The 56,433-nt window shown below is 52.4% G+C and carries 58 protein-coding genes and 1 pseudogene (2 of these 59 running past the window's edge); 19 read left to right on the top strand and 40 right to left on the bottom strand.

From position 1 onward, the window contains the following. The 6 genes from KGP17_RS04635 to KGP17_RS04610 form a co-directional block, all read right to left on the bottom strand. Positions 1–427, bottom strand: the 5' portion of a protein-coding gene (locus tag KGP17_RS04635; protein ID WP_223498929.1) for a fimbrial protein. 101 nt of this gene lie to the left of the window's left edge; only the first 427 of its 528 coding nucleotides appear in the window; it begins with the start codon at positions 425–427; its stop codon lies off the left edge, out of view. Positions 428–449: 22 nt separating this feature from the next. Then, entirely contained in the window at positions 450–3,089 is a 2,640-nt protein-coding gene (locus tag KGP17_RS04630) for a fimbrial biogenesis usher protein (RefSeq protein WP_094983302.1), read from the bottom strand. 82 nt (positions 3,090–3,171) lie between these two features. After that, positions 3,172–3,840 (bottom strand): fimbria/pilus periplasmic chaperone, encoded by a 669-nt coding sequence (locus KGP17_RS04625; RefSeq protein ID WP_059199855.1) that lies wholly within the window; start codon positions 3,838–3,840, stop codon positions 3,172–3,174. A gap of 125 nt (positions 3,841–3,965) precedes the next feature. Then, positions 3,966–4,508, bottom strand: a complete 543-nt coding sequence (locus KGP17_RS04620) for a fimbrial protein (protein WP_021179445.1) — start codon at positions 4,506–4,508, stop codon at positions 3,966–3,968. 78 nt (positions 4,509–4,586) lie between these two features. Continuing rightward, entirely contained in the window at positions 4,587–5,135 is a 549-nt protein-coding gene (fimA, locus tag KGP17_RS04615; RefSeq protein ID WP_024530428.1) for a type 1 fimbrial major subunit FimA, read from the bottom strand. A 405-nt stretch (positions 5,136–5,540) separates the two neighbouring features. Continuing rightward, positions 5,541–6,212 (bottom strand): tyrosine-type DNA invertase, encoded by a 672-nt coding sequence (locus KGP17_RS04610; RefSeq protein WP_223498928.1) that lies wholly within the window; start codon positions 6,210–6,212, stop codon positions 5,541–5,543. Positions 6,213–6,302: 90 nt separating this feature from the next. Here KGP17_RS04610 and KGP17_RS04605 point away from each other — a divergent pair, with 90 nt between their 5' ends. Further along, a complete protein-coding gene (locus KGP17_RS04605; protein WP_223498927.1) occupies positions 6,303–6,608 on the top strand; it encodes a hypothetical protein in 306 nt (101 codons plus the stop codon). 194 nt (positions 6,609–6,802) lie between these two features. Here KGP17_RS04605 and KGP17_RS04600 read toward each other — a convergent pair whose 3' ends face one another. The 9 genes from KGP17_RS04600 to KGP17_RS04560 form a co-directional block, all read right to left on the bottom strand. Further along, positions 6,803–7,600, bottom strand: coding sequence for a hypothetical protein (locus KGP17_RS04600; RefSeq protein ID WP_223498926.1), 798 nt, complete (start codon positions 7,598–7,600; stop codon positions 6,803–6,805). A gap of 68 nt (positions 7,601–7,668) precedes the next feature. After that, positions 7,669–8,199 (bottom strand): fimbrial protein, encoded by a 531-nt coding sequence (locus KGP17_RS04595; protein WP_115160359.1) that lies wholly within the window; start codon positions 8,197–8,199, stop codon positions 7,669–7,671. 9 nt (positions 8,200–8,208) lie between these two features. Continuing rightward, a complete protein-coding gene (locus tag KGP17_RS04590; RefSeq protein ID WP_094982078.1) occupies positions 8,209–8,691 on the bottom strand; it encodes a fimbrial protein in 483 nt (160 codons plus the stop codon). 14 nt (positions 8,692–8,705) lie between these two features. Beyond that, entirely contained in the window at positions 8,706–9,140 is a 435-nt protein-coding gene (locus KGP17_RS04585; protein ID WP_115160376.1) for a fimbrial protein, read from the bottom strand. Positions 9,141–9,214: 74 nt separating this feature from the next. Beyond that, positions 9,215–9,970, bottom strand: coding sequence for a fimbria/pilus periplasmic chaperone (locus tag KGP17_RS04580; protein ID WP_223498925.1), 756 nt, complete (start codon positions 9,968–9,970; stop codon positions 9,215–9,217). A gap of 14 nt (positions 9,971–9,984) precedes the next feature. Beyond that, positions 9,985–12,519: an outer membrane usher protein gene (locus tag KGP17_RS04575; protein WP_223498924.1), complete on the bottom strand. Its 2,535-nt coding sequence runs from the start codon at positions 12,517–12,519 to the stop codon at positions 9,985–9,987. An 18-nt stretch (positions 12,520–12,537) separates the two neighbouring features. After that, the gene (locus KGP17_RS04570; protein WP_223498923.1) at positions 12,538–13,116 is read right to left on the bottom strand and encodes a fimbrial protein; all 579 of its coding nucleotides are present in this window, start codon (positions 13,114–13,116) and stop codon (positions 12,538–12,540) included. A gap of 41 nt (positions 13,117–13,157) precedes the next feature. Beyond that, positions 13,158–13,697 carry a fimbrial protein gene (locus KGP17_RS04565; protein WP_059199840.1) on the bottom strand — a complete coding sequence of 180 codons (540 nt, stop codon included), beginning with the start codon at positions 13,695–13,697 and terminating at the stop codon, positions 13,158–13,160. A gap of 159 nt (positions 13,698–13,856) precedes the next feature. Next, positions 13,857–14,528 (bottom strand): helix-turn-helix transcriptional regulator, encoded by a 672-nt coding sequence (locus tag KGP17_RS04560; protein ID WP_172413943.1) that lies wholly within the window; start codon positions 14,526–14,528, stop codon positions 13,857–13,859. 393 nt (positions 14,529–14,921) lie between these two features. Between KGP17_RS04560 and KGP17_RS04555 the strand changes: the two genes are divergently transcribed. Both KGP17_RS04555 and KGP17_RS04550 read left to right on the top strand, forming a co-directional pair. Next, positions 14,922–15,719 (top strand): winged helix-turn-helix domain-containing protein, encoded by a 798-nt coding sequence (locus tag KGP17_RS04555; protein WP_115160364.1) that lies wholly within the window; start codon positions 14,922–14,924, stop codon positions 15,717–15,719. After that, complete coding sequence (locus KGP17_RS04550) at positions 15,712–16,188, top strand: hypothetical protein (protein WP_094982084.1); 477 nt, start codon at positions 15,712–15,714, stop codon at positions 16,186–16,188. The genes KGP17_RS04555 and KGP17_RS04550 overlap by 8 nt, the downstream gene beginning before the upstream one ends. A gap of 133 nt (positions 16,189–16,321) precedes the next feature. Here KGP17_RS04550 and KGP17_RS04545 read toward each other — a convergent pair whose 3' ends face one another. The 10 genes from KGP17_RS04545 to KGP17_RS04500 form a co-directional block, all read right to left on the bottom strand. Next, complete coding sequence (locus tag KGP17_RS04545; protein ID WP_094982085.1) at positions 16,322–17,143, bottom strand: PapG chaperone-binding domain-containing protein; 822 nt, start codon at positions 17,141–17,143, stop codon at positions 16,322–16,324. Between the two features lie 52 nt (positions 17,144–17,195). Beyond that, positions 17,196–17,741, bottom strand: coding sequence for a fimbrial protein (locus KGP17_RS04540; protein ID WP_223498922.1), 546 nt, complete (start codon positions 17,739–17,741; stop codon positions 17,196–17,198). 10 nt (positions 17,742–17,751) lie between these two features. Then, positions 17,752–18,237, bottom strand: coding sequence for a fimbrial protein (locus tag KGP17_RS04535; protein ID WP_223498921.1), 486 nt, complete (start codon positions 18,235–18,237; stop codon positions 17,752–17,754). A 10-nt stretch (positions 18,238–18,247) separates the two neighbouring features. Beyond that, the gene (locus KGP17_RS04530; RefSeq protein ID WP_223498920.1) at positions 18,248–18,736 is read right to left on the bottom strand and encodes a fimbrial protein; all 489 of its coding nucleotides are present in this window, start codon (positions 18,734–18,736) and stop codon (positions 18,248–18,250) included. After that, positions 18,733–19,200, bottom strand: coding sequence for a fimbrial protein (locus KGP17_RS04525; protein WP_223498919.1), 468 nt, complete (start codon positions 19,198–19,200; stop codon positions 18,733–18,735). Before KGP17_RS04525 ends, KGP17_RS04530 begins: the two co-directional genes overlap by 4 nt. A gap of 61 nt (positions 19,201–19,261) precedes the next feature. Next, positions 19,262–19,864: a fimbrial protein gene (locus KGP17_RS04520; RefSeq protein WP_223498918.1), complete on the bottom strand. Its 603-nt coding sequence runs from the start codon at positions 19,862–19,864 to the stop codon at positions 19,262–19,264. A 75-nt stretch (positions 19,865–19,939) separates the two neighbouring features. Further along, positions 19,940–20,707 carry a fimbria/pilus periplasmic chaperone gene (locus KGP17_RS04515; protein ID WP_223498917.1) on the bottom strand — a complete coding sequence of 256 codons (768 nt, stop codon included), beginning with the start codon at positions 20,705–20,707 and terminating at the stop codon, positions 19,940–19,942. Positions 20,708–20,802: 95 nt separating this feature from the next. Next, complete coding sequence (locus KGP17_RS04510; RefSeq protein WP_223498916.1) at positions 20,803–23,313, bottom strand: outer membrane usher protein; 2,511 nt, start codon at positions 23,311–23,313, stop codon at positions 20,803–20,805. Positions 23,314–23,326: 13 nt separating this feature from the next. After that, entirely contained in the window at positions 23,327–23,881 is a 555-nt protein-coding gene (locus KGP17_RS04505) for a fimbrial protein (RefSeq protein ID WP_223498915.1), read from the bottom strand. Between the two features lie 71 nt (positions 23,882–23,952). Continuing rightward, entirely contained in the window at positions 23,953–24,495 is a 543-nt protein-coding gene (locus KGP17_RS04500; RefSeq protein WP_059199816.1) for a fimbrial protein, read from the bottom strand. Between the two features lie 535 nt (positions 24,496–25,030). Here KGP17_RS04500 and KGP17_RS04495 point away from each other — a divergent pair. Next, entirely contained in the window at positions 25,031–25,813 is a 783-nt protein-coding gene (locus tag KGP17_RS04495) for a winged helix-turn-helix domain-containing protein (protein WP_223498914.1), read from the top strand. After that, positions 25,797–26,291: a hypothetical protein gene (locus KGP17_RS04490; protein WP_223498913.1), complete on the top strand. Its 495-nt coding sequence runs from the start codon at positions 25,797–25,799 to the stop codon at positions 26,289–26,291. The genes KGP17_RS04495 and KGP17_RS04490 overlap by 17 nt, the downstream gene beginning before the upstream one ends. 103 nt (positions 26,292–26,394) lie before the next feature. Here KGP17_RS04490 and KGP17_RS04485 read toward each other — a convergent pair whose 3' ends face one another. Both KGP17_RS04485 and KGP17_RS04480 read right to left on the bottom strand, forming a co-directional pair. Next, positions 26,395–26,967 (bottom strand): helix-turn-helix transcriptional regulator, encoded by a 573-nt coding sequence (locus KGP17_RS04485; protein WP_223498912.1) that lies wholly within the window; start codon positions 26,965–26,967, stop codon positions 26,395–26,397. 408 nt (positions 26,968–27,375) lie between these two features. Next, positions 27,376–27,942, bottom strand: a complete 567-nt coding sequence (locus KGP17_RS04480) for a LuxR C-terminal-related transcriptional regulator (RefSeq protein WP_223498911.1) — start codon at positions 27,940–27,942, stop codon at positions 27,376–27,378. A 642-nt stretch (positions 27,943–28,584) separates the two neighbouring features. On the opposite strand from KGP17_RS04480, the gene KGP17_RS04475 reads away from it, so the two are divergent. The 10 genes from KGP17_RS04475 to KGP17_RS04430 all read left to right on the top strand — a co-directional run bounded on the left by KGP17_RS04475 (position 28,585) and on the right by KGP17_RS04430 (position 38,603). Continuing rightward, entirely contained in the window at positions 28,585–28,731 is a 147-nt protein-coding gene (locus KGP17_RS04475; RefSeq protein WP_209523399.1) for a hypothetical protein, read from the top strand. A 619-nt stretch (positions 28,732–29,350) separates the two neighbouring features. Next, positions 29,351–29,902, top strand: coding sequence for a fimbrial protein (locus KGP17_RS04470; RefSeq protein ID WP_094982098.1), 552 nt, complete (start codon positions 29,351–29,353; stop codon positions 29,900–29,902). Positions 29,903–29,961: 59 nt separating this feature from the next. After that, positions 29,962–30,678: a molecular chaperone gene (locus KGP17_RS04465; protein WP_094982099.1), complete on the top strand. Its 717-nt coding sequence runs from the start codon at positions 29,962–29,964 to the stop codon at positions 30,676–30,678. Continuing rightward, complete coding sequence (locus KGP17_RS04460) at positions 30,653–31,219, top strand: fimbrial protein (RefSeq protein ID WP_094982100.1); 567 nt, start codon at positions 30,653–30,655, stop codon at positions 31,217–31,219. The genes KGP17_RS04465 and KGP17_RS04460 overlap by 26 nt, the downstream gene beginning before the upstream one ends. 7 nt (positions 31,220–31,226) lie before the next feature. Then, entirely contained in the window at positions 31,227–31,946 is a 720-nt protein-coding gene (locus KGP17_RS04455) for a molecular chaperone (RefSeq protein ID WP_223498910.1), read from the top strand. Then, complete coding sequence (locus KGP17_RS04450; RefSeq protein WP_094982102.1) at positions 31,943–32,707, top strand: molecular chaperone; 765 nt, start codon at positions 31,943–31,945, stop codon at positions 32,705–32,707. The genes KGP17_RS04455 and KGP17_RS04450 overlap by 4 nt, the downstream gene beginning before the upstream one ends. A 15-nt stretch (positions 32,708–32,722) precedes the next feature. Beyond that, entirely contained in the window at positions 32,723–35,326 is a 2,604-nt protein-coding gene (locus KGP17_RS04445) for a fimbria/pilus outer membrane usher protein (RefSeq protein WP_223498909.1), read from the top strand. A gap of 34 nt (positions 35,327–35,360) precedes the next feature. Further along, positions 35,361–36,479 (top strand): hypothetical protein, encoded by a 1,119-nt coding sequence (locus KGP17_RS04440; protein ID WP_223498908.1) that lies wholly within the window; start codon positions 35,361–35,363, stop codon positions 36,477–36,479. A gap of 18 nt (positions 36,480–36,497) precedes the next feature. Continuing rightward, positions 36,498–37,619 carry a hypothetical protein gene (locus tag KGP17_RS04435; RefSeq protein ID WP_223498907.1) on the top strand — a complete coding sequence of 374 codons (1,122 nt, stop codon included), beginning with the start codon at positions 36,498–36,500 and terminating at the stop codon, positions 37,617–37,619. A gap of 366 nt (positions 37,620–37,985) precedes the next feature. After that, entirely contained in the window at positions 37,986–38,603 is a 618-nt protein-coding gene (locus KGP17_RS04430) for a Fic family protein (protein ID WP_094982104.1), read from the top strand. Here KGP17_RS04430 and KGP17_RS04425 read toward each other — a convergent pair. After that, positions 38,600–38,767 carry a hypothetical protein gene (locus KGP17_RS04425; RefSeq protein WP_172413946.1) on the bottom strand — a complete coding sequence of 56 codons (168 nt, stop codon included), beginning with the start codon at positions 38,765–38,767 and terminating at the stop codon, positions 38,600–38,602. The two genes, KGP17_RS04430 and KGP17_RS04425, sit on opposite strands and share 4 nt — an antisense overlap. Positions 38,768–39,318: 551 nt before the next feature. Here KGP17_RS04425 and mutS point away from each other — a divergent pair. Beyond that, positions 39,319–41,874, top strand: a complete 2,556-nt coding sequence (mutS, locus tag KGP17_RS04420) for a DNA mismatch repair protein MutS (protein WP_223498906.1) — start codon at positions 39,319–39,321, stop codon at positions 41,872–41,874. A 125-nt stretch (positions 41,875–41,999) separates the two neighbouring features. Here the strand turns inward: mutS and rpoS are convergent, their stop codons facing one another. The 8 genes from rpoS to KGP17_RS04380 form a co-directional block, all read right to left on the bottom strand. Beyond that, a complete protein-coding gene (gene rpoS, locus KGP17_RS04415) occupies positions 42,000–42,998 on the bottom strand; it encodes an RNA polymerase sigma factor RpoS (RefSeq protein ID WP_024484093.1) in 999 nt (332 codons plus the stop codon). Positions 42,999–43,052: 54 nt separating this feature from the next. Further along, positions 43,053–44,033: a murein hydrolase activator NlpD gene (gene nlpD / locus KGP17_RS04410; protein ID WP_172413947.1), complete on the bottom strand. Its 981-nt coding sequence runs from the start codon at positions 44,031–44,033 to the stop codon at positions 43,053–43,055. Positions 44,034–44,300: 267 nt separating this feature from the next. Further along, positions 44,301–44,927, bottom strand: coding sequence for a protein-L-isoaspartate(D-aspartate) O-methyltransferase (locus tag KGP17_RS04405; RefSeq protein ID WP_115160389.1), 627 nt, complete (start codon positions 44,925–44,927; stop codon positions 44,301–44,303). Continuing rightward, positions 44,921–45,682: a 5'/3'-nucleotidase SurE gene (gene surE / locus KGP17_RS04400; protein WP_094982108.1), complete on the bottom strand. Its 762-nt coding sequence runs from the start codon at positions 45,680–45,682 to the stop codon at positions 44,921–44,923. Before surE ends, KGP17_RS04405 begins: the two co-directional genes overlap by 7 nt. A 297-nt stretch (positions 45,683–45,979) precedes the next feature. After that, positions 45,980–47,164 carry a CfaE/CblD family pilus tip adhesin gene (locus KGP17_RS04395; protein WP_223498905.1) on the bottom strand — a complete coding sequence of 395 codons (1,185 nt, stop codon included), beginning with the start codon at positions 47,162–47,164 and terminating at the stop codon, positions 45,980–45,982. 10 nt (positions 47,165–47,174) lie between these two features. Further along, complete coding sequence (locus KGP17_RS04390) at positions 47,175–49,838, bottom strand: TcfC E-set like domain-containing protein (RefSeq protein WP_223498904.1); 2,664 nt, start codon at positions 49,836–49,838, stop codon at positions 47,175–47,177. A gap of 117 nt (positions 49,839–49,955) precedes the next feature. Beyond that, positions 49,956–50,453: a CS1 type fimbrial major subunit gene (locus KGP17_RS04385; RefSeq protein ID WP_094982111.1), complete on the bottom strand. Its 498-nt coding sequence runs from the start codon at positions 50,451–50,453 to the stop codon at positions 49,956–49,958. A gap of 82 nt (positions 50,454–50,535) precedes the next feature. Beyond that, positions 50,536–51,261, bottom strand: coding sequence for a fimbrial protein (locus tag KGP17_RS04380; RefSeq protein ID WP_223498903.1), 726 nt, complete (start codon positions 51,259–51,261; stop codon positions 50,536–50,538). A 424-nt stretch (positions 51,262–51,685) separates the two neighbouring features. On the opposite strand from KGP17_RS04380, the pseudogene KGP17_RS04375 reads away from it, so the two are divergent. Continuing rightward, positions 51,686–51,832: pseudogene (locus tag KGP17_RS04375) on the top strand (hypothetical protein); the annotation flags it as partial. 57 nt (positions 51,833–51,889) lie between these two features. On the opposite strand, the gene truD reads toward KGP17_RS04375, so the two are convergent. Genes truD through ftsB form a run of 4 tightly spaced genes read right to left on the bottom strand, consistent with a single transcriptional unit; the run spans position 51,890 to position 54,456 of the window. After that, entirely contained in the window at positions 51,890–52,936 is a 1,047-nt protein-coding gene (truD, locus tag KGP17_RS04370) for a tRNA pseudouridine(13) synthase TruD (protein ID WP_166734129.1), read from the bottom strand. Between the two features lie 3 nt (positions 52,937–52,939). Continuing rightward, the gene (gene ispF, locus KGP17_RS04365; protein WP_021179414.1) at positions 52,940–53,413 is read right to left on the bottom strand and encodes a 2-C-methyl-D-erythritol 2,4-cyclodiphosphate synthase; all 474 of its coding nucleotides are present in this window, start codon (positions 53,411–53,413) and stop codon (positions 52,940–52,942) included. Positions 53,414–53,424: 11 nt separating this feature from the next. Continuing rightward, complete coding sequence (gene ispD / locus KGP17_RS04360; RefSeq protein ID WP_223498902.1) at positions 53,425–54,132, bottom strand: 2-C-methyl-D-erythritol 4-phosphate cytidylyltransferase; 708 nt, start codon at positions 54,130–54,132, stop codon at positions 53,425–53,427. Between the two features lie 3 nt (positions 54,133–54,135). Continuing rightward, positions 54,136–54,456, bottom strand: a complete 321-nt coding sequence (ftsB, locus tag KGP17_RS04355; RefSeq protein WP_094982114.1) for a cell division protein FtsB — start codon at positions 54,454–54,456, stop codon at positions 54,136–54,138. Between the two features lie 392 nt (positions 54,457–54,848). Between ftsB and KGP17_RS04350 the strand changes: the two genes are divergently transcribed. Together KGP17_RS04350 and KGP17_RS04345 are read left to right on the top strand one after the other, a co-directional pair. Then, positions 54,849–55,619: a basic amino acid ABC transporter substrate-binding protein gene (locus KGP17_RS04350; protein ID WP_223498901.1), complete on the top strand. Its 771-nt coding sequence runs from the start codon at positions 54,849–54,851 to the stop codon at positions 55,617–55,619. A gap of 83 nt (positions 55,620–55,702) precedes the next feature. Further along, positions 55,703–56,433: the 5' portion of an amino acid ABC transporter permease gene (locus tag KGP17_RS04345; protein WP_059199800.1), read on the top strand. Its footprint extends 37 nt past the window's final position; only the first 731 of its 768 coding nucleotides appear in the window; the start codon lies at positions 55,703–55,705; its stop codon lies off the right edge, out of view.

Below are 56,433 nucleotides of genomic sequence, written 5' to 3'. Positions count from 1 at the left end.
ATTGCCCAGCGGTGATGTTTGACCAGTTCAACCCGCTCGAGATCTCATTGAGAGCAATGGCATTGCCGCTGTTATCGAGGATCTGTATGCCCATGCCAGCTGCCGCACCGGCCCCACCGTCGATTTTCAGCAAAGTCAGATTGTCGCTGTCTGCCACACCGGTGAAACCCGTTTTCACCGCGATGGCTGAACCGCCACATTTATCGAGCACGATGCTGAACGGCACCATCGGCGTCGTCGCCCCTACCCGATGCAGCTGCTTAGCCGCATTACTCATCAGATCCACCACAAAACTTTGCGACCCCGGAGCTATTGAGCAGGCATTGTCCTTAACGTAACCGTTAATGGCGATGGTGCTGTCCGCGGCCTGCGCTACCCTGGAGCTAAACAGCGCCAGCAGACACAGGCTATAAAGTTTTATTCTCATTGCTCGCCTCTCCCGCCCGGCGTCATCGGCATACTGCCGTTAGATAGCTGAGTGCCCGCTGCTGACTTTCCGGCGGCAGTTGGTAACTCGTCACGCATTGCTCGCCTGCACCCTCACCCCATTTGGCTTTCACCTCGCCACGTGGTGGCAGCCCGGTCAGATAGACCTGCCCACCGTCGGCAACAATGCTGCCAGAGCGGCCATTATCGAAGGACACTACCGTCCCGAATGGCAACGGCTGTCCGTTATAGGTCAGCGTCATCAGTACCTTCAGCCCGACATGGGTTTTAAAATCGGCCAGCACCACCGCGCCGTGATTCGGCACCACGCTGACCACCGCGTCATCCAGCTCGACGTTGTTTGCCAACGTATTAGGGTTCAACGCCACGCGGTTTTCCCGGTAATCCATGGCAAACGGCAGTACGGCATATCCCCGCGAGTCGGTACGTATCCCGCTCTGGTTTTCCACCGACACGTTACCCGCCCCCGGTGCTTTGACCAGGATCAGGGTGTCGTTCAGCGGTTGACTCAGGGTGATGCCGTTCTCATGCGCCAGCACGCCGCCGCTTAGCCCGTAATACAGTTGGCTGGTACCGCTGCTGCGGCTGTAACCCACGTTGGCGTTGCCAGAAGCCCCGCGATAGTTCAGCGAGGTGTTACCCGTCCCGCCTGAAGTGCCCGTTCCGCCTCCGGCGTAACCGGCCTGCACGTTGTAACTCAGGTTGTTATCCTCCAGTAACGTGCCATACACCCCAGCCTGATTAGTCATCCTGCCGCTCAGATCGTCAGACATGCTGTAGCTGACGCTGGAGCGGTTGAAAGCGGACTGGCTGTCGGAACGCAGCCAATGGCTGAACGGGATGCTGATGTTGAAGGCCAGCATATTGTCGCGTCCGTCCTGCCAGGCATTTTTGGTCAGGCTGTAGCTGAGGGTATAAGTGATATCCTCCAACGTACCGCTGAAACCGGCCTGCAGTTGTTCATCCGCCTTACCTACCCCCCAATAAGTCTGGTGGCTACCGGTCAGATAAAAGGTGCCATTGTCCCCAACCTGCTGAGTCACCGTCATCTGCAACCGCCCACGCTTGTTGTAGGCCAGATTGTAGTAATCGGTGAGTTTCGGCATGAGTTCGACAATACCTTCATCGGTTGCCGCCTTATAACCGCTCATCTGGCGCCAGGTCGTATCACCCAGCGCGTAATAGCCACTGGTGGAATAGCGGTAACCGAGCAGTTGCAGGTTGGTGCCCCACTCGTTTAATGCCTTGTTATAAAGGAAGCGCAGCGACTGACCCTGATGGGTGCTGTCATCCGGCAAGGTGGCGCGAGCCTGGGTGATGTCAAACGACACCGCGCCGAAAATGCCCAGGTTTTTAGCCACCCCAAGGTTGAATGCACGATAGCGGTCGGCAAGCTGAGTACCGCCAGACAGCGTCCAGCCGTCGGCCAGCCCCCACATCAGGGTGCCTTGGCCAAAGGTAGGTTTTTCTTGCTGATCGTTGCCGCTGCGATACTGCCCCACCATCACCGTATATCTCACCTGCCCTTGGCGCAGCAGCCCAGGAACCGACGTATAGGGCACGGTAAAGACCTGAGCCGTGCCGTCGGCTTCCTGAATGCTGACCTGCAAATCACCGCCGCTGCCCGATCCAGACAGATCGTCGATGGTAAATGGGCCTGGTGGCACCGTGGTTTGATACACCTCGAACCCATTCTGCTTGACCGTGACCCTGGCGGTGCCACGGGCAATTCCGCGGATCACGGGAGCATACCCTCGCTGGCTGTCTGGCAACATATTGTCATCCGTCGCCACCTGTACGCCGCGGAAGTTCGCGCCGTCGAAAACGTCCCCTGAGGTATAGCCGTCACCCAACGTCAGGCGACTGCGCAGCGGCGCAATATCCCGCTGCAAATAGGTATTGACGTGCTGCCAGCGATTTTGATTGGAGCTCGATCCGCCGCCGCTGGTATAGCTCCAGGTAGTATTATCCCGCAATCGCCAGGCTCCCAGATTCACGCCGCTTTGTAAGTTAAGGAAGGCGTAATTGCTGTTGCTCGACTGGCTGTTACGGACATTACTGCCGGTGAAGCTGTAATTGAGCAGCCCGGCAGTGATGCCATTTTGCCACTGGTCAGGCGGGATATAACCACGGGCAGAGTTGCCCATGTAAGCCTGGGGAACACTGATAGACAGGCGCTGCCGCCCGACGTCAAAATCAGTGGAGGCTTCCTTGATCAGCGAGGTTAAGGGTACGCAGGCTTCCGATGCCAAGATGGCCATTCCTGGGACAGCCCGGGTATTAACGCCCATGGTGGCCAGTTGGCTGCGAGTCAGGCAAGGCACCAAGGCCTTGTTGTCGGCATCGGGCCGGAAAGAGACATCCCGGGTCGACATAAACCCGTCATTCATATAAATGTCGACACGGTAGATACCCGGAGGCGCCTCAAGTCCCTTTTCGAACCCTGACAGATCGGCTACCTTCGCCGGATCGTCAGCCAGAAAACGAGGGTTGAAGTAATTTTCCGCTCGAGCCGATGCATCGCCACATAGCGCCCACAGCATCAAGGCTAAAGGCGTTAAAGTCAGCTTTAAGATGGGGGCACCCTGGTGGTTATCGTTTATCACTCTGCGACTTTCCGTGCCGTTTTTCAGGTATAGCATGATCCCTCCGGTTCGATACAGGTCGCCCGGCTGCCTGATTTATCTGGTTATAGCTTGATGAAGTGGATGGCGGCTCCAGGCCTTACTGCATCACACCCTTGAATACCGGCGTTTGGGCACCGTAATCGTTGATCGTCCGATAGGAAATCGTGCTGCCTGCATCGGCGGGGAGCGCCACATTAGTCGATCCCATCGGCGACACCATGGTGTTTGCCAACTGCCGCGTGCCGGCGTTCAACTCGCTCAGCGTGATGAAATAGGGTGTAGGATTGACGATCGTCAACTCTTTGCCGCTACGTTTAAAACGCAGTTGCTCCGGAGCCTTGTCTGGCGCAATACTCAGCCCATTGGGGCGATAAAAAAGTTTGATACGGCTGGTAATAGCCAATTGCAGGGTGTTTTCATCCTGGCGTGATTTGTCCAGTGAGGGGATCGCTTTGACGTTAACCCAGAACAGGCTCTCCCGATCCTTCGGCAAGCTTTGATTAGTCGCGTCAATAATGCGCAGCGTGTTCTCTTTTTTTCCCTGCATCAAATATAACGGTGGCGTAATAATCAGCCGACCGTCTTTCTGGCCATCGGCGTTTTCTACCCAGGATTGGATCAGATAGGTACTTTTCTCATCGTTATTGCTGACTCCCAAAGTCACCTGCTTCTGATCGGCAGGATAGATCACCCGGGTCGCACCCAGGCCGACTCCGGCGTTTGCCATACCCACATGCCCCGCCGCCAACAACAACAGCACGGACATTGCCTTTCCAACCTTCGAAATTGTTCTCACATTTACCTCGTCCATCAGGATCTGACTTCCATAACACTGCGTGGCCAAAGGCCAAACATTCACAGCGCTATTACTTTTCATCTTGCGGCCAAGGCCTACTGATAAGTCAGTGCGAACCAGGCCTGAGCGTTAGCCAAACCATTGTTCACCGGCTGTCCGGTGGCACGGTATTTCGCTACGAAATGCAGGATCACCGGCCCCTCTTGCAACGGCACCCAGTACCGCGGCGCGGTATTGAGTGGAATAAATCGGCCTCTGTCATCAAACAACGCCACGGCTACGCCAGAGGCGACACCTGGCCCGTCACCAACAGAAAGCACCTGCGGATTATTGCTGTCTGCCATGCCATGGAACATCACGCCCACGTTACGACTGACCGTGGAAGTACAGTTCTGCAGATGTAAATCAAAGGGGACTGGATCGGCCTCATCGCCAGGCATACGAAACCGGTCGGTGGTGATATTCCCCATCGATACCGTCAAATTGCGATCTCCGGCTTCCACCGAACAGGTTTCAGCGATCACTTCACCCTGAAAGCGCATCAGACCACCGAGAGGTTGTTCCTCCCAACGATCGTCAGCAACGGCCTTCCCCACCAACAGCAGAGTTAGCAGGAGTCCCGCTCCCATTCTCCACATCGCACACTCCTTGCCTCCGATAGCTGAAAATCAGGCCTCCCTGGCCTGTCATCATCATCCTTGATAAGCTAATTCAGCTTACTGATACTGCACCTTGAAGGTCGCATCAGCATTGGCAATACCGGCAGTGGCTACGCCGGTCGCGATATAACGAGCCTGGAATGGAACAATAACGGTGCCATCAGAGAGCGTAGTAGCCGCACTGAAGGTAGCGCCATCAACCGCTAACGCAGTACCGGTGCGGTCAAGGATCTGAACGCCGACGTTGGTTGCGTTACCCGCCGCAGAGCCTTGCAGGGCCAGCGCAGTAGGATAGGTAGCGTTAACCGCTGTGCCGCTGAAAGCAACAGCTGCCTGAGTAGCAACGGTTGAATCACAATCATTCAGTTGGATGTTGAACCCGGTAGCGGAGCTAACATCACCAGCGGTAGCCAGTGAAGTTGTTTTAACCTGCCCCAATTGCACTGTCTGGCCAATAGAACCGGCATCCACGGCACAGGCCGCATTAACAACTTCCCCTTTAAAATGGATAGGGCCACCGTTGACGGTAGTAACCGTTGCCGCATTAGCGACGCCAGCCAGAGAAAGAACTGCGGCAATACCAGCAACCAGTGATTTGATTTTCATACTATTTTCCTTTGAACACATAATGTTTCATAACCATGAAAAAGTGTGGAGGTCGATTCCCCTGGCGGGCAACCGCACAGACTTCATTTCTACTCACGGCCGGACCTCCCTATTCCGTTCAGTTTTCGCCAACAACATGAGACATTTGGGGCTATTTTGTCGCACCCTATAAAAAAACGGTAAACACATTAACATCGAATTAATTGACTGATTTTCATTGCTTAATCATTAAAATAAAAGATTAAATGCTTTGCTATTATTAGGGGGATGTGTTTTTGGATATTTAAGGAATTTGCAACAGCGGGCTGGCGCAGTGGCCAAAATTTAGAGGGTAGAGATAGCGATTTACGGAAGTAAAAATATAACTTTGTTTTTCAGTTAGATAGATCTTGATCAAGGAATTTTCTAATACAGGGCATTGCAAAATCTTATCTTTCGTTTAAGAATTAGGAACAGTTTAGCCCCAATTGTTTCATCTTTCACCTGATTATTTATCAATAAATCCTTTATAACCAATCCGTTACGATCCCACATCCCGACAAAGCGCGCCGCGTTGCTGGCGGTATATCGCACGGTGTGCCTGATGTTACGATGCCCCAGATAATCCTGAATCAAACGGGTATCAGTGCCCCTTTCCGCCAATTCATAGCCGCAGGCATGGCGCAGCATATGGGGATGCGTATGGGTAGCGGTGCCCGCCAGTTCCCCTGCCTGACGGATAATTCGCCAAGCCTGGCCGCGCGATAGCTGAGTACCACGCTGGGAGATAAAAACAATCTGTGGATCCACTGCAGGCTTCCACTGCGCCCTGACCTGGTTCCACTCCATAATCGCCTTGCATTCATCACTCATCAGAGGATGAACGGTAGAGAATCCATTCTTAAGCCGGCGTATATTTATCCGTCCTTCAATCATTTCAAGGTCATGATAACGCAAGTTCAACAACTCGCTGATACGAAACCCATGGCGGAAGGCAAGCAGGATCAGGCAACTGTCCCGTATCCCGGTCTGTTTATTCCGGGCTGCACTCATCAGGTTGTTAACTTCGGTGAGAGTGAGAAATTTACGTTGTGCCACAAAAAACTCCTATTGCAATTAGGCTGGATATTACTCGCTCAAGAATTAATAAAATCTGTCGCTGACAGATTGCTTAAAGCATAGCCTATTGTGATGAAGGATTACCAAATAAAAATAGGTTTACCCACCCGCTGGCTAAAACTAAAAAAACAGCAAGACCATAAAAATTTAATGGGCTATTTCCAACACTTCACAAGCGTAAGATTTATCTCACCAAAAGAGCGTTTTTTAAGCAAGGCCAGGGCTAGCCTGACACCTACAGCTAAAATGAGGTTTTCTCCTAATCACTCTGCTAGACAAAAATCAGCCAAAAAGAATTTTAAATTTTGTAATAAGATGAAAATGCCATCACGCTATTTTGCTAATCAATTGTTCATCCTGTTATTTTTAACCTGACAGAATGTCACATAACTATAGCGGTAATACATTAGCTTATTACGTGTATTCGCTTTATTGATTGGGAAGTTCAGATAAAGGGAAGGCAGTGGAACGGTAATAACAACCCGCACGGTAGACGGTCGTGGAAACTGTCGGAAACGGCTGAGGGCGTCTGCCCGCAAAACGCAGGCTGACGCCCTCAGGATAACACGTTAAAGGATATCCATATTAATCACTGCCGAACCGCGAAAAGCCCCCCCCGCCAGATTACCGTTAACCTTCAATATTGAAGCGATGGGTACGGCTATCGTTTGATTGGCCGCGATCTTTTCCAGAGTGCCAACATTGGCTGGCTGGTCGCGGACAAACAAATCCGCCGCCAGCGAGCCATCCATACGCAGCTTGATACCGGTGGTGGTCGTGTAACCGATCACCGTAACTTTAACCGTAGCACTGGCAGTGCATTTAACGAACAAGTCAGAGCTTTTTTTCAATCCTGGCACGCTAGCAACCTGAATGTCCCCATAACTGATATCTACCGAAGTGCCAATCAGTGAACAGGCGGGGCCTGGCGGTGGCTGAGGCTTCCAGCCATCACCGGTTCCGCTGTTATGTTCAAGAGAAACGTTCATAGTCGGACCATCCGCAGGTCGTTTGCCAACTTCCTGACCCAGCCCGAAGAAATTTACTTCATTGGCTTGCAATGTAAACGTGATAGGGAGGACTTTTGCTAAAACTTCACTACAGTTTCCGCTTGCCACCCCCGACGCGGAGGCAATCATTCGTTGATACATACCCGTGGTGGTACTCAATATCGCGTAAAAGTAAACTGTCTTGCCGGTTTTACACACAGTGGTGTAGCCACCGATACCATCAGGCTGGGCACTAATGGTCTGTTGCTTTGGCCCGGTCCAGCTCACATCGATTCCGGCGGTGTAACCATATAGAGGCATCAGCAGACCAGCAACCAGCACGGTTCTTTTGAGTAGTGCTGTTCCTATTAACTTCATTATCTGTTCCTTATTGCTCTGCGCTGTTACTGATTAGCGCCTTCACAGAGGCCAAGCGGCGTCAGTCCCTAGTCATAGGTCAATGCAAAGGTCATGCTGGCACTGAAAGGACCGCGGTTTATGGTTCGGTTGGTAATCGCGTCTGGCTCGCCTTGCACATAAGCCATCATACGCAGATAGTTGTCCCCTGCCGCTAATGGGTAGCGATGAGTACCTAACTGGTTCAATGGCACAGGATTGCCATTTTCTGTCTCAACGCCAATACCAATGCCCGATGCCTGGCTGGAGGCATCTAGCGCCAGTAATCCCGGCAAGGCAGGATTTTCCACCCCGGTAAAGGTGATCTGTACCGATTTGCTCAACGTCTGATCGCAGTTGCTTAAATGCAGTTTGAACTCCCAACTGCGGGTTCTTTGATTGTGATACAACTGTTTGTCGATCACCGAACCAAAATCCAACGGAATGGTTTCTTCACCCGGAGGGATGATGCAAGGTTCCGCCACCAGCGTGCCGTGTAAGCGCATCTTTGCCGCCTGCACGCCCTGGCTCAGCGCTAGCAGAGCGACGGTGGCGCAGAGATATCTCAGTATTTGCCGCATATCAGCTCCTTATTGGTAATCCGCAAGCAGCGTCGCCGTGACTTCAAATGCCCCTTCTGTCAGCTCGGTGCCCGGTTTTTTAACCGGCACGGCTTCTAACATCGGTGGATTTTTTGGGTCAATAGAGATAGGCGTACCGAGCTCAAAGGGCTCGCCGTTCTGGTAAATTTTGATGCCCAGATTGGCAATGTTGGTCTGTAGCGTTGCTGGCTCAAAGGCGGCACCCGGGCCGATCAACGTCAGCACCATGCTCCATGCAGATCCCGCCGAACAGTCCAGCACGTAATCTACCTGCCTGCGGTGCTTCACCCCATCCACGCTATTGACGCCGATCCGGTCAAAAGGCACGTCGAGGTCTTTGCCATTGTTCACCTGGCAAGGAGGTGGCTCAATCAACGTACCGCTAAAGCCCATATTTTCTGCCGCTTGCAATGGGCTTATGGCCAGCACAGCAAACGATAGCAATAGTGACATCCCTGCAACCGATCTCATTCCTTTCTCCCGTTTCACTGGTAGTCGACCACCATCGTGGCTACCGACGTAAAGTAGCCAGCGGTGAGAGTGCCCCCTGGGCGCTTCACCAAGGTGGCAAACAATGCAGGCTGATTTGGCAGCGTGAAATTCAGCCAGCTATTCACTGGCATTGCCTGGCCGTCATTTGACAAGGCGATCCCCAGATCGCCTTTCGAGGTTTGCAGAGCGCCGGCAAAACCGGCGTCCGTGCCCTGGATCTGCATTTTTAACGCGTTGGTATTGCCTGCCGAGCATTCCAACGTGTAAGGCACCGGCTGACGGTAGTTGATACCATCAACCCGGGTCGTCATCACCTCGTTGGTAAAATCCACCATGATGGTTTGATCCCCGTTAATCACGCAGGGCGGCGGCAGTAAAATGTTGCCCGAGATAGTCAGGTTGGACGTCGCAGCAACGGCTGATGACATGCCCAAAACCAGTATCAAACCTGCAAGTCCCGTCGACGTTTTCCACGGCATAGTTCACCTCTGTTGCGTGTAGGCTATGAGTTACGTTTGCCAGGTTCTGCCTGACAGGTATCACCCGCACAGCGGAAAATCAGTTCTGGGCGGCCGCCGAAGTCATTCACGTAGGTCAGCACCGGCGCGCTACCTAAAGCACTGACGCTGGCGCTTAACGGCGCATTGGATTTAGGGGGAACCATCAACGGAACAAACCCTTTGGCGCTCTGGCCACCTTTAGTGGTGCTAGCCTCAACGATGGTGATGTAATACGGCGTCGGGTTGTTGATCACATAGCGATCGCCCTGGCGCGTCAGCGTCATTTTTTCCTGCCACGGCGTACTCATCTGTTCCTTGGTCGGTTCAATCGCCTGCGGGCGGTAGAACAGTTTAATGCGTGTCTGCAGCGCAATTTGCAGCGTATTCGGCTTGTCGCTGCGCGGTGGAATTTCACGCAGGTTGAAATAGAACAGCGATTCACGATCCTGCGGCAATTGCTGCAAAGCAGGCAGCCCCTGCACTTTCACCTGGCTTTTGGCACCAGACTCAATACGCTGCACCGGAGGCAGAACGATCAGCGGGCTGGTGATCTTGTTGCCCTGCTCATCCTCAATCCACCCCTGAGCCAGATAAGGCAGGTGTTTGTTTTCATTGCTGACGTTCATGCTGACAGACTTACTGGAAGCGTTATAAATCACCCGGGTACGATCCAGGGCAATCGCCGCATTAGCCTGTGAGCTAAGGATGGCCTGCAGCAAGGCGCCAGCAGTTAGTAAATGTGTGGTCGTTAATTTCATCAGTCTTTTTCCGTTCAGCTTCTGTTTTCCGTTGCCGGATTTTCCCCTGCGGCGATTGGCCGGCAAGGCAGCAGTAAATTCTGTGTCCCTTGCGGTGGGATATGCGTTGGCAGTGTTATTTCGCACTGGGTGATACCATTCCAACTGGTAGTCATCTTGGCACCGGGCTGAATACCACTCAGGTAAACGCTGCCGTCATCGTTGATAATGCCAACGTCCCGTTGCTTGCTATTTTGTACCGTAGCCCCGAAAGGCGGTGATGACCCGTCAGCCAGACGAACCACCGCCATCGCTTTTTCACCAGCCACCACTTCAAAACGCCGTAAACCAATCGCCCCTTCGGTCAATGTCGCCTGCTGCACCGAACTGAGCGCCTCGGTCTTATCGTCCAGCGCGTTCAGATCGATGCTGACCTGGTTGCGGTAGTAGCTGTTAAGATCGGACACCACGGCTTTACCAAAGCGGTTGGATAAGGTGGTGGCACCATAACCGCGCACAGGAACGCCTGCGACTCCGTCGGTATCCAATAAAATGCGCGTTCCGCCTGGCATGCCAATCCGATGCATAGCCACGCCCTCCCCGGTCGCCGTCACCCCACCTTGCAGCATCAGGCCCAGAGAGCTGGAACGCCCAGCTTGATAACCCGCGTTGGCACTCACTTGCGCGTCGTTGCCCAAGTGGGTGTAATAACCGCTGGCAACCGCGCCTTGGCGAGCAGCGCCTGCACTAATCTGATAGGAGTCGGCGTCATTCACACGACCGAAATACCCCACCTGGTGAGTATTTTCATTGCGATCCCATGACCCGCTGTAGGTGATGGAACTGGAGTGACCCCAGGGAATGGTGATCGCCAGATACATACCGTCGTCGTTGATGCCGTTAAATTTGTTGCGATAGGCGGTCAACGAAAGGTTAAGATCCTTGAACTTGCCCAGATCGAAGTATCTCGCCAGCGACAGGTTATAATGATCGTTGGCACTGTCGTTCCAATAGGTCTGGTGGCTGTAATTGATAAACGTGCTCAGGCCCAGGTCGACAAACTGCTTATTGAACGTAACGGTGTACATCTCCTTACTGCTCTGGGTGCGGTAACCGGTAGTCCGTGCGTCCAAAAATTCGCTCATGTTCATGAAGTTGCGTTCTGAGAAGCGATAGCCGGCAAACGTCACCTGGCTGTCATAATCGTCAAAACGCTTGGAATAACTGAGGCGATAAGAGTTACCAAACAACGAGCTTTCCTGCGGCAAATTAGCCCGGGATTGGGTGACATCGAACGACAGTGCACCCAGCATCATCAGATCGCGGCCCACCCCCAGCGCCAACGCGTTATAGTCGTCGCTCCCCACGCCGCCACCGTACAGTGACCAGCCGTTGCTAACCCCCCAGGAGAATTCGCCGGTGGAGAACAGTGGCCCGCTGACGTTGTGTTTCCAATCGCTTGGCCGACCTGCCGCGAGTTTATAGCGCAACGAACCTGGACGGGTCAGATAAGGGATGCTGGCGGTGTTCACGGTGAACTCCTGCACGCTGCCATCCTGCTCCTCAACGCGAACCTGCAGTTGGCCGGAAACCGCATCATTCAAATCCTGAATGCGGTACGGGCCTGGCGCGACCTGCGTTTCATACAACACCCGGCCCTGCTGGCTAATGGTCACCTTGGCATTACTTTTGGCGACGCCACTCACTTCCGGGGCGTAACCGCGTAAGTTAGGTGGCAGCATGTTGTCATCGGTGTTAAGCGTAACGCCGGTGAAACGGAAGCTGTCGAAAATATCGGAATTGAGGAAGTTTTCTCCCAGCGTCAGGCGGGCAAGCAGCTTGGGCAAGGCCCGATAAGCGTAATAACGGCTCCAATCCAGGCTATTTTCGCCGTTGCCGCCAGACTGATTTCTCATCTGCAACTGCCAATCCGCGCGCAGACGCCAAGGGCCAAAGTTGGCCCCGGTGGTCCCATTACCACTCAGGCTATAGGCCTGATCCTGGTGCTGCTGGCGCGAGGTCAGGAAATTCAGGTTATAGTCAAACAACGCACCTGTGATGCCATTATCCCAACGGGAAGGCGGATCCCAATCCTCAGAACTGTATTCAAGATAGGCTTGCGGCACGCTGAGCTGCAGGGATGACGTCGCCAAATCGCCCTGTACCGTCAATCCTGAAATGCTTTGCAGATCGAGACATTGCCCGTCGTCTTCCCAGACAATGTCCTTGAGCACGCTGTCTCTCAGGCCAAACAGCTCGATCAGTTCAGGCGTCAGGCAAGGTTCGCTGCTTTTAGGATCTGCTTTAGAGGGCGCGAAGGTGATTGAACGCTCCGCGATTTGCTGCCGGTTGAGAAACACCGCCATGGTGTAAGTCCCTGGCATAATATAGCCGCCACGGGAGAAATGGCTGAGATCGAGATTTTCCCGATCTTTAATATCCAACACATCGGTATTGAACTGAATATCATCTGCGGCATGCGTAAGATAAACCGGGCTTCCCAGCGATAAAACAATACAGACCCACAATCCGCGCAGTCGGAAAGTAGAATTCGCAACAGGTTTGGCCATCGATAAAAATTCCGTTTATCAGTAATAATCCATTTTGAAACGCACGGTGGAGCGGTACTCACCGGCTCGCAGTATCTGGTGATTCGGCAACAGGTTTACGGTGTATTGCAGGAGCTTATCTCCGGAGCTTAACTCTGCCAGGGGCATAGCTACGCCGGGTAATGCGATGTTGCCGGATTGGTCTTTGATCTGTAGCCCAACGCCTTGGGCCTCGCCTTCAATCCCCAGCAAGGCGCCATCCTTCAAACCATCAAAGGTCACGCGGAATGCTTGCCAATCGGGCATCGTGGGATCAAAGCGTGGCAAGGTGCAGTTAATTAAGCGAATAACAAAAGGTTTGGCGATACCTTGCCCATCATGAGCAATCTGTGACGCAGGAACGGTGATCATCTCAATCACTTGCTCACGGCTGCTCATCTCAATGGCGCAGGCAGTTTCAATAATGCTGCCTTCCATGACGACACGGCCCCGTCCCAAAAACGTATCCGCCGTTGCGGTTACGCTAAACAGAGCGCTGAGCAGGCAACTCGCCACGATATATTCCATGTTGTTCACGCTGTTAATTCCCTTCGACACCATGACCTTAAGAATAAACATGCGGGTTTCCCCGCATGTGTGACCGTTAAACCGGTTAAAACTTACTGATAAGCCAGGGTAAAGGTAGTGGTGGTGCTGAAGTCGCCTGGGACGATTTCTGCAGCAGTTTTACCGTCTGCACCCATGTCGCCCTGCAGGTAAGCAGAGAAGTTCAGGATGTTGGTTTGATCCTGGATGCCCTGTGGAGCAGTTGGCTGGCCCAGTTTGATCAGCGTACCGCTACCGTCGGTGATAGCCAGGCTAGCGCCACGAGCAGTACCGGTGATGCCCAGCAGATCGGCGTTACCTGCAGAAGTTGGACCTGTGAAGGTGGTGGTTACCGTTTTAAGGGTAGATGCATCACAGTTTTCCAGGTGGATGTAGAAGTTTTCAGGGGTAGATTTACCGCCGTCTTTCAGTGCCACGTTAGCGATCTGGCCCATAGGGATACGCTGGTTGTCATCGCCTGGGGCGATAGAGCAAGGTGCATCAATGATGGAACCGTAGAATTCGATTGTGCCATGGCCCGCGTCCTGTGCAGCATTGGCAGCAGAAACAAAACCCAAAGCGATTGCGGCAACCATGAATTTGTTCAGTTTCATATTTCTATTCCTTTATTAAATAAATTGATATAAACGACTAATAACCATCCATGTCAAACATGGTCTGGGGACTGCAAAAAACATGAGACGCTCGCCCATTATCCAATAGGGATACGCTTCATTTTTTATACTCCGGGCACTCAAGGTAGGTTATAACGGTCAGCCTTCCACACTGGTACCGTAATAGACCCGCAGGGTCTTATATAAACCTATTTTATTGGTGCAACCAATTTTCTTCATAACGGACACGCGATGACTGCTGACCGTCTTTATATTAATACCTAAAATCGCACCGATCATTTTTGGCGTGTATCCGCGAAAAAGATAATAGCAAATTCGTTTTTCTCTATTGCTTAACGCAGCCAGGGTCCCTTTAGGGATAAACTTGTCGCGTTTTGCCCATGTTGTATTTGGTGAATCGGCAATCTGTTTCAGCAGTGCATGCGAACACTCATTGGCCGCAATAAAAACAACCCGATCTCTATAGCGTTGCTCAATGCTTAGCGACAATATATTCAATAACGCAGTACTGGCAATCACCACCATCAACGTTCGGCTTTTCTTCTCACGTATCATTTCGCTAATCAACAACGCACTACGTGCCGAACCATCCGATATCGAATGTTCAAAGGCAGTATGACCATGCTGTTGCTGCAATTTAAGTAAATTACATCTGATACCTTGTAAAAAGTAGCTATTGTTGCTGGAGATATGGAACGAAATCTCAGTGATATCTTCACTATGATAATCGAAATCATATTCACTCACACCACACCCGTCATCCATAACACTACCAAACTTATCGCCAAATCCATATCGGCTATCGTACATCTGCTTCCCGCCACTATCGCTGAAAAGTTGGATGCATGTTAGCGACCGACGCCAAAATGTCATAATCAATTTATATCAACCTGTGAAATTTCATTTAATTAATATAAAAAATCAATAAAATCATGGTGATGAGAAAAATTTCACTTAAGATCAACCAAGCTTAAGAAGATGCCTAGAGCGGAATATTTGAGCATTAATCGATATTAAACAATTTACTAATCAGAAAAATCTTGCTAAGTTTTATTACGCAAGACCAGTAACGGCCTGTATCCTGGCGGTTCAACGGTGATGCTTTAACAATCAGCAAGAAAAATCTCATTTAATAAAATCGTATACTATCCGTTGTTTTTTGTTTTAATAACGCTCGTGATTTTGGACAAGGAAGTGAAAGGAATGACTAGTAACTGTAGCGGTTATTATTATCTCATCGGTGATAGCGTTGAGTTCTGGCCTGAGGAAAACTTGCTTTACTCTCGTGTCAACGGTGAGAAAATCACGCTATTTATCGCAGCCTCACGCTGCCTTCAGCTATTATTAAGCCAACAAGGTGAACTGGTTCCGCAGCGGGATCTGTTTGAAGCCGGATGGCAAAAAAATGGTTTAGAGGTGTCTAACAATACCTTTTACCAAAACATCCTTATGTTACGTAAAGGATTAAAGCTTGCCGGCTATGAGCAAGCAGTGATAAAAACAGTGCCCCGCCAGGGCCTTACCGTTCCCTCAATGGTTCCGGTAGCAAAAATAATACCGGACACGAGTACAACCTCTGCCGAAGAAATATTTAGTGTAGAGGAAAACCCACTGCCAACACCCAGCAAAGTGGATAAAAAAGCATCCTCTCGGCCTCGCCATCTGTGGGCAATATTGCTTAGTCTCTCTTTTGGTGTCGGTATTGCGCTGTTAGCTGCATGGAATAGCACAGAGAACAAGAATTTCTTCTCTCATTTTAACTTCGTAGGGAATATAGAGCAGTGTTCGGTCTACCTCCACAGCGGCCAGACATCGTTGCAGTCCTACAGGCAATTTATTGCGCAGAACAACTTCACCTGCAAAAAACAGGAGGTTGTCTACTTTACTGCCAACCCATTGGTTCCACGAGCCTCAGTCATTCGCTGCGAATGGCCATTTGCTTCAGGGACCAAGAATCTCTGTATTTCTGAATATTATCTGGAGTGGCAGCATCATGAATAAGCCCCAACTTTTCGGTGTATTTACACTACTCTCTTTGTTGTTCCTGTTGCTCGCGCTGGGAGCATACCGCCTCTATAGCCAATATCAGCAAACACATTTTAACTGCGAAGCCATGCTGCTGGTTCACAAAGATGATGCGGAACTGGCCCTCATGGTTAACTTTATCTTCCAGGGTGATAATGGCATCGCCAGCCTGAAGGGCACCCTTAAGCAGGGCGATAAGACCACCAGCGTCAGCAGAAAAAGCTATTTTGATTTCAATCAGATGAAACAAGTTTATCATCTTAAGTCAATTTCAGCGGTGACCACACCGGCCGACAACAGTGACAGCAAAGATCTCGCCCGTTACCTCCCTCTTTTTTACCTGGAACCGGGGCTGAAGTTCGACTTCACCGCTTACCCTGCTACCAAAGAAGGGTACGTTTTTTCTACCGGGCAGGTACCGTCATTTTACTGTGCACGTAAGTGAAATTTTGACGTTAACGAGTTTCACTTTGTGGAGGATGCTCGTTAACGCTGAGATCGAATGGCTAAAACAGAAAACCGTAGGAAAGTATCTCTTTCCTACGGTGATAATATCGCCGTGGTTTGGTACGGCTTATCTACAGCACATCTACCACAACAACCGCAGACCCGCTGAACGCGCCAGCCTTGACGGTACCCCCAGTGGGGGCGAGAGTCGATGCAATCTGCACATCTGCCGAACCATTAATGGTGATTGGCGGCGGGAATTTTGAGCCGTTGATAGTGATAGTCGATTGTATTCCATTGTAGAAATTGACGGTGTTATCCGATAGAGCTGGGACAGTTATCACAACCTTAGCGGGAGTCGGGCAGGTTATCTTCGCCGTAAGGCTGGCGGTATTCCCATTAAAGTTAGTGCTGTCCACCAGGCCATGGTCGAGCACTGTTGGCCCGGTTATATCGCACCCGGTGGTGAAGGGTTTGAGAACAGTGTTTACGCACGACGTTGTCAGCCTCGCATTAGTGCTGTTAGGACCTTCATAGACAACACAGGTGCGAGTGTTTCCTATGTTCGTATTAACCCTGCTAGCTTTGCCCTTCCAGCTCCCACCTGTTCCGAGCCCGGTTCTCTTCATTAGTTCCGTTTGGAAATCCGACCAATAATAGTAATTCTTTGCATAGGTGGAAGTATAATAACTAAAGGCGCAGTAGGTATCAGTGGCATAGGCATTCCATCCAACATTATTCTTGGTCACACACACGTTAAAGAACGAGGTCGTGCCTGGGCGGATGTTTGTTGTATCGTATTGTTCGACACCGTCGGTATAGGTGAAGAACAGCTCTTGTGTTGCCTGGTCGAATTGCGCACTGGTGATGACGAACGCAGCAAAGCTGGACGGGCTGGCCATCAGGCAGAGTAAAGTAATCAGCGATTGTATTCGTTTCACGATGTTGTACATATTTCTCAAATCTCGGTTTCAGGAAAGGGCCGCTATCAGGCGGCACGGCTTGCTACTGGTACTCCAGCGCAAAAGTCGCCGTGGCCGTAAATCCCCCTTCGACTATCCCTTGGTTGGCCTTGGCCGCAGGTTCTGCCTGCACATAGGCCTGCAAAGCTATTGTCATGTTGCCCTGCGTCAGTGGCGTGGTGGAGCCCTGGACATTGAGCGGCAATGCCTGGCCAGCGCTTGTTTCCATCCCCACTGCCACCCCGCGGGCCACGCTGGCAGCATCCAGCGCCAACAGCCCTGGCAATGCCGTGCTCTCGGTGCCCATAAAGGTCAGCTTCACACCCGTTGCCACCGCCGTATCACAGTCATCCAGATGCAGCGAGAACGCCTGGCTGGGGGTGCGCGTATTGGTGTACAGGAACTTATTAACCAGCGTGCCAAAATTCAGCTCTATGGCCTCGTCACCCGGGCGCAGGGTACAGGGCGCATTCACCAGCGCGCCTCTGAATTCCATGTTCTCAACTGCCTGAACCGAGGTGCAAAATAAAAGCGGGCAGGTTGACAGTAGTGCCAGACCGATCCGTGGTAACGCTTGCCATTGCTTCATCAAACGGCTCCTATTGGTATTCGGCCAGCAGCGTGGCGCGTGCGGTAAATGCTCCCGGGCTCGGTGGCTGCGCCGGATCGGCCACTGGTACCGCCATCATTGGCGGGGGGGATTGCGTTGTAACTTGGCTGGCAAACGAGTTCAGATAAAACGGATTGTCATTTCCCAGCGACATATGAATGCCCAATCCCGCGATGCTGCTCTGAATGGCTGCACCATCAAAACGGGTTGCCGTGCCCTGAATGCTCATCCGAACTGACCCTGCGGCGCTGCAATCAATCTGGTAAGGTACCGGCTTGCGGTAACGTACCCCGTCGAGATTACGGATCACCAGGTTGTCGCCAAAATCCACTTCGATCGGGTCACCGTTATTGATAGTACAGGGCAGTGCTTCCACCAGGCCGCCCTGGAAGTTCACCTGCACCGCTTGCGTTGGCTGCACCAGTGCAGCCATCATGCCCAGCAACATTGCCAAGAAAACTGTTTTAGCCGTCATTATTCATCTCTCACTGATAGTCCACCAACAGCGTGGTAACCGCGGTAAAGGCCCCTCCACTCAAAGTGCTGCCCGTGGCCTTAACCGGAACTGCCGTCAGTGCAGGACGAGCCGGATTGGTAAAATTCAGCCAGGTGTTCATCGGCAATTTGACGCCGTCACTGCGCAACTCCAGGCCCAAATTGGTTTTGCTGGTACCGAGCACGCTGGCATCAAAACCTGCCCCTCCGCCCTGAAATTGCAGTTTCAGCGTTGCGGAGGTCGCGCCAGTGCAGTCCAGCGTATAAGTGATGGGCTGTTCGTAATTCACCCCATTTATCCGCCCGGCCAGCATATCGTTGCCAAACACCACCGAAATATCGCTGTTACTGTTAATCACGCAGGGTGGTGGTACCACCAGGGTGCCGGTGAACTTGACGTCCACGGCCTGCGCCGGTAAAGCGCTACTCAGAACGGTCGTCAGGGCCAGAACAGGCCATACCGCTGTTAGCTGTTTCATAACACCTCCACCAGCAGCGTTGCCGTGCTGTTGAATACTCCACCCGGCAGAATGGCCCCCGGCCGTTTCACCGGCACGGCACTGATGGCAGGCGGCGTGGCCGAATAGCCGAAGGTAAACCATTCACCCAGCGCTAACGCACTGCTGTCCGGTTTCAACAGCTTGATCCCCAAATCCGTAAAGTTGGTTGCCAACACGCCAGGATCAAAGCCGCTAGCCGATCCCTGGAACCGCAGACGCAAGCTGGAAGCGCTGCCGGTACAGCTAAGGGAAAACGGCACCGGCGTGGCATAGTTGTTGCCATCAATGCTGGTGGTCTGCAAGGCACTGCCAAAGTTCACGTCAATCGCGGTGTTACCATTCACTATGCAAGCAGGTCCCGTCATTACGATCCCCTTGATGGTGAGCGCAAGCTGGTTGCTGGCCTGTGCCACCGACAGACACAACACCAGGCTCCCCACCATACCGAGAGCCGTACACCAAAGGCTCCTGAGAGCGGAACGGCCCTTAAGCCGATAAACCAGCCTATTCATAGCTCAGCCTGAAGTTGATATGGGCCAGATATGCGCCCGCTTGTAGCGGCGCCCCGGTACGCTCCGGCGCGATATAGTAGGTCAGTACGTTGTTGCCAGGTGTCAGCAACTGCGGTTGTCCGACCAACCCCGGCACGACGTCGCGGCGGGAGTCATCCGTCAGACGCAACCCCATACCGCCCACACCGCGCGCCAGGAAAAGATTAGGTTCGTAGTTATCCTGCACGCCGGTAAAGGTCAACGACACCGCAGGCTGGTTGGTGCTCCAGGTCAGGTTACCCTGCTGGTCACGATTGTTGGTCGCGCTGCGCAGGCAGTCTTGCAAACGCAGCTGAACCGCCACCGCCGTGCCACGATCGCCCACGTGTTGCAGGCGGCCCGTTCCCACCTCGCCCAACTCGACCGACTGGTCAGCACTGCTCATCTCCAGGCGGCAAGCGCTTTCGGTCAGCGACCCCGACACGCGAAGCACGCCGTGTTCACCGTCAATCAACCCCGTTGCGGCCTGTGCCATCGGGGTAAGCAGGGCAGCCAGTGCCAGTCCGCTCAGGACGGAGCACTTTGTCGTCTTGCCGGGCAGTCTTCTCTTTTCCATGACTGTTTTCCTTGTTCTTCCTTCACGGTTCATGCCCGCTGGGCACCGTCCATCACGCCCCCTGACAACGGGTGATTATTTGTCGCGTTTGCTTTCATCCACCTGGCAGTCGCTGCCACTGCATTTGAAAGTCAGCGTCGGTTGGCCGCCGTAGTCATTGACATACACCAGCACCGGGCTCGCCCCTAATGCCGCCGCACTGCCGCCCAGCTTGACGCTGCCCTTCGGTGGCACCATCACCGGTTCAAAACCTTTTACCACGTCGCCTTGTTTCTTGGCGCTGGCACCAATCAACGTCACAAAATACGGCGTTGGGTTGTTGACGGTGTATTGGTCACCCTTTTTGCTCAGTGTCAGTTGTTCCTGATAAGGCGTCGCCTGTTGCTTAGCCGCCGCTTCGGCCAGTGTTGCCGGGCGATAGAACATCTTGATGCGCGTCTGCAGCGCTATCTGCAATACGTTCGACTTGTCGCTTTTCGGCGGGATTTCCCGCAGGTTGAAGAAGAACAGCGATTCGCGATCCTGTGGCAACATGTTGGCTCCCGGCGTTGCCTGGATTTTTACCTGGGTCTGCCCTTTGGGTTCGACACGCTGTACCGGTGGCAGCACGGTAAACGCGCTGTTCCCTTCCAGCTTGGTGCCGTGTGCGTCTTCCAGCCAGCCCTGTGCCAGATAAGGCAATTCAGGGTTCTGATTGCGCACGGTCAGGCTCACCGACTTTTCATTCCCTGGGAACACCACGCGGGTCCGATCCAGGGAAATAGCCGCCTGTGCAGACGGAACCAGGGTGGCCACTGCGGCCCCAGCCAACAGGCTCATCACTAAAAATCTTTTCATCATCATTACCTTTACTCTTCCTATCAGACGTCATCCCTGCCGACTCTTAAGCCAGCAGGCGACGACGCCCTTTACTGTTCAATGGGTTTAATTCGCTGCCGTTATCCCTTTACACAAGGCAACAGCAGGTTGGCGGTCATGCCCGCCGGTATTTCTTTCGGCAGCGTAATGCGGCACTGTTCGGCGCTGTTCCAGTGCACCGTCATGGTCTCACCCGGCTTGATACCGCTGAGGTAGACGTTGCCCGCATCGTTCACCATGCCGGTTTCCTGTTGCTTGGCGTTCAGCACCGTGGCACCGAACGGCGGCACTGAACCATCGGCCAGACGTATTACCGCCATCGCCTTCTCACCTGCCACGACTTCAAAGTGACGATAGCCAATGGCCCCTTCGGTCAGCGTGCCTTGCAGCACTGAGCCGGTGGCCTGGGCGTTGTCCGCCAGTTTGTCTACGTCGATACGTACGCTGTTGCGGTAATAACTGTTCACATCCGTTACCACCGCTTTACCGAAGCTATTGGAGTTGACCGTGTTGCCATAACCGCCCACCGGCACTCCTGCTACACCATCGGTATCAACCAGCATCCGCGTCCCGCCCATTATCGATGTACGATGTAAAGCGCCGCCTTCACCCGTCAGGGTAGCTCCGCCCGACATCGACATCCCTGCCGAGCTATACTGCCCGGAGCGGTAACTGGCCATGCCATTCACCTGTGCCAGGGTGCCACGGTGTGAGTAATAGCCGCTGAAATCAGCATCGCTATTCGCCATCCCAGCCCGGACCGTATAGTTGTCGGTATCACCGACCCGATCGGAATAGGTGACCGAGTTGGTATTGTCACCCGCAGCATAAGAGCCGTTATAGCCCAGCATGCCGCTGCTTCCCCATGGCATGGACAGCGACAGATACATGCCGTCATCCTTGGTGTTGCTGAAATTGTTGCGATAAGCCGTCAGCGACAGGTTGATGTTACGAAAGCGGCCAATATCAAAATAGCGCGCCAGCGTCATGTCATAGCGGTCACTGGTAGCCTGGTTCCAATAGGTCTGGTGGTTGTAATTCAGATACCCACTCATCGCCAGCGACTCGAACTGCTGGCTGAAGGACAGGGTGTACATCTCCTTGCTACGCCCTGGGCTTATCCCATTGGCGTTATCCTTGGCACTCAAGTAGTCCGCCATCGACATAAAACCGCTGTCGGAGAAGCGGTAGCCAGCAAAGGTGATCTGACTGCCGGTATCATCAAAGCGCTTCGAGTAGCTCAGGCGGTAAGACCCCCCCTGTTGAGTACCTTGATCCGGTAACCGAGCCCGGGACTGAGTCACGTCCGCAGACAAGGCCCCAAAAGCCATCAAATCACGCCCAATCCCCAGTGACAGGGCCGAGTATTCATCCCCACCCAGCCCGCCGCCGTACAGCGACCAACCGTTACTCACGCCCCAGGAGAACTCACCCGTGGCAAACATCGGGCCATTGACCTTATGCTGGAAGTCAGATGGTCGGCCTGCCGCCAGCTTGAAACGCACCTGTCCTGGCCGGGTCAGATACGGAATGGTGGCGGTATCAACCTTGAAGTTCTGTACGCTGCCGTCGGCCTCTTCAACGCGCACATCCAATGCGCCAGAGACCGCGCTATCCAAATCCTGAATACGGAATGGCCCGGAGGCGACCAGCACTTCCTTGATCACCCGCCCCTGCTGGCTAATAACGACCTTGGCGTTGCCGCGCGCCACACCGGTCACTTCTGGCGCATAACCACGCAGATTCGGTGGCAACATGTTGTCATCAGAGACCAGGCTGCCCCCGGTGAAACGGAAGCTGTCGAAGATGTCGGAATTGAGGAAATCCTCCCCCAACGTCAGCTTGGCGCGCCACGGTACAATCGCCCGGTAGGCGGTGTACTGTGTCCAGTCAAAACTGCGGGTATTCTCTTTTGCCGAATCGCTCTGATGGTCGATCCTGGTCTGCCAGCTAGCCCGTAGCCGCCAAGCTCCCAGGTTCGCCCCTGCCACTCCGTTGCCGCTGAGGTTGTAATTCTGGGTGTCGTCCTGGTTCTGCCGCTGAACCTGAGTATTCAGGTTGTAATCCAGCAAAATGCCAGGGATCCCTTCTTCCCAGCGCGAAGGCGGATCCCAGTTCGCACCGCTGTATTCCAGATAAACCTGCGGGATGCTGAGGTACAGCGTGTTGGTACCGAGATCGGGACGGGCCTGAAGCCCATCCAGGCTAGCCAGATCCAGACACTCGCCTTGATGCCACCAGGTCAAACCAGCCAATGCGGCCTTGGTCAGACCCAACTGGTCCACCATCTCTTTGCTCAGACAGACCTGGCTGCCTTTCGGATCGTCGTCCGGCGCCAAGAAGGTTACCGGGCGTGCCGGTTGCACCTGGTTATTCAAGCTCAAAGCAAGATCATAAGTACCCGGCAGGATAAAGCCCTGGTGCGAAAACTGGCCTAAATCAATGTTGTCACGATCCTTGAGATCCAGGACATCCGTGTTGAACTGGATATCTTTTGCCTGGGCCACGCTCACCGCCCCCAGCAATACGCTGCTGCCAAGGCTGGCTTGACACAAGATGGCAAGCAGGGAGCGGGAAAAATAACGCGCCATGAAAAGAGTCCCTTTAGTAATAATCCATTCTGAACCGTATAGCCGTACGGTAATCCCCTGCCCGCAACGTCTGTTGGTTACCCACCAGGCTCAGGGTGTAATGCAGTTTCCTCTCTCCTGGCAACATGGAGCTGGCCTGCAGAGCCTCACCCGGTGCTGCTACCTCGCCTCTGGCATCACGTATCATCAACGCCACACCGCGTGCCTCACCGTTCACTCCGAAGTGGCCGCGATCGTTGTCACCGTCAAAGGTCACCTGAAAGCGCTGCCAGTCGCGGACTGTCGCATCAACCCGGACCAGCACGCAATCCACCAGGCGAATAGCAAAATCTTTTTCTGGCCCGCGGCCATCCCGGATCAGTTGGCTGACCGGGAGGGTGTCCATTACCAGACTCTGGTCACGGTCCCCGACTTCAATCGCACAAGGCGTCTCTACAATGGCGCCTTCCATGCTGACGCGCCCCTGCCCCAGCACATCAGCGGAAAATGCACACCCGGAAAACGCCAGGGCACAACACATCAGCAGGGAAGGCACCACACAAGGTGAAGCGTCATAAGTCCATTTCATCAACAGCTCTATGGGGAGCAAAAAAACCTGCGGCAGAGCCGCCGCAGGTTGTTCAACACTACGCAATAGACTTACTGATAAGACAGTACGAAGTTGGTTGGAACCTGGAAGCTACCTGGTTTGATGACAGCATCTTCGCCGCCACCTTTCAGAGCAGCAGTGAAGCTCAGGGAGTTGTTGGTACCGTTAACCAAAGTTCGAGCTGCGGTAGGGGTGTTCAGAGCCACTTTGGCACCGTCAGCCTGAGACATCAGAATATAAGCACCTTCAGCAGTACCGATCAGACCCAGACTGGTAGCATCATATGAAGAAGCCGTGCCGGTGAAGGTCACAGAGACTTTATCTTTGGTGCCTGCAGTAGCAATGACGCAATCTTTCAGCTCAATGCTGAAAGCTTGTGGCGTAGAAACACCGGTATTATTGTTAGCTGCCAGAACAACGTTAGACACGGCACCCAATGGGATAACCTGATCCAGTGAACCTGCAGCGATAGAGCAAGGTGCATCAGTAATAGAGCCGGTAAAGGTGATCTTGCCTTCGCCTTGGTTAGCTGCGTAAGCCGTGCTAGCCACCAGGGAAGCGCCAATGATCATTGCAATTGCTTTAACTTTCATGAAATCCGTTCCTATGATTTATATATTAACTAAAATATTAGGCGAATTGTGAAATACACTTTCACGCCTTTTATCACTACCCAACAATAATGCCGTTGCTTAGGATTGGCGCTATAATAACGCCAGAGAAAAATACTTATATAGGACATTCCTCTTTGTTTCCTCTTACTGTCTTATAAAGAAGGATACTTTAAAAAAGGATTTTTCAAGTGCATGAATAAAATAAGAAAAATAAAAAAATAGTATTTAAATTGATCATTTTTTTGCTAAAAAAACAGCAAATAAAAGCCTGTTGTAGGGTATTATTATCAGCACTTTCAGCACGCAAGACATTGCATAAACGTTTTTTAACATTCGCACCCCCGTCGCGAGCTAAGCGTTTCCCCCCCCCTCTTATGCATACCTTGATGCCGCAAGCGGGGGACCGTATCAGCTATAATATAAAATTGTGAGACTGCGACACTGTACTGTAGCCTAACAGCAGAGTAGGCTGGTTTAATCAGGTGGTGTCAGGTCTTAACCTGCAGGGGGGAACATGGTTTTTACGATTTTTAACATGATTGCGTTCAGAAGCGCAGACGGGGCGATGTGGAACATTGCGCAACCCGATAGACGGGTCTCCTTCACTACCATTCCTGCCCGGCTCTTTACCTACCTGCTGGAAAACGCCGATAAAATGGTAAGCCGGGAAGAATTACTCAATAATATCTGGAATAAATATGGTCTGGAACCGTCGAGTAACTCGGTCAATCAGTATATTTCGTTGATCCGTAAGTCATTGAGTGAGTTAGGTTGTGAGGAAGAGATTATTAAAACCATTCCTCGAGTCGGGTTTTATATCTCCAGGGAATGGATATCTTACCAACAGGAAACACCGCAAAGCGTTGAAACCACGAGCACCAAAGTTCAGCCTGCAATAAAGCAATCAAGGCTACACAGAGGGTATAAACCCGCGTTACTCGCCATCGGCTTGATCATCTCAACCTTATTGGTTCTACAACCTTTCCGTGCCGCTACTGGCCACCTCGATTACCGTTTCCCAAAATCTACGTTGTATAAAATTGGCAATATAGCAACCTGTCCTCTCTATACGCTTAGCGCTAGCTCGCCTGACGTTGCTGCACGCAAGGAAAAACTCGCCGCAGAGCTGGCTGCTGCGCATGTTCCATGCATCAACAATGAGGTGTTTATTTTTCACTCTGGTGAACACTATGCCTACCAACAATCCGGCAGAGCCTTCATAACCCGTTGTACCAATAGTGATCATATCCTGTCTCATTTCTCTGACTGTAAGGCCGTCTATGCTTTCGCTAAATAATCGCTCAGGCAAGTTCATCGGGGTGGTTGCTCTCGCCTTGGTCTCTGTAGCTTTGCTTTTCAACCTCCTGATGCATAAATTTTTCGTTACCGAGAAAGGCCCCAAAGTGAGCTGTGCCGCCTTTTTCCTGGTACAAAGCGACTTGCAAACTCGGGGCGTCATGAGTTTGCATATTGATGGTGTAAGCCATGGGAGGATGCATATTTCCGCAACGGTCAGGGATAGCGCTGGCGCACTAAAGTATAATCTTCTGCGTAATGTCAATTTTGACTATCGCTATGAAGGTAATGGCCACCTCGCCTTGCAGCTGGTGGATGTCAATAAAAATGCCAGCGATACTATGCCGAATGAGCTGTTTAACCAGTCCATTTTTGATTTTTCGGTGAAAGCCAGACAATTGAGGATCACCGAAGTGGGTGATGGCTATTTATTGTGGAATGACTTTTCGCCAGTCATGATGTGCATCCATAATCAATAACAGGCCAATTTATAGCTAAACTGTAAAGCGCTCTCTCTTGCCACTCGGTGAATGCGATGGCTGAAGGATAACATCCAACGCCATCGCACCGGTGTTTAACGGTTTATTGCACATGCGTATTACCGAACTTAAGCATATACAGCTCATTGAAGTTTCTTGCTCCATGCCGTTTTACCGCCTTGGCCTTATAGCCACTGACCGTTTTTATCGACAGATGCAGCATCTTGGCTATCTGTGATTGCGAGTAACCCTCTACTAAAAGCTTTAATACACGGTTCTCTTTCTGCGACGACTTCAGTACCTCTCCCCAAATATCACCAAAGAGATTATCCGCTACCGTCTTGGGGTGCGCTGAATCCATTGCTCTGACCAGATTTTTAAGATCGGCATAGGCAATTTTTTTATCGACTACAAAGTCGGATAAATGCTTAACCATTGCAGAACACTCTTTACCTTTGGAAAGCAGAGTGACCACATAAATCGTTTTATTCTCCTTTTTCAGACCATAAATCTGTTTTATAGTGTTGTATATATCGTTTGAGTCCCCATCAATAAAAGCAACGTAACTTTCATTATGATGCAAGCTTGAGTTTGATTCCGCGCTTAAGGACTCGACAATTGAATCGAAGGCGATCTTATTAAAAGGGCAAGGGTAGTTCGCGTCAAATATAAACATGGGTAACTTCCTGCAAAATAATATGTGGATTTAGTGAAGTACCAGGCCTAAGGCTATCCAAGATAATCTTGTTCATAGTGAATCGACGTCAGAGAGCTAACCCCTTAAGGGTTTTTCTGATCGCTACCTGGTACTTAACTTATCGTGACTACTCAGGATTGACATTGCGGCCTGCCAGGCCTAAACCCGGCAAACTGCGCCTTGCATCAATCTGGGCCTTAAGTTACAGGAAAAATTACCACGCAGTTATTTATAACTGAAATAACGTTATTTATAGGTTTAAATTCTATTTTTTAATTTTATTGATCATAAAAAAAGAATTTACCACTATCAAGGCAGCAGTGGCATTCAGCAACAAGTCACCTACTGCTTAACCTCAATGCCAAGGATGCTGTCTATTGGATGATATCAAGCATGATTGCTTAGCTTTAACATGTAGAGCTCGTTGAAGTTTCTTGCCCCATGTCTTTTTATCGCCTTAACCTTATAGCCGCTAATGGTTTTTATCGATAAGTTTAACATTTTGGCTATTTGGTATTGGCTGTGGCCATCCAACAACAGCTTCAACACCAGGTACTCTTTCTGAGAAGACTTCAAAATATCCCCCCAGATATCGCCAAAAACATTATCTGCTAACGCCTTGGGTTTTGCCGTAACCATGGTTCTGATCAGCCGTTGCAGATCGTCATAGGTGATTTTTTTATCCACTACATAATCAGATAAATGCCTGATCACTGAGGAGCAATCTTTATCTTTTGACAGCAATGTGACCATATAAACAACTTCGCTGTTCTTGCGTAACTCGTAAACCGACTTGACGACGCTGTAGATATTAGCCGAATCCCCATCAACAAAAGCGATTGAACCCTCACCATAACGCAAGGCAGGGGTTAGATCACACCTTAAGGAATCGATGATCGATTTAAAGGTTATTTTACTTAGCGAACAGGAATAATCCGAGTCTATTAGAATCATTGGAATACTTACCTCCTGGTAAAAATAATCCATCCATATTGGAACGCGCAGCATTCAGGTGCACCAATGACTGGCAACCCAATATCGTCTTTAATGTATATCCAGGTTCTAATACCATAGGCAGAGCAAACCAAAATTAATTTTTGGCTCTTTGATTTATGTAAAAAACTCTCTCACCACCTGGATAAAGTTATGACATTCCTTTACACCCAGCCTTATCAGTATATTCTTATAAAATTATTATCGTCAATCGATTTTATTGCTTACAATAACCATTAGATATCATGAGAAATATTCCCCATATTTTATAATCGCTTATGGATGAATTTATTCAAGCATGCAACCAATTATAAGACAAAAAGAAAAAACAAAGAGAAAACTCCCATTTAAATCCGTTATGAACGGCAATACAATAAAGCATGACATTCAATACAACCCAGCAAATTAATTTTCAATCAGAATGTCTAACCCAATCAATGCGTATTTTTACGCTTTGATTTTTAGGCAATTGAAGCCCTACTCGACAAAGCCTTATTCCTGCAGGAAGTAGAGCGCTCCACGGTAGGGAAAAGCGGATGTTCCTCATTACTGACGCTCAAGGAACTGAAGTGCTGAAGTATCTGGCCATAGGAATGAGCGGGCGTGGCACCGCAGGGCATCAAGGACAAGACTGCCAATGGCCATAAGCGCAATGCCATGCGCAAACTGTGCGTCAAGACTAACCAGGAGTTGTACCGGTGGATGGAACTGCGTGACTCCTCTCATCTGGTAGGCCTGTCTTTGATCTGATTCCGCAAGAGTCTCGAGCTGCTCATCCAGACTTAGGATCGCCGAGAGTTGCCCCCCTCAGGTGAACGCAAAACCACTTTTTTTATTCTATGAACGTAATAGCGACATAATTATTTTTAGACTATCAATCCGCAACATAATTAAATTGGTCTGCACCCACTTAATTTAGATAATTTCCATAATTTTTTATTATCTATAGCCTACAAATGCCTTTCCCTCACCTACTCCATAAAAAACACCCAAAAAAAAAGACATAAAAACCAAGTAAACATTAATATAAGAATAAAAACCTATGAAAACCTAAAGTAACAAAATTAAAAACTAATATTTTCACATAAAAAATCCATAAATTAAATAATAAATCTTATAAATCAATGTGTTAAATTTAAACCATGCACCACCCTTACATTTTGACAACCATGACGTATTTTGAAATTATTAAAAGCGAAATACAGAGGGAGCCCCCCTCGGAAGTAAATATCGCCTACCTAGCGTAGTAAATGAATAAAAAACCCGTTAACAGATAGACATCCAGTTATTTCTGAGCAGAGATAACTGTAAGTCTAGCAAGCATCAACTCGTTTTTAATAAGCCATCTCAATCTAAAGGAATAGCACTCATGCGTAAATCAATTTTCACTCTGGCTCCGGCTGCATTGGTTTTACTGGCCGTAGCGGGCAACGCTCAAGCGGCAACTAACGCCCAATTAACCGTAACGGCCAACGTGGTTGCTGCCACCTGTGACGTTTCACTGTCTACCAACAGCCTGGATCTGGGTAACTTTTCACCCAAGCAATTTACCGGCGTTCTGACCCCGATCGCGTCCAGCCAGAAACAGTTCACCGTGGGTCTGAACAACTGTGAGGCCCCTGTTGCCGCTGCTGATACCGCTAACCTGGTCGTCAGCGGCCAAACGCTGGCTGCCAACTCAAACGTCTTCAACTCCACCGGCACCAACACCGGTATCATGCTGAGCGAAGTTAGCAAGCCAAACGTCTATATCAAGGCAGGTGACAAACTCCTGATCGCAACCGCAGGCGCAACGCCAGCCGCTGGCGATTTTAATGCCAAAACGCTGAGCCTGCAGGTGGGCCTGGCCTCCACCAGCGCGGACAAAACCAACATTGGCTCCGTCAAGGCACCGATCCTGTTTGCTTTCTCCTATAACTGATTTACCTCTAGGCAGGCGGCTTCGGCTGCCTGCTTTTTTTTCCTACCAAGGGGCAATAAATGACGCGCATAACGCTATTTTTTCCCGTCCTGATGGCGCTGCTGTGCAGTTCGTCCGCCGTAGTGGCGGAGGGATTTGGTATTAATGCAACCCGGCTTATCTACCCGCAGGGAGCAGGCAGCATTGCCGTTACGCTGCGCAACACTCAGCCCGCCTTGCCTTATCTGGTACAGGCTGCGGTAAGCCTGACCCCAGATAGTCGTGACGCCGCTCCATTTACGGTCACACCACCGGTTTTTCGGCTGGAAGCCAAGAGCGAGAGTCAGGTCCGCATTACCGGTAATGACGCATCCTTGCCCAAAGATCGCGAGTCGGTATTCTATTTCCAGGCCATGGCGATCCCAGCCGCAACCGAGCCGACCGCCAGCCAACAGAGCGCCAACGTGAGTGCCACCGCCCAATTTGGCGTCGGCAACATCATCAAGCTGTTTTATCGCCCTACAGAGCTACCAGCAGATTCGGGTTCAGCACAGAAAAACCTGCGCTTCACCCGCGTCAATAGCGGGCTGCGGGTCAGTAACCCCTCCCCCTATTTTGTCAGCCTGGCCAGCCTGACCTTTGCCGGGCAACGGCTCAAGTTGGATACGCCGGACGCGCTGATGATTGCGCCATTCGGTTCCCATATCTATCCCACCACGGCGAAAAGTGGGGCCATTGACTGGCAGACCATTAACGATCAGGGAGGCGTTGATGCGTTTAAACAGGCTCTGCCTTAAGAAGGTATCCCTCATCTCACTCGCTATGGTTACCGGATTAACCAGCAGCACGGCCCCCGCCGTGACGCTGAACTTTTCCGCAACGATCATGCCAGGCACCTGTTCCCTAAGCCTGGATAAAAGCGTACTGCCGCTGGATGAGATGTCGCAGGCGCGCTTGCGTAGCGGTGCCCTGATCAACTCACAGCCGTTTACCCTCAAGGCTGGCAACTGTGACGGTGTCGCCACTGCTGGCCTACAGCCGATGATTACGGTCAGCGGTGAGGGCGTGACCCAAGATGGCAAATGGCTGTTTCGCAGCAGCGACTCCAGTGCCGGGGGGAGCGGGGTGATGTTGGTACAAAGTGCCAACATGCCCAATTACAACAGTACCGAGGTCAAACCTACCGATACTTTCCCCTTGGCGGCCATGGGGCAGATACCGGTCGGTAAAGACCTCCCCTTTTTTGCTGGTATCAGCTGCGGTGGTAGTACCGGCTGCGCGACGGTGAAACCGGGGAAGGTTATCGCCCGTATCACCTTTACATTCGCCTACCGCTGAGGTTGCCATGTCATCTGCCTGCTATTCATCTATCGCACTGTTGCTGTTGCTCTTTACCGGACCAATGGCAATAGCCGACGGCGGTATCAGCTTAAATCAGACCCGGGTGGTGTTTTCCGCAGCGGACAGGGCACAAACCGTCACGGTGAATAATAGCGGCACACAAAAATTTCTGATCCAAAGCCGTATCCAACGCGCACTCGACGACCAGGCTCCAACGCCATTTATCGTCACGCCGCCGCTGTTGCAGCTCGGCCCTGAGCGCAAACAATTACTGCGCATCCTCAAACAGGATCAGGCATTGCCCACGGATCGGGAGTCGCTGTTTTACCTTTCGGTATTGGCGATCCCCGCACAGAAACAGTCGACACTGGCAGAGGCGCACTTATCGATGGGGTTTCGCTTTGCCATCAAACTGTTTTACCGCCCTGAGGGCCTCAACATCGCCCCGAGGGACGCCAGTTGCCAACTGCGATTGACGCCTACGGCAGCAGGGGTGCGCATTGACAACCCGACCCCCTATTTTCTCACGTTTGCTTCACTGAAGTTCGATGGTCAGCTTATCGATCTGGACACCCAGCCAGCGATGATTGCCCCGATGAGCGCACAGGTGTACCCCGGCAACCCGTCGGCCAGGCAAGCCGTTTGGCAAACCATTACCGACTTCGGCGGCTTATCTGCACCATGCCTGCAGGCCCTGCCATCACCAAAGGACCCACCCGCATGAAACACCTTGGCCAAGCGATATTGCTGCTGTGCAGCCTGCCGTTTTTGACCGCTCCCCAGGCGGCAGAGCCCGACTCCACGGGGATCTCATTTTATGTTCTGCGGGTGATTTATCCCGAAAGCGCCAAGCAAGGCGTCAGTTTGGCGGTAGACAACAAAAGCGCAGCCGCCTATTTGATGCAGTCCCGGGTGCGCCCGGTCGATAGCCAGACCGGCGATGTCGATTTGAGCGAGGGCGAGCAAGCGAAAATGCCGTTTATTGTCACGCCACCGCTGGCGCGCTTAGAGGCCAAGAGTGAACTGACACTGCGTATCCGGCGCAATGGAGAACCCTTGCCGACAGATCGCGAGTCGGTATTTTTTATCTCCATGAAAGCGATCCCCGCGCAGGTGCAAAACGTTCAACCACAGCCGGTAGGCCAGATGGCGGTGACGGTAGTCAGCAATATGAAATTGTTCTACCGCCCTAAGGGATTGGCTAAACGCGCCGTGGCCGACGTGGCCTGCCAACTGCGTTTTCACCGCGCGGGAAAAGAGTTGATTGCCGATAACCCCACTCCCTATTGGCTCACCTTTTCGCGGCTGAAATCGGACCGCGTCTCGCTGGATAAACCCGCGTTACGTTTGATGGTGCCGCCGAAAGGACAACAACGCTATCCCGCCCCTACCGGGACCAGCGGCCATGTCGAGTGGCAACTTATTGATGAGGATGGTTGGAATACTCCCGTTTGTCAGCAGGACTTGCCCCCATTGGATGTTTAAGGACGCGCTAAAATCATGGATAGAACATCAATAAAAAACAGGCCCGGCACTCGAGGTCTTTCACCTTCTTTGGCCGGAGCCCTGCTGCTGGCCGGTGCCGTACCTGCCTGGGGCCGAGACTATTTCGATCCCGGCCTGTTGGCGCTAGGTGGCAACCAGTTGGCTACATCCGATCTGACCGTGTTTGAATCCTCCGGCCAGACCCCTGAAGGGCGCTATCTGGTGACGCTGTGGATGAATCAGTCGGAACAAGGGCAATACAGTCTGATATTCAAAAAAGATGCCCAGGGCCAGGTGCTACCGCAGCTGACTCCGGCATTCCTCCACCAGCTTGGCGTCAATACTCAGGCACTTCCCAGCTTTAGCGGCTTGCCGCCTGAGGCTCCCATCGCCAGCCTGGGAAAGCTCATTCCTGAATCGCAGCTACGCTTCGATTTGGCCCAATTGCGTCTGGACATCAGTATTCCGCAGGTCGCCATGCAGCAACATGCCCGGGACTACGTCGACCCTGAACAATGGGACGAGGATGTCCCCGCATTGTTGTTGAATTATAGCCTGAACGGGAGCCGCAACTGGCAACGCGCACAGTCCGGCATGGGCAAAAGCGAGCAGAGCAATCTGTTCGCCAACCTGCTTGGCGGGATCAACTACCAAGGGTGGCGCCTGCGCAGCACCATGACCTATACCCAAAATGAAAGCCGTGTGGGAGGTTCTTCAAGCCGTTATCAGCGCAGCCAATTCTCCGATACCTATTTACAACACGATATCCGTGCGTGGCGCTCCGAGATCCTGGCGGGTGAAAGCAGCAGCGGAAATGACGTGTTCGACAGCATTCCCTTCCGGGGCGTCAAACTGAATTCCAGCGAAGATATGCTGCCCAATAGCCTGCGCGGCTTTGCTCCGGTGATCACCGGCATTGCCCAAAGCAACGCACGGGTAACGGTGAGCCAGAACGGCAACATTGTCTATCAAACTTATGTCGCTCCTGGCCCGTTTCGTATCAACGATCTGTACCAGAGCAGCCAAGGTGGCGATCTGACGGTCACCATCACCGAGGCAGACGGTTCAGTACGCAGCCAAACCCTGGCCTTCTCGTCATTACCGGTGATGCAACGCCCTGGCGCACTGAAGTATGAACTCACCAGCGGGCGCTATAACGGAGGGATCACCCAAGCCTCCCGAGAAGCGACTTTCGGGTTGGGCACCTTAATGTATGGCCTACCCTATAACGTCACTCTGTACGGAGGTGCGCTGGTTGCCACCGATTATCACTCCCTGGTGGCAGGCTCTGGCCTGTCGTTGGGTGACTTCGGCGCCATCTCGGCAGACGTCACCACCTCGGATGCCCGGTTAGCAGGGCAAAACCAACGCCACCAAGGGGCTTCATATCGGTTGCGTTATGCCAAAAGCCTGCTCAGCACCGGGACCTCGGTAGATCTCGCGGCCTACCGCTACTCCACTCGCAACTATTACACCTTCGCCGACTTTAACAACCTGGGCTTTGAGCTCAACGCAGGGCAGGTGCCCTGGGCGTTGACACGCCAACGCTCCAATTTCCAACTGCGTATCAGCCAGCAGTTGGATTCTTGGGGGGCCCTGTACCTATCGGCCTCACGCAACGATTACTGGGGGAACAGCCGAGTGAACAACACCGTTTCCGTTGGTTACAACGGCAGTTATCGTGGTGTCAGCTACGGCGTTGCCTATGGGATTGACCGCATCAAGGGCGACGGCAGCTGGCCAGAGAACCGCCAGCTATCGATGTCGGTGCAGGTCCCCTTCCGCCTGTTTGGCAGTGCGGCTGCCAATAGCCAAAGCTATGCCAGCTACCAGGTAACCCATAACAATCAAGGCCAGATACAACAACAGGCGGGCATCAGTGGCAACGCCATGGACGATCGCCTCTCCTACAACCTGATGCAGGGCTGGTCGAACGATAATGGTAGTGATAACAGCAACTTGAATATGGGCTATCGGGGGAGTAAAGGCCAGGCCAATCTGGGCTACAGCTACAGCAACCAGTTCCGCTCACTCAACCTCAGCGGCAACGGCAGCCTGCTGCTGCACCCGGAAGGCGTGACGCTAGGGTCCATGCTCGGCAATTCGGTGGCGGTGGTCAGCGCGCCAGGCGCTGGCGGCGTTGAGGTGCTCAACGGCAACATTCGCACCGACAGCCGCGGTTACGCGCTGGTGCCGTATCTGGCGAACTACCAGAACAACAGCATCAGTCTGAACCCCACTACCCTGCCGGAGGATGTGGATATGGCGCAATCAAGCCTTAACGTCTCCCCAACCAAAGGGGCCGTCGTCATGGCGAGATTTGACACCCGAGTGGGTTACCAGGCGCTGGTGACGCTGCTACGAGGGGATACCAGCCTGCCATTCGGCACGGTGATTACGGTGGCGGATACTCCGGCAGGAAAAAACAATACCGGTATCGTTGGAGATTCGGGCCAAGTGTATCTGAGCGGGCTACCGGAACAGGGCACACTGACGGCGAAATGGGGGCACGCTGACCATCAGCAGTGCCGTGCCAGTTTCAACCTGAGCGGCATTGCCGCTCCCTCTGCAAGCAACCCGATCCGCCAACTGACGGCACGTTGTGAAACAGGCCGATAACCATGCACAAACCAATCCACAAGGACAAGTGACAGTGAAAGATACCGCCGGCATACCAAGACATACGCTAAACCGCCGCTACCAAGCCTCCTGCATACTGCTGTTAGCCTACCTGGGCCAACCAGCCGCACTGGCGGAAACCATTACTATTGGCAAAGGTACAGGCATTTTGTGGGAAGGCCTGCCGTTTAATGTCACCTTAAGTGGCACGATAGGGAGACAAGACCTTACTCCTAAGTATGCGCTATTGGCGATCTCTTCACACTCCAATATGTGCCAACCCAATGATGAATTGTCGTCCATCGCGGGTTATCAAGCACTCAAACTAGCGCCAGGCGTGGGGCTCATTCCCAGAGGCTTCGGTAATGCAACCTTTGCCCGGTATTCTTCCCTCAAGGAAGATTCGCTATCCGGTACGCTGGGGCTACCAGAAACCAAAGGGGGGAACAGCGACGGGAGTCAAGTAATCGCACCTAATACTTTTAGCTGGTGCCTGCCGCCATCAATGAAATACCAAAACAATTACTATAACCCTAACTATATTCGAAAAGCCACAATATCAGGCACCTGGGTACTGGTTGCCGATGGTCAGCAGAAGACTACTGAAATAACCGTCCCGGTGATGTATGCCGGCAGTTTCTCATCGGTGTCGATTGGGGACCTATCGGCCTCTATCCTCCCGAGCAATATCCAGCTGCGCATATCCACGCTTGAGTGTACGGTCAATACTCCCACTTCAATCACCTTTGGTGGCGTGATGGAAAACCTGCAGGCCGGGGCCGAACTGGGCGTGCAATCCTACCCACTGATCACCAACTGTGGGCAAAGTTCAGACCTGATCGATGCCAATATCAACCTGCAGTTCCGGCCATTGACCGGCCTGTATCAATCAGCCCCGAGCCGTTTGGCCCTGCGCGAGGGCGGGGGCTATATCACCGGTGAGATTGATAACGGCGTGACCGGCAGCGGAAGCTGTATCGCCACCAGCGGACTTAAGTTCGATAATCGCCAGCTAAAAATCGGCCGTATCACCAAGGCGCAAACCAGCCTGAGTATCAGCAATCAGGTGACCTGGCGCTTGTGTTCCGGCGGCAAAGATCTGCCACTCGGTGACGTTAGTGCCGCCGCCGAAATGCTGGTGACGTTTAATTAGCATAGCTAGGACAATAAAGTGAAAAACAGCGCCAGTACGCCAAAGCCTACTCTATATTGCCACCGCTGCTGCGCACTCGGCCTGCTGGCGCTGTTATTGAGCCTGACCCCACCAGCCGTTCTGGCAAAAACCATTATCATGGGTAAAGGGACGGGGATTTTGTGGGAAGGTCTGCCGTTTACGGCAAGCTTAAGTGGCTCTATGGAGCATGCACGCCTTAATGTCAAACACGGGCTATTGGCTGTTTCTTCAAGTAAGGGCAGTTGCCAAGGGACTGGTTTTCTGAAGGTCATTGCGGGTTATCCAGCCCTAGAGATAGCACCGGGCGTGGGGCTCATACCCAGAGCCAGCGGTCAGGTAGGCTATTACACCTTTATGGGCAGCTTCGTTTTGCTATCCGGTACGCTGGGGCTGCCAGAAACCAAAGGGGTAAGCAGCAACGGAACTCAAGTAACCTCACCTGAGGCTTATAGCTGGTGCCTGCCGCCAGCAATGACTTCTCAGGAATATTTTTATTCCCCTTCCACGACTCGTGCTGCCGTAATATCGGGTACCTGGGTGCTGGTTGCCGATGGTCAACAGAAGGCTGCCGAAATAACCTTACCGGAGATGTATGCTGCCAGTTTCTCAGAGGTAGCGGCTGGGGATAGAAGAGCTTCAATCCTCCCGTCCGCTATCAAGCTGCGCATATCCACGCTCGAGTGTGCGGTCAATACCCCCATTTCAATCGCCTTTGGCAACGTGATGAAGGACCCGCAGGCCGGAGCCGAGCTGGCCGTGCAATCCTATCCACTCATCACCAGTTGTGGACAATCCTCCGACTTTATCGATGCCAATATCAACCTGCAGTTCCGGCCGTTAACCGGCCTGTATCAATCAGTCCCGAGCCGTTTGGCGCTGCGCGAAGGCGACGGTTATATCACCGGTGAGATTGATAACGGCGTGACCGGCAGTGGAAGCTGCAGTGCCACCAGCGGGCTACCGTTCGATAATAGCCAGCTAAAAATCGGCCGTATCACCAAGGCGGAAACCAGCCTGAATACCACCCATCAGGTGACCTGGCGCTTGTGTTCGGGGGGCAAAGATCTGCCGCTTGGCAACGTTAGCGCCGCTGCCGAAATGCTGGTGACGTTTAATTGAGGTCTGTCCCCCTTCACTTCTGATTGACTTGCGCTATGGCAATCTTAATCACCATTAAATAGCTAGTTTGCGTAGTGCTTCCAATTTTTGACTGTGACAGCCGATTGCCCGCTGGGCTAGTATAACGGCTGAAAATCAATCCCGCTGTCTACGGCATGCAACCTTCAGATCTTGCTGGGTTCAGCCTGGCTTTTTTCTGTTGATTTGGTCATTGGTTAGCACTGATAAATAACGATTATTTTAGAAAATAAGGACAAACCCTGCTTTCGCCGACACTCCATTAACTGGCTGATTTTATGAGTATTGTACTTAACTGGTTGAACGCTATACTTTCATCTCCACCCGTCACCACTCCCGAGCATACTCATGAACCGATACCACGTTTCTGGCAGCGAAGGGCAGTATGAGAAAGATTCTGACGAACAGGTTTTAGCGAATAAACTCGGGATTGCCGATCCTGACGAGATCGATGATGCCGAGCTGGTGCTACTGGAGCAGCTCTACCGGTCTGTTTTTGAAGAGCACTTTCCGCTGGGACAGCTCACCGTTGGGATGCTAAAAAACTGGCACCATCGCTGGTTAGGCAACATCTATGAGTGGGCGGGACAGGAAAGGACCGTCAATATCAGCAAAGGCGGCTTTATGTTTGCTCCCTGCGCACAACTGCCCAAACTGCTGAACGAGTTCGATATGAAATACCTCGCTCGTTACACACCCTGTACAGGCATGAGCGAACAAAAGCTGATTGAAGCTATCGCAATAACCCACTTGGAACTAATCCTCATCCATCCCTTCAGAGAAGGAAATGGGCGTTTGTCGCGACTATTAGCCGATGTGATGGCGGTTCAGGGGGACTATAAGCCTCTGGATTATCAAAGCTGGGAACAGAACAAAACCCAGTATATCTCGGCTATTCACGCGGGTATGTCATTAGACTACGAGCCGATGAAACACTGGGTCAGTGAGGCTTTAAGAAGGGATTAGGCAAGGCGAAGATGCGCAAACTTTTTGCGCGCAACTGCCAGCGAAGCTTCAACCTTGGCTGAGGGCTGGCCTGTTTCAATTGCCGTTGACGTCGCCACAGAACGCACAATGTCCGTGCGAGACGGCTTAGCGTATGTCACCTGCTCTTTTTTGTTAGTGCTCATAGCGACTCCTGATTAACTCATCCATTGGTTACAGTATATCAAGGATCGTAGAGAACTGCTGCCATTAGCACTTATCTTGTTCGAAACTCCAAGCGACCCTGCTTTTCTTCTTTCAACTCTGTATCAGGGCAGCGCCCTTCATTGCCAATTTGTTTTAGTTCTTGCAACCTCATACGAGCCATTGCAAACGTAGTTTGCGTAGCGCTTCCAATTTTTGGCTGTGACAGCCTATTGCCCGCTGGGCTAGTATAACGGCTGAAAATCAATCCCGCGGTCTACGGCATGCAACCTTCAGATCTTACTGGGTTCCGTCTGGCTTTTTTCTGTTGATTTGGTCATTGTGCAGGCTTTAAGTGACAAAGGTTTGCCAGCCTGTTTGCTGGTCATATATGCTCGTTCCCTTGACCAACCGATTGATTTATTTGAGCAGCGCTGGCTGTTGCTCATCCTGAACGTTTTGGCGGTTTTTTTAATGAGGCGACGTGATACCCAATGATGCCAATGAATATCACAATCAAATTTAAATTCAATGGATTGGAAACGGTAACGTTATGACTAGCACCGAAAAACTCGATTCGCACACCCCAATGATGCAGCAATACCTGCGCCTTAAGGCGCAGCATCCCGAGATCTTGCTGTTCTACCGGATGGGGGATTTCTACGAGCTGTTCTATGACGATGCCAAACGCGCCTCTCAGTTGCTGGATATCTCGCTGACCAAACGCGGAGCCTCGGCTGGGGAGCCGATCCCAATGGCGGGCGTACCTCACCATGCAGTGGAGAACTATCTTGCCAAGCTGGTACAGCTTGGGGAATCGGCCGCGATCTGTGAGCAGATTGGCGATCCGGCCACCAGCAAAGGCCCGGTCGAGCGTAAAGTGGTGCGCATCGTTACCCCTGGCACCATCACCGATGAAGCCCTGCTGCAAGAGCGCCAGGACAATCTGCTGGCCGCCATCTGGCAGGATGGCCGCGGCTTTGGCTATGCCACCTTGGATCTCAGCTCCGGCCGCTTCCGCGTCGCCCAGCCAGAAGATCTTGAAACCATGGCGGCCGAGCTGCAACGAACCCACCCGGCAGAACTGCTGTACCCGGAAAACTTCGAGCAAATGGCGCTGATCGAACAGCGCCACGGCCTGCGCCGCCGCCCACTGTGGGAATTTGAGCTGGACACCGCACGCCAGCAGTTGAACCTGCAGTTCGGCACCCGCGATCTGACCGGCTTTGGCGTCGAGCAGGCCCATCAGGCGCTGCGCGCGGCGGGCTGCCTGCTGCAATATGTCAAAGATACCCAGCGTACCTCGCTGCCGCATATCCGTGGCCTCACCATGGAGCGCCAGCAGGACGGCATCATCATGGATGCGGCCACTCGCCGTAACCTGGAGATCACCCAAAGCCTGTCCGGCGGCAGTGAAAATACCTTGGCCGCCATCCTCGATCGTACCGTTACCCCCATGGGTAGCCGTATGCTCAAGCGCTGGTTGCATATGCCAACTCGCGACGTCCAGGTGCTGAACAACCGTCAGCAAGCTATCGCCGCATTGCAGCCATTGAGCAGCGAGTTGCAGCAGCCACTGCGCCAGGTGGGCGATCTGGAACGTATTCTTGCCCGTTTGGCACTGCGCACGGCTCGCCCACGAGATCTGGCCCGCATGCGCCACGCCTTCCAACAGTTGCCGGATATCCGCGCCCTGCTGGAAAACGCTGATGCACCACAGATGCAAAAGCTGTTGTCACAGGTCGGCCAGTTTGACGAATTACAGGCACTGCTGGAGCGCGCCATTGTGGAATCCCCACCGGTGCTGGTCCGTGATGGTGGCGTGATTGCCCCGGGTTATAACGAAGAGCTGGATGAATGGCGGGCGCTGGCCGACGGTGCTACCGACTATCTGGATCGCCTGGAGATCCGTGAGCGCGAGAAGCTGGGCCTGGATACGCTGAAGGTCGGTTTCAACGGCGTGCATGGTTACTACATTCAGGTCAGCCGTGGGCAGAGCCATCTGGTGCCGATCCACTATGTGCGCCGCCAAACGCTGAAGAATGCGGAACGCTACATCATTCCCGAGCTGAAAGAGTATGAAGACAAGGTACTGACCTCAAAAGGGAAAGCCTTGGCGATCGAAAAAGGGCTGTATGACGAGCTGTTCGATCTGCTGTTGCCGCACCTGGAGCAACTGCAACAGAGCGCCGGAGCCCTGGCCGAGCTGGATGTGTTAGCCAACCTGGCAGAACGTGCCGAAACGCTGAACTACGCCTGCCCAACCATCAGTGAGCAACCCGGCATTCGCATCAGCGATGGCCGTCACCCGGTGGTGGAACAGGTATTGAAAGAACCCTTTATTGCCAACCCGGTTTCCCTATCACCACAGCGCCGTATGCTGATCATTACCGGCCCGAATATGGGCGGTAAAAGTACCTATATGCGGCAAACGGCACTGATTGTGTTGCTGGCGCACATCGGCAGCTACGTACCGGCGGCAAAAGCCACCATCGGGCCGGTGGATCGTATCTTTACCCGCGTGGGCGCGGCAGACGATCTGGCCTCTGGCCGCTCTACCTTTATGGTGGAAATGACCGAGACTGCCAATATCCTACATAACGCCACGGAAAACAGCCTGGTGTTGATGGATGAGATTGGCCGTGGCACCTCCACCTACGACGGGCTTTCTCTGGCCTGGGCTTGTGCAGAAAACCTGGCCAGCCGCATCAAGGCCATGACGCTGTTTGCCACCCATTACTTTGAGCTGACCACCTTGCCGGAGAAAATGGAGGGCGTGGTTAACGTGCATCTGGATGCGTTGGAACACGGCGACACCATTGCCTTTATGCATAGCGTACAAGATGGCGCGGCCAGTAAGAGCTACGGCTTGGCGGTGGCGGCGTTGGCTGGTGTGCCGCGCGATGTGATCAAGCGTGCACGCCAGAAGCTGCGTGAGTTGGAGAGCCTCTCCAGTCAGACGGCGGCGGGTACGGTAGATGCGACTCAGTTGACGCTGTTGAACGAAGAGGTGTCACCGGCAGTTGAAGCGTTGGAAACGCTGGACCCGGATTCTCTTTCGCCACGCCAGGCGTTGGAGTGGATCTACCGGCTGAAAAGCCTGGTGTAAGTCAGATATCGACGACGTTCTGCCCTAGACAAGGGTAAATCGCCGTCAATCACAGTAAATCGCAGGCAAAAAAAACGGTGAGCGTCATTAACGCTCACCGTTTTTAGTTTATGTCTATAACGCGTTTATTCGCGGAACAGTGCCTCAATACTCAGGCCCTGCATCTGCAGAATTTCACGCAGGCGGCGTAAGCCTTCAACCTGGATCTGACGAACACGCTCACGTGTCAGGCCAATCTCACGGCCAACATCTTCCAGCGTAGCCGCTTCATAGCCTAACAGGCCGAAACGGCGAGCCAACACTTCACGCTGTTTGGCGTTCAATTCGAACAGCCATTTGACGATGCTCTGTTTCATATCATCGTCTTGCGTGGTGTCTTCAGGCCCGTTGTCTTTCTCGTCGGTCAGAATGTCCAACAGGGCTTTCTCTGAATCCCCACCCAACGGCGTATCGACAGACGTGATACGTTCGTTCAGGCGCAGCATACGGCTGACATCATCAACCGGTTTGTCGAGTTGCTCCGCAATCTCTTCAGCGCTGGGTTCATGGTCCAGTTTGTGAGAAAGCTCGCGCGCGGTGCGCAAGTAAACATTCAGTTCTTTGACGATATGGATCGGCAAACGGATAGTCCGGGTTTGATTCATGATCGCCCGTTCAATCGTCTGGCGGATCCACCAGGTCGCATAGGTGGAAAAACGGAAACCGCGCTCTGGGTCAAACTTTTCCACCGCACGGATCAGACCAAGGTTACCCTCTTCGATCAAATCCAGCAGCGCCAGGCCGCGATTGCTATAACGACGGGCAATTTTCACTACCAGCCTCAGGTTACTTTCTATCATGCGGCGGCGGGACGGCACGTCTCCGCGCAGTGCACGCCGCGCAAAATAAACTTCTTCCTCTGCAGTCAGCAGAGGGGAGTAACCGATTTCGCCCAGATAGAGCTGCGTGGCATCCAATACGCGTTGGGTAACACCTTGAGACAACAGTTCGTCTTCTGCCAAGTCATTCTCGCTGGTCTCTTCTTCTACCTGCGCTTTTTCATCGAATGACTCAGCCTCCATGGCGTTCTCATCGAAATCTGCATCGTCATGTAACTCGTTAACTTTCAGCGTATTTTGGCTCATAAAGCGGCTCCTACCCGTGATACCGCGAGCAGAATACAGCGCATTCTGCCCAATCTATCGCTGCGGAAGATAACGCAGCGGGTTTACGGATTTCCCCTTGTAACGAATCTCGAAATGCAAACGTACTGAACTGGTTCCGGTGCTTCCCATCGTTGCTATTTTCTGCCCCGCCTTCACTTCTTGTTGTTCCCGGACCAGCATGGTGTCGTTATGGGCGTAGGCACTCAAGTAATCATCGTTGTGTTTGATGATGATTAGATTACCGTAACCCCGTAAAGCGTTGCCTGCGTACACTACACGGCCATCGGCGGTAGCGACAATCGGCTGCCCACGGGAACCAGAGATATCGATGCCTTTGTTCCCACCTTCCGATGAGGAGAAGTTATCGATGATCTTACCGTCAGTTGGCCATTTCCAGGTACTTACTGGGGCACTGTTGCTGGCGGTGCTGCTCGCCGATGGCGTAGCGGCTGGTGCGGTAACAGGAGCTGCGGCTGAGCCTGCCACTACGGCTCCTGATGCAGGTAACATTTTACCTACATTCTGTTTACTCGAGTTATCAGAATACGCGTTCGTTGATTGAGAATCAACCGTTGCAGTTTGTATCTGAGTGGAAGAAGGCGGTTTTGACACCGTACCATTACCGCCAGCTAACATCCCACCGCCGCCGTTGGCAGAACCGCTCCCCAGCTGCAGGGTTTGGCCGACTTCCAGGCTGTATGGCTGTGGAATATTGTTGCGTTGGGCCAGATCGCGGAAATCGTTGCCGGTGATCCAGGCAATATAGAACAGCGTGTCGCCACGTTTAACGGTATAGGTGCTACCACCGTTATAGCTCCCTTTAGGGATCGAGTTATAGCTACGGTTGTAAACAATACGCCCCTGTGATGCGTTGCCGCCACCAGAGTTAGCCGATGCGGCGGCTCCACCACCACCGACACTGCTGATAGGTGCCGAGGTAGAATTTTTATCCGAACAGCCAACTAACCACACACTTAACATCGTACACACCGCAACTCGGCGTAAAGAACTCATTGGGCTTCCCGTGCTCATGCTTCCCCCATGACAGCAATATCAAAAAATACCTTATACATCGTAGCCGAGCTTTATCGTTCTACAGCACAAGGTTTCCCCGGCCGATCCCTGAAAACCAGAAGATCACCCACCAGGGAGCTAAAAAACCGTGGTGCCAATGCTAGCCACATTGGCACGATCACGCCATAAGACAACGACATACTGGAACAATTCTAATGAAAATTAATATTATTCAACTTATTTATCCGTCACTTTGATCTGCACAGGCTAAGCCAGTTCGCCCTTGACCAAGGGAACGAATCGCACTGCTTCAACGGCATCAATGGAAAACTCACCGCCCCGCCGCTGAATGCATTGCAGTACCTGGGCCTGTTCGCCCACCGGCAACACCAAAATGCCACCGTCGTCCAACTGCTGCATCAACGCCTGCGGGATCTCCGGTGGTGCGGCCGTCACGATGATCGCATCAAAGGGTCCACGCGAACTCCAGCCTTGCCAACCGTCGCCATGACGGGTCGAGACATTGTGCAAATCAAGCTGCTTGAGGCGACGCTTGGCCTGCCACTGTAGCCCTTTGATGCGTTCAACGGAGCAGACATGCTGCACCATATGCGCCAGGATCGCGGTCTGATAACCGGAACCGGTGCCGATCTCAAGCACCCGCGAGGTTGGCTGCAAATTCAGCAGCTCGGTCATGCGCGCGACCATATAAGGTTGCGAGATGGTCTGCCCTGAACCAATAGGCAGTGCCGTATTTTCATAGGCCTTATGTGCTAAAGCTTCATCAACAAAACGCTCACGCGGTACGTTCTCGATTGCCTTGAGCAGCCGTTCGTCCCTGATACCCTGCTGGCGCAGCTGTGCCAGCAGCGTTTGTATGCGTTTGTTCACCATTCCCCGCTAACCTCTGCTTTGGTCAACCATTTTGATAGCACATCTTGCGCCCCGTAGGCGGTCAAATCCACCTGCAAAGGCGTGACCGACACGTAACCCTGATCCACGGCGGCAAAGTCCGTGTCTGGGCCCGCATCGAATTTATCCCCCGGCGGCCCGATCCAATACAGCATCTGGCCACGCGGATCTGGTTGGCTAAACACCTTGTCTGCGGGATGCCGGCTGCCACAGCGGGTCACGCGTATCCCTTTAATTTCCGACAACGGTAAATCAGGGACATTGATATTCAGAATTTTACCAGTACGCAGCGGTTCTTGTTGTAACGCGCGCAATATACGGCAGGTGACTACCGCCGCCGTCTCATAATGCTGATGACCATTGAGCGATACTGCCAACGCGGGCAACCCCAGATGGCGGCCTTCCATCGCAGCAGCCACCGTGCCGGAATAGATAACATCATCACCCAGATTTGGCCCGGCGTTGATACCGGACACCACGATCTCCGGTGCTGGCAGCATCAGTTGGTTAACGCCAAGGTAGACACAGTCCGTCGGGGTGCCCTGCTGCACGGCGATATCGCCGTTGGGCAACGTCAGCGTACGCAGCGGCGACTCTAGCGTCAGCGCGTTAGAGGAACCACTGCGGTTACGATCGGGGGCCACCACCTGCACTTCGGCAAACTCGCGCAACGCCGCCGCCAGTATCTGGATACCCGGGGCGCTAACGCCGTCGTCGTTGCTCAGTAGTATTCTCATATTGCAGTTAAACAACTTTCTTGCTGAAAGCGATAAAACGAGGATTTTGCCCTATTTTATTACATCTATCTGTTTTTAATGAAATTTTCAATAGTAAGCCCAACCCACCGTGTTACCCGTTGTGATTTGCGTGGTACAGCAAGGCTTGCCTCGCTGTTGCTGATAGTATTAGCCAAAACGGCCAGCTATGCGATCTACTATACAATTCAACGGTCATCAGTGGCAAACGGGGCAGGATAGCCTCCTCGGCAAAGGAGGCTGGGATGATTATCTGAGGTTGGTCGTTAAATTCCCAGGTTATGGGGCCGTCTGGGTGGTTGGCGTATAAATAATGCGTAGCTGGCCGGTATAATCCCCCGCCGTTTTATCCGCCATTGAAAAGGCTGGCGTTGTCAGGGTCAGCGGGGCCGGCACGCAAAATGTCGGAGCACCACCGCCAGGTAACACCACCGGCCGCTGGATATTACGGCGATTGGTATCGATCCAGATGACCTCTTTGCCGTTGGCGATCTCTTGTACTGCCCCAGTGGTGGGATTGATCACGCTGACCTGGTAGTCCAGCCGGTTACTGGCCTTGGTTTTATCACCACCACGGCGATAAAGGGAGAATCGCCCCCTTAATCGTCCTGAAGCGGTCGCGCCTTCATCCTGAAATAGCAGACTGATGCGGTTACTGGTCGAGTCAATACCGTCATAGAGACACATATCCAGGCTGGAGCTACCGCTGATGTTCATGCCGCTATCGCCTCCTGGCCGAGTATTCAGATTCAGGTTAACAGACGGTATCGAAGTCGGGAAGGCGGGTAGATAAATCTGATGATTACCATAATCCGTCACGTTAAGAGTCAGACTCGCCTTCCAGGTAACGCGGAAAATGCCTGGGCAACCGTAGGCAGATGCACTGCAATCATCCCAGGCTTTCACCTGCATCTTGAGTTCAGCGCGCCAAACACCGGCATCAGATAGTTTGTTCAACTCGGATGCGGGAATAAAAGTACTGAATCCCTGGGAACCCAAAGCGGCGCCGCTGATCCAGGAACTATGTTTACCCGTAGCTTTAATAGAGGTGACCAGTAAATTTTTGGTTTTCCCACTACTATGGGTAAAGCGCAGCGTCAGATTTTTCGAAGTATTATTGTTAAGACTATCCCACCACCACAATTTTACCTGACAGGCACCATTGGTTGGATCGGTCTCGGAATAGCACGTTAGGGCGTTAATCATATCCTTGTCTTTGCAATCAGTAGTCGTATTACATTCGCCATCATCAGTACTCCCGCCGAATACCCGCTCCCAGATATAGATATTTGCCGGCAGGCTCATACGATCAAAAGTGATATTGACCTTGGTATCCTGTGCCTGTGGGGCGATACTGGCACCGTACGCCTGTATGCTCAGCCCCCCCAGTAAAACGCACAGGTTAAGAGGGTTAATGGCTCCCGCAATGACAAATTTAAAACCGCTGATTATTTTCAATAACATCAATCATTACCTAGTTCATTTTCATCGCTACCGGCACTTCAGAGCCATGGCCCTGCCGCACGGTCATCAATTGCGCCTGCTTCTGCTCGGCTGGCGGTATGTTAGCCAGGGTCACCCCGGCACAGCGGGTAGTACCGACATAGCGCACCACGTCACGCATGGCCTGCACTGTCATGGCACACTGATAGAACTGTGAGCCACGCATCAGATACAGCTGCTTCATCGGCCGGGTGGTTTCCAGGCTAAAACCGCCTTCACCCAGTGGCGTCCAGGACAGCACGTTAAGCGGAATACCGTTAACCAACGGCTTATCCTGCTCATCCAGCATTTTTCCCAGCCAGGTATAGCGTGAAGTGACCTCGATATTCTGACGCAATACTTTGCCCGGCACCATAAACGCAGTACGCGTTCCCGCCCCTCGGCGGATTTCGCTGCTGATGCCGGTGGGCGCCTTCAGTGATTCGTTGATATCAACGTTGGTTGGCTGATAGCTCGGTACGGTAAACAGCGCCCGGCTGTTACTACGCACGTCTGTTTGCCCTCTACCGTCTATCATGACGTTGACCTGCGAGGCGCGATTCTCTTCCTCTGAGTCCACTCCAACGGTGATCGCGGAGGCCGGGCGGCCATCCCCCCAACGTCCCCAATAAAGCCCGGTGCGATCGACCAGCAAAGAGGAGCTATAGCTACCGCTGCCACTAACTGCATGTCGGTTCGCCACTTTGGCATAAGCATCGCTGACAGTTAAACTGCCGTTACCGTATTGCCCACTGGCACGAGCGTAGGTTGAAGCGCTCAGGGTCTTGCTATTGACGCCATAAATCGACGCCCCCAGCTCATTTTGACCGCTCTCGTCAATATAACGGCTGTAGCTGGCGTTATAACTGAGCTGCCCTGCCCCACGTTGGCTATTCTGGTAGTTGGCTCCGAGTGAAGTATTGCTGCTGACGTCATTGCCACCGCGGCGCCCGGAGAACGACAGGCTGATATTGAGGTAGCCGCCTTTATCGGTTCTCTGCTGGCCGCTATCGTTACGTATAAAAGCGCTGACACCGGTGTTGATATTCATCTCGTTAACTGTAAAGGAGCGGCTGACCCCCGTCTGCCAGGTGTGGCTGCGTGAACGGGTTTCATATATCCGTTCCCAAGGCACCCCACCTTGATGGTCACCATCACTGTCGGACAGTTCACTGCGATAGCGGTAACGCCCTTCACTGCTGTTAATCGAATAGCCAACGTTGGCGTTCCATTGCGCAAAGGGCATCGAAAACATCAGGTTGGTGCTTTGGTAACAACCGCTAAAACCGTAGTTCAGCCCCTGAGAATTGCAATCAGGCACCGACATGGCTGAACGATAGAAACTCAATGAGAAACCATCGTTGTAATTGATTTGCTGAATATTTCCCCGGGCACCGTCGCTGCCAGACAGATAACTGGTACGAGCCGTCATTATCCCGTCCAACGGGCCGCTGTTAAAACCGTGGATCCAGTCCGCCGCCCCTTCCCAGTAGTGGACGTCACTCTGCACCGTGGTCCCCGCCGTCAGCGACAACGTATCGGTTAGCGGCATACGCAGCCCGCCCTGCACCACACGCCGGTCGTCCCCCGTACGCTGCGAGTCGCGATCAACCTCAGCCCCGTATTGCAGGAACCACTGAAAAGTATCCAGTGAAGACACGCCAGTGTTGGTGTAAGGGACTGTTTCTGTTCTGACCAGCTGATTGTCCTCATAGACACGCAGCGTAATGGTATAGCTACCGCTGGGGAATGCGCGCGTATCCAGCTCCTGTGCTCCGGCATTCAGGTAAAAGGAAGACAGTAGCTGTTCATCACGATAAGCGTCGATACGTGCGTTACGCGACAAGAATACCGAAACCGGGGTTCCCCGGGAAACCTGCGTCGGGTTGATCCAGGCCAGGGTCGACCCCGCCCGTAACCCACGAATTTTTCCAATCGGCAGTTGGCTCAGGTTGATATTCCCCCCCGAGTTGCTGAAGATATCGCGAGAGTCCATCATGCCACCTTGCAGGTAGAAACGCTGCCACAAGTCCTGCCTAAAATAGGCATTGTTCATCTCTATCTGCTGATGGTTGGCATGGCGATAGCGCTGCCCCAGATAGAGCCAGTCGGCATTAAGATAACCACTTTCAGTAACGCCCAGTGAACCAGTCCCCTGGACCGACAACGACTGATAGTTTTCATCAGCAACAAAATTGAGGTTTTGCTGATGGAGAAACGCATTTTCACTTTCCACACTCGCCTGATAGAAACTGCTTTCCGCGTCTTTTTTCGGTAAGTACTGACGATCAAGAAACAGGTTAACCCGCGAGTTATTTTCGTCATAGATGATGCCAACTGTCTGGGTTTCCAGATAGTCACAACTCGGGGCATTGCCGTTACTGCTACAGGCAAGGTTACCGTTACGCAGCAATGGCTGCCCCAACGCGGCACTCAACTGCACCCTCAGCCCTGGATCGTCGTTGAACTGCTGTTTTACAGCATCAATCAACTCCGCTGGCTTTATAAAGACAACATGTTCAAGATTGATATTGGCTTCATAAAGCCCGAGAGACTTGCCATAGAGTGATACATCAACCCAAAGAACCTGCCCCTGAGCCAACACCTCAAAACCTGGGGGAACTCTTTGGGTAACCGCCAGCGCGACATTTTGCACGCTCAAAAGTCCCAGAAACAATCCTGTAGATAGGCTAACGCGATAAACCATTATCCATCCCTGATAAATATGGGGCTAAAAGACGCCCCATGAAACATTAGAATACCCCGGCTGGGTTTAAGGAGCTTTTGTCGCTTGAGTGATAACCAGGCTGACAACACCAGAGTAGGTGCCAGTAGCAACAACATTTTGAGTGGCCTGTGCAAAACGCAGTGGCAAGACTTCAGAACCATTATCGATGCCCACAGGGAACAGAGTCGCCGCATCCAGCATCTGGTCGGCGGTAGTCAGTACCTTATCACCCAGGGTTACGGTCAATGGGATCTTGTTCTCTCCATTGACATCCGCCAGGGTCGCCGCACTTACCAGGCGGATATTAACGCCCGCAGTGGCACTGTTAGACCAAACCTTGGTATTCAGTTTAAAAGGCGACAGGCCTTTGCCTGGCAGATACTGCATATCGATACTGCTTGGCAAAGCCGTATTATCTGGCTGCGTCATATCAATCGTCGTATCCACGTTGGCATTCACAGTAATATCTTTTCGAATAGCCTGGCTTGAAAATGCGGTTGCCATGATTGAAACAACTAACAGTGGTTTAATTAACTTTTTCATAAAATCTCCATTTTATATTACAAACACATCCAACTTACTTTACATCCCCTATAAAAATAGGGCCCATGATTTAACTCTAAACTTACTTATTTATAGATAAATCAATTTCTTCAACACTCTTTTTGATCCAGTTAAAATAGCGTGCTTTATACTTCTTCCCTGGCTTTACCATAAGGGAAGCAATTTTGAGCTCGGTTCCTGGATATACCGTAGTCGTTTCTTTTTTCCAGTCACAGACGCCGGCCAAATCACAGACGCCGACCTCACGTAGTGGAATACGCAGCGTACCATCATTGATCACCATGCCGCGCTGCGCATCCAACGCCAGGCTGGTAACGACCTTTTTAGGCGCAACGTGGACCAAGGCTCCCCATACCAGGCTGATACCCACCTTACCTGTAGCCGCCTGTGTGCTAGCAGCATTGGTGTTATCATCTAATCCTGACACACCCTCAAAATAGACCCGCCAGGTGGTTTCCTTTTCCGGTAATTCCAGGGCGACTAGTCGTACAAGACGTTGACTACCCGCCGAAATTGCCAGTTTATTTGGTGTTATCACCAACGAGCTTTTGCGGAGTTGCTCAACGCTCACTTCTTTTTCTTGTTCAGTTCCAGCATTTATTATTTGTTTTTCTGTTACTTTGACGAACTGAACCCCATCGCTTTGCGACATAACTCTTATTTGAGCGGCCCCATTTTCGCCGATCCCTAATTCCATAGGATAAACATTCATATTGGCCAATGCAGGGCCTGAACAAATAGAAAGAATAGCAATGCCGAACAGGCATTTAATAACACTGAGTTTCATGATTAATCCGCAACGAGCGCAATGAGAGGCTCTTTCCAAATTTAAAAAACAAATACAGCAGAGACCAGCCTGATTTGTTTATCTTCCGTAGATTTGATAGCAATTATAATGACCACCAATAGCTCAGATCAATATAATAATAATAATAATATCCATCAATGTAACCCATTGATTAATATTATAATAATTTTTAATTATATGGAGTTATCAAGTGATAAATTACAATTAAGCACTAAAAAAACAAGTTAAGGTTTCAATTAATAGCGCGATATCAGGAATAAACAACGTTGCAAAACAGGCCGCTGACAGCGTTCTTTCGCCTCACTCAGGCTCTGCTGAATGTATCGAAACTTTGCTATATATCGAGTTTGGGTCACGTATCATCCCGACAACATCAGGCAAATGGTGGGCAAAACAGCGGTTCACGCTTCGGGATGATGATGGCCAGGTTGCAGAGGTTATGGCCATGCTCCGTGCGCTGAATAAGGTGACGAAAGAGGGATTTTATTGCAGGGGATTGAATCAACTATCTGATGTATTCAACAAAGCCGTTCAATTCCGTTCAGGCTGAACTCCTTTCAGCCCAAACTGGAAAGCAAGGATTAAGAGGTGAGGATCAAGCTGGCAGTCACTCGGCAATATCCGCCTCATCGCTAGCCAATTGCATTATTTCGCGCACTACGCTGGTAGCGAAACTGCCTGCTGGTAACCAGAAACGTAATTCCACGGTGACATCATCCCACCAGCTCCACTGCATTTTCTGCGGCTGTAGCAGCAAGGCCCGCCGCGCAGGCTCTACACGCTCACGCTTTAATAACGCCATCAGCTCTGGCTGTGACACCAGACAAGCTTGTTCAAAGACCAATGCTTCCCCGGCAGTACCGGGTTCACCATCCCCCGGCAATGGAGCCGTGATCATCAGTTCACCCGCGTCTAACCGTTGTTGCAGGGTGGCTAACTCTTCCGCTTTGGCCACGAACCAGCTCCCGCGCCCGGCCAGCTGTAACGCATCCCCTTCCAGCACCGTTTGTTGCTGTTGGTTAGCCAAACGCTGGCTGGCAATGAAGTTGAACAACGCACTGCGGCTAGCAGAGAGGTAGAAGCTACGTTTGCTGCGCTCCTTAACCCGGATCTCATCGTTGGCCCAGCGGCGCGCCATCGTCAGGTTGTTGCCCCCACGGCCAAAGCGCTGGCTGCCAAAGTAGTTCGGCACGCCACCCGCCGCGATAGCCTGTAAACGCTGCTCCACCTCTTGGCGATCGCCGATCTGGCGTAGCACCAGGGTGAATTCGTTCCCCTTCAACGTACCGATGCGCAGCTTGCGTAGGTGGCGAGCGGCCTGTAGCACTTCGCAGCCTTCCAGCGCAAACCGGCTGAGATCGGGAGATTCTTTCCCCGGCAGATGCAGACAGAACCACTGCTCGGTGACTGCATGGCGATCTTTCAAACCGGCATAGCTGACCGAACGGGCATGAATGCCGGCAAACTTCGCCAGAGCGTCCGCCACAAACTGGGTGTTGCAGCCGTTCTTGCGGATGTTCACCAGCAGGTGCTCACCTTCACCATCTGGGGTAAAGCCCAGATCCTCAACCACCACAAAGTCTTCCGGGTTGGCTTTCAGCACGCCGGTAGCCGCTGGCTTGCCGTGCAACCAGGTCAGATTGGCCATGTCCATACGTTATTCCTTGATCAACAGGGCAACCGCTTCGCAGGCAATGCCTTCGCCACGGCCGGTAAAGCCCAGCTGTTCGGTGGTGGTCGCTTTGACGTTAACGTCATCCATATGGCATTGCAGATCTTCCGCCAGGAAGATGCGCATCTGAGGAATGTGCGGTGCCATCTTCGGTGCCTGCGCAATGATGGTGACATCCAGATTACCCAGACGATAGCCCTTGGCACGAATGCGTTTCCAGGCTTCGCGCAGCAGCTCACGGCTGTCCGCGCCTTTAAAGGCCGGATCGGTATCCGGGAACAGCTTGCCGATATCCCCCAACGCCGCCGCCCCCAGCAGAGCATCGGTGGCCGCATGCAGCGCCACGTCACCATCGGAGTGAGCCAGCAGTCCTTTTTCATAAGGAATGCGAACACCGCCGATCACCAACGGCCCTTCGCCGCCAAATTTATGGACATCAAAACCGTGACCGATACGCATGATGCGCTCCTTTAGTTGTTCAACTGAGTCAAATAGAACGCCGCCAGCGCCAAATCCTCTGGCCGCGTCACTTTAATATTGTCCGCACGCCCCGCCACCAGCAGCGGATGATAACCGCAATGCTCAAGCGCCGAGGCTTCATCGGTTACCGTCGCCCCTTCATCCAGGGCGCGTTGCAGGCAGAGTTTAAGCAGTTCCAGCGGGAACAGCTGTGGCGTCAGTGCATGCCACAAATCCTGGCGTTCCACGGTGTGCGAGATGATGCTTTGGCCCACCTGCGCACGCTTCATGGTATCACGCACCGGCGCGGCAAGAATGCCGCCGACCTTACTGTGTGCCGTGATCGCCAGCAACCGCTCCAGATCGTCAGGATGCAGGCAAGGGCGGGCAGCATCATGTACCAATACCCAGTGCGCGTTGCCAGCCAGTTGCAGCCCGACCAGCACCGAATCGGCGCGCTGTTGCCCGCCTTCAGTGACCAACACCCGCGGATCGCTGGCGATCGGTAGCGTTTTAAACTGTTGGTCTTCGGGGCTGATAGCCACGATCACCTGGGTAATACGCGGATGACGTAACAAGGCGTGGATGGCGTGCTCAAGAATGGTTTGATGGCCGATGGTTAAATATTGCTTCGGACAATCGGCCTGCATACGGCTGCCAATACCGGCAGCGGGCAGGACGGCGATCACCTGAGGGGAGGAGCCAATGGATGGATTCATGCGTTACTTCGGTGGGTTGTTCTGTGTGGCAGACGCCGCATTGCGTCCGGAAGATTCAGGCACCAGACGATAGAAAGTCTCGCCGGGCTTGATCATGCCCAGTTCATTACGTGCGCGTTCTTCTATCGCTTCCTGACCACCGTTCAGGTCGTCGATCTCGGCAAACAGCTGATCGTTACGCGCTTTCAATTTGGCATTGCTGCTCTGCTGAGCCGCAACGTCATCATTGACCCGTACATAATCGTGAATACCATTCTTCCCCAGCCACAGCGAATACTGTAACCAGCCAAGCAGCGCCAGCAATAGCAGCGTCAGTTTTCCCATCTCCGCCCCCTAAAAAAAGCGCTTAATCATCCCACAACTTGCCGTTTGACTCCACACCAGCAGCGGCTTTTCACCTGCAGCCCTCAAGCGTAATCAGAACTTCCTGAGTTTAGCGCCTGATTGTCGCCTGAAAGCGGCATTAAATCCAGGCAGGCATAACGTGCACCGCCCCTTGCGTCAGTATGCAGTAAGAATAACTGGATCGATGGCATTTCCACCGACATTTACGCCAATTTTTAAATAATTATTCATATTTAACACTGTTAGCATTTTCATCATCAGGTAGGGGTTGTGTTTTTATTCATGTAAGTTTATTTTTATGCATCTAAAGTGCATAAATAAATCCAATATATAACCTTTACTCAACGACTCAACTTATTCGGGGAATGCTCATGTTAAAACGTTTAGTGCTGATTAGTGCCTGCCTGGCGGCCACTTTTTCCGCGGCTTCCTTTGCCGCAGAACCGACGTATGTTGTCGGCTCCGGCGGTACCTATCGCCCGTTCGAATACGAAAACAGCAAAAAAGAGCTGGAAGGTTTTGATATCGATGTGATCAAGGCCGTCGCCAAAGCGGAAGGTTTCCAGGTGAAGCTGGTAAATACGCCGTGGGAAGGCATCTTTGCCACCTTGAACTCTGGCGACCGCGACATCATCATTTCCGGCATCACCATTACCGACAAGCGCAAGCAGATGGTCGACTTCTCTTCGCCATACTTCCCGGCAGAGCAGGCTATCGTGGTACCGAAAGAGTCTACGGTAGACTCTATCGACGCGCTGAAAACCCTGAAGGTGGGCGTGGTTAACTCCAGCACTGGCGACATCGTGGTTTCCGACGTCTTGGGTAAGAACAGCACCGCCATCAAGCGTTTTGATAACACCCCGCTGCTGCTGCAAGAGCTGTATGAAGATGGCATTGGCGCGGCCGTGGGTGACGTTGGCGTGGCCAAGTTCTATATCAAGACCCACCCGGAGAAAGAGTTCAAGCTGGTGCCAGACGCCAAGTTTGAGCGCCAGTATTTCGGCATTGCGGTGGCCAAGGGCAACGATGAGCTGCGTAACAAGATCAACAGCGGCCTGAAGAAAATCATCGCCGATGGCACCTACGCCAAAATCTACCAGACCTGGTTCGACAGCAACGTCCCTACGCTGCCAGCAGAATAAACCGGCTGTAAATAGGGGCACAATTGACTGTGCCCCTACGCATTAGACCCACAAGTTCGCACTACCACCGTAAGGATTCTATTTTGTCAGCATTCCGTTGGGAGATCATTGAGGAATACGCTCCGCTGTTTATGGAGGGTGCCTGGATGACCATCAAATGTACCATCATCTGCGTGATCCTGGGCACCACCTGGGGGCTGCTCCTCGGGTTAGGCCGCCTGGCGCAGGCACCGCACGGCATCTGGAAACCGATCCTGCACTATTGCGTGCAATGGCCGGTGCGCATCTACATCAGCGCCTTCCGGGGCACACCGCTGTTTGTGCAAATCATGGTGGTCCACTTCGCGCTGGTGCCGCTGTTTATCAACCCGCGTGACGGCCTGCTGGTCAGCAACGGTTTGATGAGCGTCGACTTCGCACGCGCATTACGTTCCGATTACGGTGCCTTCCTGTCTTGCGTAGTCGCCATCACGTTGAACGCCGGTGCTTACGTCTCGGAGATATTCCGTGCCGGGATCCAGTCGATCGACCGCGGCCAGATGGAGGCTTCACGCTCGTTGGGGATGGGCTACGGCAAGACCATGCGTAAGGTGATCCTGCCGCAGGCCTTCCGCCGCATGCTGCCGCCGCTTGGCAACAACGCCATCGCCATCGTCAAGGATTCGTCCCTGGCCTCCGCGATTGGTCTGGCGGATCTGGCTTATGCCGCGCGTACCGTTTCCGGCGCGTACGCCACCTACTGGGAGCCCTATCTGACTATTTCAGTGATCTATTGGGTCATCACCTTCCTGCTCTCGCTGATGGTGCAACACAT

This window comes from Serratia sp. JSRIV001 (assembly GCF_019968745.1).
In the GTDB taxonomy this organism is placed as follows: domain Bacteria; phylum Pseudomonadota; class Gammaproteobacteria; order Enterobacterales; family Enterobacteriaceae; genus Chania; species Chania fonticola_B.
Note: the sequence above shows the minus strand (reverse complement) of the source record. Positions and strands in the feature narration are given on the sequence as shown.

Excerpts from the sequence above, each read along its gene's own strand:
- KGP17_RS04630 (WP_094983302.1), bottom strand. The coding sequence starts at position 3,089 with ATGCTATACCTGAAAAACGGCACGGAAAGTCGCAGAGTGATAAACGAT.
- KGP17_RS04625 (WP_059199855.1), bottom strand. The coding sequence starts at position 3,840 with ATGTCCGTGCTGTTGTTGTTGGCGGCGGGGCATGTGGGTATGGCAAAC.
- KGP17_RS04620 (WP_021179445.1), bottom strand. The coding sequence starts at position 4,508 with ATGTGGAGAATGGGAGCGGGACTCCTGCTAACTCTGCTGTTGGTGGGG.
- fimA (WP_024530428.1), bottom strand. The coding sequence starts at position 5,135 with ATGAAAATCAAATCACTGGTTGCTGGTATTGCCGCAGTTCTTTCTCTG.
- KGP17_RS04600 (WP_223498926.1), bottom strand. The coding sequence starts at position 7,600 with ATGAAGTTAATAGGAACAGCACTACTCAAAAGAACCGTGCTGGTTGCT.
- KGP17_RS04595 (WP_115160359.1), bottom strand. The coding sequence starts at position 8,199 with ATGCGGCAAATACTGAGATATCTCTGCGCCACCGTCGCTCTGCTAGCG.
- KGP17_RS04590 (WP_094982078.1), bottom strand. The coding sequence starts at position 8,691 with ATGAGATCGGTTGCAGGGATGTCACTATTGCTATCGTTTGCTGTGCTG.
- KGP17_RS04585 (WP_115160376.1), bottom strand. The coding sequence starts at position 9,140 with ATGTCATCAGCCGTTGCTGCGACGTCCAACCTGACTATCTCGGGCAAC.
- KGP17_RS04580 (WP_223498925.1), bottom strand. The coding sequence starts at position 9,970 with ATGAAATTAACGACCACACATTTACTAACTGCTGGCGCCTTGCTGCAG.
- KGP17_RS04575 (WP_223498924.1), bottom strand. The coding sequence starts at position 12,519 with ATGGCCAAACCTGTTGCGAATTCTACTTTCCGACTGCGCGGATTGTGG.
- KGP17_RS04570 (WP_223498923.1), bottom strand. The coding sequence starts at position 13,116 with ATGTTTATTCTTAAGGTCATGGTGTCGAAGGGAATTAACAGCGTGAAC.
- KGP17_RS04565 (WP_059199840.1), bottom strand. The coding sequence starts at position 13,697 with ATGAAACTGAACAAATTCATGGTTGCCGCAATCGCTTTGGGTTTTGTT.
- KGP17_RS04560 (WP_172413943.1), bottom strand. The coding sequence starts at position 14,528 with ATGTACGATAGCCGATATGGATTTGGCGATAAGTTTGGTAGTGTTATG.
- KGP17_RS04555 (WP_115160364.1), top strand. The coding sequence starts at position 14,922 with ATGACTAGTAACTGTAGCGGTTATTATTATCTCATCGGTGATAGCGTT.
- KGP17_RS04550 (WP_094982084.1), top strand. The coding sequence starts at position 15,712 with ATGAATAAGCCCCAACTTTTCGGTGTATTTACACTACTCTCTTTGTTG.
- KGP17_RS04545 (WP_094982085.1), bottom strand. The coding sequence starts at position 17,143 with ATGTACAACATCGTGAAACGAATACAATCGCTGATTACTTTACTCTGC.
- KGP17_RS04540 (WP_223498922.1), bottom strand. The coding sequence starts at position 17,741 with ATGAAGCAATGGCAAGCGTTACCACGGATCGGTCTGGCACTACTGTCA.
- KGP17_RS04535 (WP_223498921.1), bottom strand. The coding sequence starts at position 18,237 with ATGACGGCTAAAACAGTTTTCTTGGCAATGTTGCTGGGCATGATGGCT.
- KGP17_RS04530 (WP_223498920.1), bottom strand. The coding sequence starts at position 18,736 with ATGAAACAGCTAACAGCGGTATGGCCTGTTCTGGCCCTGACGACCGTT.
- KGP17_RS04525 (WP_223498919.1), bottom strand. The coding sequence starts at position 19,200 with ATGGTGGGGAGCCTGGTGTTGTGTCTGTCGGTGGCACAGGCCAGCAAC.
- KGP17_RS04520 (WP_223498918.1), bottom strand. The coding sequence starts at position 19,864 with ATGGAAAAGAGAAGACTGCCCGGCAAGACGACAAAGTGCTCCGTCCTG.
- KGP17_RS04515 (WP_223498917.1), bottom strand. The coding sequence starts at position 20,707 with ATGATGATGAAAAGATTTTTAGTGATGAGCCTGTTGGCTGGGGCCGCA.
- KGP17_RS04510 (WP_223498916.1), bottom strand. The coding sequence starts at position 23,313 with ATGGCGCGTTATTTTTCCCGCTCCCTGCTTGCCATCTTGTGTCAAGCC.
- KGP17_RS04505 (WP_223498915.1), bottom strand. The coding sequence starts at position 23,881 with ATGAAATGGACTTATGACGCTTCACCTTGTGTGGTGCCTTCCCTGCTG.
- KGP17_RS04500 (WP_059199816.1), bottom strand. The coding sequence starts at position 24,495 with ATGAAAGTTAAAGCAATTGCAATGATCATTGGCGCTTCCCTGGTGGCT.
- KGP17_RS04495 (WP_223498914.1), top strand. The coding sequence starts at position 25,031 with ATGGTTTTTACGATTTTTAACATGATTGCGTTCAGAAGCGCAGACGGG.
- KGP17_RS04490 (WP_223498913.1), top strand. The coding sequence starts at position 25,797 with ATGCTTTCGCTAAATAATCGCTCAGGCAAGTTCATCGGGGTGGTTGCT.
- KGP17_RS04485 (WP_223498912.1), bottom strand. The coding sequence starts at position 26,967 with ATGTTTATATTTGACGCGAACTACCCTTGCCCTTTTAATAAGATCGCC.
- KGP17_RS04480 (WP_223498911.1), bottom strand. The coding sequence starts at position 27,942 with ATGATTCTAATAGACTCGGATTATTCCTGTTCGCTAAGTAAAATAACC.
- KGP17_RS04470 (WP_094982098.1), top strand. The coding sequence starts at position 29,351 with ATGCGTAAATCAATTTTCACTCTGGCTCCGGCTGCATTGGTTTTACTG.
- KGP17_RS04465 (WP_094982099.1), top strand. The coding sequence starts at position 29,962 with ATGACGCGCATAACGCTATTTTTTCCCGTCCTGATGGCGCTGCTGTGC.
- KGP17_RS04460 (WP_094982100.1), top strand. The coding sequence starts at position 30,653 with ATGCGTTTAAACAGGCTCTGCCTTAAGAAGGTATCCCTCATCTCACTC.
- KGP17_RS04455 (WP_223498910.1), top strand. The coding sequence starts at position 31,227 with ATGTCATCTGCCTGCTATTCATCTATCGCACTGTTGCTGTTGCTCTTT.
- KGP17_RS04450 (WP_094982102.1), top strand. The coding sequence starts at position 31,943 with ATGAAACACCTTGGCCAAGCGATATTGCTGCTGTGCAGCCTGCCGTTT.
- KGP17_RS04445 (WP_223498909.1), top strand. The coding sequence starts at position 32,723 with ATGGATAGAACATCAATAAAAAACAGGCCCGGCACTCGAGGTCTTTCA.
- KGP17_RS04430 (WP_094982104.1), top strand. The coding sequence starts at position 37,986 with ATGAACCGATACCACGTTTCTGGCAGCGAAGGGCAGTATGAGAAAGAT.
- KGP17_RS04425 (WP_172413946.1), bottom strand. The coding sequence starts at position 38,767 with ATGAGCACTAACAAAAAAGAGCAGGTGACATACGCTAAGCCGTCTCGC.
- mutS (WP_223498906.1), top strand. The coding sequence starts at position 39,319 with ATGACTAGCACCGAAAAACTCGATTCGCACACCCCAATGATGCAGCAA.
- rpoS (WP_024484093.1), bottom strand. The coding sequence starts at position 42,998 with ATGAGCCAAAATACGCTGAAAGTTAACGAGTTACATGACGATGCAGAT.
- nlpD (WP_172413947.1), bottom strand. The coding sequence starts at position 44,033 with ATGAGTTCTTTACGCCGAGTTGCGGTGTGTACGATGTTAAGTGTGTGG.
- KGP17_RS04405 (WP_115160389.1), bottom strand. The coding sequence starts at position 44,927 with ATGGTGAACAAACGCATACAAACGCTGCTGGCACAGCTGCGCCAGCAG.
- surE (WP_094982108.1), bottom strand. The coding sequence starts at position 45,682 with ATGAGAATACTACTGAGCAACGACGACGGCGTTAGCGCCCCGGGTATC.
- KGP17_RS04395 (WP_223498905.1), bottom strand. The coding sequence starts at position 47,164 with ATGTTATTGAAAATAATCAGCGGTTTTAAATTTGTCATTGCGGGAGCC.
- KGP17_RS04385 (WP_094982111.1), bottom strand. The coding sequence starts at position 50,453 with ATGAAAAAGTTAATTAAACCACTGTTAGTTGTTTCAATCATGGCAACC.
- KGP17_RS04380 (WP_223498903.1), bottom strand. The coding sequence starts at position 51,261 with ATGAAACTCAGTGTTATTAAATGCCTGTTCGGCATTGCTATTCTTTCT.
- truD (WP_166734129.1), bottom strand. The coding sequence starts at position 52,936 with ATGGACATGGCCAATCTGACCTGGTTGCACGGCAAGCCAGCGGCTACC.
- ispF (WP_021179414.1), bottom strand. The coding sequence starts at position 53,413 with ATGCGTATCGGTCACGGTTTTGATGTCCATAAATTTGGCGGCGAAGGG.
- ispD (WP_223498902.1), bottom strand. The coding sequence starts at position 54,132 with ATGAATCCATCCATTGGCTCCTCCCCTCAGGTGATCGCCGTCCTGCCC.
- ftsB (WP_094982114.1), bottom strand. The coding sequence starts at position 54,456 with ATGGGAAAACTGACGCTGCTATTGCTGGCGCTGCTTGGCTGGTTACAG.
- KGP17_RS04350 (WP_223498901.1), top strand. The coding sequence starts at position 54,849 with ATGTTAAAACGTTTAGTGCTGATTAGTGCCTGCCTGGCGGCCACTTTT.